General features: G+C 72.5%; 56 protein-coding genes (1 of these 56 cut by a window edge). 24 read left to right on the forward strand and 32 right to left on the reverse strand.

Annotated features, from left to right (window positions below):
• Positions 1-266 precede the first annotated feature (266 nt).
• Positions 267-629 carry an iron-sulfur cluster insertion protein ErpA gene (erpA, locus tag N542_RS0122005; protein ID WP_028645772.1) on the reverse strand — a complete coding sequence of 121 codons (363 nt, stop codon included), beginning with the start codon at positions 627-629 and terminating at the stop codon, positions 267-269.
• Between the two features lie 60 nt (positions 630-689).
• Entirely contained in the window at positions 690-1,784 is a 1,095-nt protein-coding gene (locus N542_RS0122010; RefSeq protein WP_028645773.1) for a glycerate kinase family protein, read from the reverse strand.
• A gap of 33 nt (positions 1,785-1,817) precedes the next feature.
• Between N542_RS0122010 and N542_RS0122015 the strand changes: the two genes are divergently transcribed.
• Both N542_RS0122015 and nadA read left to right on the forward strand, forming a co-directional pair.
• Positions 1,818-2,699, forward strand: coding sequence for a GNAT family N-acetyltransferase (locus tag N542_RS0122015; RefSeq protein WP_028645774.1), 882 nt, complete (start codon positions 1,818-1,820; stop codon positions 2,697-2,699).
• Positions 2,700-2,729: 30 nt separating this feature from the next.
• Positions 2,730-3,914, forward strand: a complete 1,185-nt coding sequence (nadA, locus tag N542_RS0122020) for a quinolinate synthase NadA (RefSeq protein WP_028645775.1) — start codon at positions 2,730-2,732, stop codon at positions 3,912-3,914.
• Between the two features lie 13 nt (positions 3,915-3,927).
• Here the strand turns inward: nadA and N542_RS0122025 are convergent, their stop codons facing one another.
• From N542_RS0122025 to N542_RS0122065, 9 genes are all read right to left on the reverse strand, one after another.
• A complete protein-coding gene (locus N542_RS0122025) occupies positions 3,928-5,133 on the reverse strand; it encodes a sensor histidine kinase (protein WP_197026057.1) in 1,206 nt (401 codons plus the stop codon).
• A gap of 47 nt (positions 5,134-5,180) precedes the next feature.
• A complete protein-coding gene (locus tag N542_RS0122030; protein WP_028645777.1) occupies positions 5,181-6,938 on the reverse strand; it encodes an HlyD family efflux transporter periplasmic adaptor subunit in 1,758 nt (585 codons plus the stop codon).
• A complete protein-coding gene (locus N542_RS26095) occupies positions 6,935-7,798 on the reverse strand; it encodes a DUF5666 domain-containing protein (RefSeq protein ID WP_155993309.1) in 864 nt (287 codons plus the stop codon). Before N542_RS26095 ends, N542_RS0122030 begins: the two co-directional genes overlap by 4 nt.
• A 38-nt stretch (positions 7,799-7,836) precedes the next feature.
• Complete coding sequence (locus tag N542_RS0122040; RefSeq protein ID WP_028645778.1) at positions 7,837-9,063, reverse strand: ABC transporter permease; 1,227 nt, start codon at positions 9,061-9,063, stop codon at positions 7,837-7,839.
• Positions 9,060-9,773, reverse strand: coding sequence for an ABC transporter ATP-binding protein (locus N542_RS0122045; RefSeq protein WP_028645779.1), 714 nt, complete (start codon positions 9,771-9,773; stop codon positions 9,060-9,062). Before N542_RS0122045 ends, N542_RS0122040 begins: the two co-directional genes overlap by 4 nt.
• On the reverse strand, positions 9,770-10,957 hold the full coding sequence (locus N542_RS0122050; protein WP_231482833.1) for an efflux RND transporter periplasmic adaptor subunit: 1,188 nt from the start codon (positions 10,955-10,957) through the stop codon (positions 9,770-9,772). Before N542_RS0122050 ends, N542_RS0122045 begins: the two co-directional genes overlap by 4 nt.
• A gap of 105 nt (positions 10,958-11,062) precedes the next feature.
• Complete coding sequence (gene pspAB, locus N542_RS0122055) at positions 11,063-11,638, reverse strand: PspA-associated protein PspAB (RefSeq protein WP_028645781.1); 576 nt, start codon at positions 11,636-11,638, stop codon at positions 11,063-11,065.
• Positions 11,638-12,549: a zinc metalloprotease HtpX gene (htpX, locus tag N542_RS0122060; protein ID WP_028645782.1), complete on the reverse strand. Its 912-nt coding sequence runs from the start codon at positions 12,547-12,549 to the stop codon at positions 11,638-11,640. Before htpX ends, pspAB begins: the two co-directional genes overlap by 1 nt.
• A 44-nt stretch (positions 12,550-12,593) precedes the next feature.
• Positions 12,594-13,376, reverse strand: coding sequence for a PspA/IM30 family protein (locus N542_RS0122065; RefSeq protein WP_028645783.1), 783 nt, complete (start codon positions 13,374-13,376; stop codon positions 12,594-12,596).
• Between the two features lie 121 nt (positions 13,377-13,497).
• Between N542_RS0122065 and N542_RS0122070 the strand changes: the two genes are divergently transcribed.
• On the forward strand, positions 13,498-14,082 hold the full coding sequence (locus N542_RS0122070; RefSeq protein WP_028645784.1) for a DUF3043 domain-containing protein: 585 nt from the start codon (positions 13,498-13,500) through the stop codon (positions 14,080-14,082).
• Here the strand turns inward: N542_RS0122070 and N542_RS0122075 are convergent.
• A complete protein-coding gene (locus tag N542_RS0122075; RefSeq protein WP_028645785.1) occupies positions 14,079-15,083 on the reverse strand; it encodes an aldo/keto reductase family protein in 1,005 nt (334 codons plus the stop codon). The two genes, N542_RS0122070 and N542_RS0122075, sit on opposite strands and share 4 nt — an antisense overlap.
• Before the next feature lie 895 nt (positions 15,084-15,978).
• On the opposite strand from N542_RS0122075, the gene N542_RS0122080 reads away from it, so the two are divergent.
• Positions 15,979-16,290, forward strand: a complete 312-nt coding sequence (locus N542_RS0122080; protein WP_028645786.1) for a hypothetical protein — start codon at positions 15,979-15,981, stop codon at positions 16,288-16,290.
• Here the strand turns inward: N542_RS0122080 and paaE are convergent.
• From paaE to paaA, 5 genes are read right to left on the reverse strand one after another with little or no spacing between them, the layout of a single operon-like run.
• The gene (paaE, locus tag N542_RS0122085; RefSeq protein ID WP_028645787.1) at positions 16,287-17,348 is read right to left on the reverse strand and encodes a 1,2-phenylacetyl-CoA epoxidase subunit PaaE; all 1,062 of its coding nucleotides are present in this window, start codon (positions 17,346-17,348) and stop codon (positions 16,287-16,289) included. The genes N542_RS0122080 and paaE overlap by 4 nt on opposite strands.
• Positions 17,349-17,819: a 1,2-phenylacetyl-CoA epoxidase subunit PaaD gene (gene paaD / locus N542_RS0122090; RefSeq protein ID WP_231482834.1), complete on the reverse strand. Its 471-nt coding sequence runs from the start codon at positions 17,817-17,819 to the stop codon at positions 17,349-17,351.
• Complete coding sequence (gene paaC / locus N542_RS0122095) at positions 17,816-18,538, reverse strand: 1,2-phenylacetyl-CoA epoxidase subunit PaaC (protein WP_028645789.1); 723 nt, start codon at positions 18,536-18,538, stop codon at positions 17,816-17,818. The genes paaD and paaC overlap by 4 nt, the downstream gene beginning before the upstream one ends.
• Positions 18,535-18,816 (reverse strand): 1,2-phenylacetyl-CoA epoxidase subunit PaaB, encoded by a 282-nt coding sequence (gene paaB / locus N542_RS0122100; RefSeq protein WP_028645790.1) that lies wholly within the window; start codon positions 18,814-18,816, stop codon positions 18,535-18,537. The genes paaC and paaB overlap by 4 nt, the downstream gene beginning before the upstream one ends.
• Positions 18,813-19,736 (reverse strand): 1,2-phenylacetyl-CoA epoxidase subunit PaaA, encoded by a 924-nt coding sequence (gene paaA, locus N542_RS0122105; protein WP_028645791.1) that lies wholly within the window; start codon positions 19,734-19,736, stop codon positions 18,813-18,815. The genes paaB and paaA overlap by 4 nt, the downstream gene beginning before the upstream one ends.
• A gap of 84 nt (positions 19,737-19,820) precedes the next feature.
• Between paaA and N542_RS0122110 the strand changes: the two genes are divergently transcribed.
• Genes N542_RS0122110 through N542_RS0122125 form a run of 4 tightly spaced genes read left to right on the forward strand, consistent with a single transcriptional unit; the run spans position 19,821 to position 21,642 of the window.
• Positions 19,821-20,375, forward strand: coding sequence for a GNAT family N-acetyltransferase (locus N542_RS0122110; protein ID WP_028645792.1), 555 nt, complete (start codon positions 19,821-19,823; stop codon positions 20,373-20,375).
• Positions 20,376-20,427: 52 nt separating this feature from the next.
• A complete protein-coding gene (locus N542_RS0122115; RefSeq protein ID WP_155993311.1) occupies positions 20,428-20,646 on the forward strand; it encodes a hypothetical protein in 219 nt (72 codons plus the stop codon).
• Between the two features lie 10 nt (positions 20,647-20,656).
• The gene (locus tag N542_RS0122120) at positions 20,657-21,346 is read left to right on the forward strand and encodes an AzlC family ABC transporter permease (RefSeq protein ID WP_028645794.1); all 690 of its coding nucleotides are present in this window, start codon (positions 20,657-20,659) and stop codon (positions 21,344-21,346) included.
• Positions 21,343-21,642 carry an AzlD domain-containing protein gene (locus tag N542_RS0122125; protein WP_028645795.1) on the forward strand — a complete coding sequence of 100 codons (300 nt, stop codon included), beginning with the start codon at positions 21,343-21,345 and terminating at the stop codon, positions 21,640-21,642. Before N542_RS0122120 ends, N542_RS0122125 begins: the two co-directional genes overlap by 4 nt.
• Positions 21,643-21,700: 58 nt before the next feature.
• On the opposite strand, the gene N542_RS0122130 is transcribed toward N542_RS0122125, so the two are convergent.
• Positions 21,701-23,197, reverse strand: a complete 1,497-nt coding sequence (locus tag N542_RS0122130) for a M4 family metallopeptidase (RefSeq protein ID WP_028645796.1) — start codon at positions 23,195-23,197, stop codon at positions 21,701-21,703.
• 117 nt (positions 23,198-23,314) lie between these two features.
• A complete protein-coding gene (dapB, locus tag N542_RS0122135) occupies positions 23,315-24,073 on the reverse strand; it encodes a 4-hydroxy-tetrahydrodipicolinate reductase (RefSeq protein WP_036509410.1) in 759 nt (252 codons plus the stop codon).
• 77 nt (positions 24,074-24,150) lie between these two features.
• Here dapB and N542_RS0122140 point away from each other — a divergent pair, with 77 nt between their 5' ends.
• The 6 genes from N542_RS0122140 to N542_RS0122165 all read left to right on the forward strand — a co-directional run bounded on the left by N542_RS0122140 (position 24,151) and on the right by N542_RS0122165 (position 30,493).
• Entirely contained in the window at positions 24,151-24,666 is a 516-nt protein-coding gene (locus N542_RS0122140; protein WP_028645798.1) for a class I SAM-dependent methyltransferase, read from the forward strand.
• Positions 24,667-24,721: 55 nt separating this feature from the next.
• Positions 24,722-25,324 (forward strand): sigma factor-like helix-turn-helix DNA-binding protein, encoded by a 603-nt coding sequence (locus tag N542_RS26100; protein ID WP_036509415.1) that lies wholly within the window; start codon positions 24,722-24,724, stop codon positions 25,322-25,324.
• Between the two features lie 12 nt (positions 25,325-25,336).
• Positions 25,337-25,963, forward strand: coding sequence for a hypothetical protein (locus N542_RS0122150; RefSeq protein WP_028645799.1), 627 nt, complete (start codon positions 25,337-25,339; stop codon positions 25,961-25,963).
• A gap of 27 nt (positions 25,964-25,990) precedes the next feature.
• The gene (locus N542_RS26105) at positions 25,991-27,868 is read left to right on the forward strand and encodes an ATP-binding protein (RefSeq protein ID WP_051552253.1); all 1,878 of its coding nucleotides are present in this window, start codon (positions 25,991-25,993) and stop codon (positions 27,866-27,868) included.
• Between the two features lie 72 nt (positions 27,869-27,940).
• Positions 27,941-29,974 carry an eCIS core domain-containing protein gene (locus N542_RS26950; protein ID WP_155993313.1) on the forward strand — a complete coding sequence of 678 codons (2,034 nt, stop codon included), beginning with the start codon at positions 27,941-27,943 and terminating at the stop codon, positions 29,972-29,974.
• Between the two features lie 3 nt (positions 29,975-29,977).
• Entirely contained in the window at positions 29,978-30,493 is a 516-nt protein-coding gene (locus N542_RS0122165; RefSeq protein ID WP_028645800.1) for a hypothetical protein, read from the forward strand.
• A gap of 37 nt (positions 30,494-30,530) precedes the next feature.
• Here N542_RS0122165 and N542_RS0122170 read toward each other — a convergent pair whose 3' ends face one another.
• The 3 genes from N542_RS0122170 to rpsO form a co-directional block, all read right to left on the reverse strand.
• Entirely contained in the window at positions 30,531-31,880 is a 1,350-nt protein-coding gene (locus tag N542_RS0122170) for a M16 family metallopeptidase (protein ID WP_028645801.1), read from the reverse strand.
• A complete protein-coding gene (locus tag N542_RS0122175) occupies positions 31,877-34,108 on the reverse strand; it encodes a polyribonucleotide nucleotidyltransferase (protein ID WP_028645802.1) in 2,232 nt (743 codons plus the stop codon). The genes N542_RS0122170 and N542_RS0122175 overlap by 4 nt, the downstream gene beginning before the upstream one ends.
• A gap of 284 nt (positions 34,109-34,392) precedes the next feature.
• Positions 34,393-34,668 carry a 30S ribosomal protein S15 gene (gene rpsO, locus N542_RS0122180; RefSeq protein WP_028645803.1) on the reverse strand — a complete coding sequence of 92 codons (276 nt, stop codon included), beginning with the start codon at positions 34,666-34,668 and terminating at the stop codon, positions 34,393-34,395.
• Between the two features lie 174 nt (positions 34,669-34,842).
• Here rpsO and N542_RS26115 point away from each other — a divergent pair, with 174 nt between their 5' ends.
• A complete protein-coding gene (locus N542_RS26115) occupies positions 34,843-35,547 on the forward strand; it encodes a L,D-transpeptidase family protein (RefSeq protein ID WP_231482835.1) in 705 nt (234 codons plus the stop codon).
• Between the two features lie 6 nt (positions 35,548-35,553).
• Here N542_RS26115 and N542_RS0122190 read toward each other — a convergent pair whose 3' ends face one another.
• From N542_RS0122190 to N542_RS26120, 3 genes are all read right to left on the reverse strand, one after another.
• Positions 35,554-35,796, reverse strand: coding sequence for a DUF6458 family protein (locus N542_RS0122190; protein ID WP_028645804.1), 243 nt, complete (start codon positions 35,794-35,796; stop codon positions 35,554-35,556).
• Between the two features lie 80 nt (positions 35,797-35,876).
• Positions 35,877-37,058 carry a sulfite oxidase gene (locus N542_RS0122195; RefSeq protein ID WP_028645805.1) on the reverse strand — a complete coding sequence of 394 codons (1,182 nt, stop codon included), beginning with the start codon at positions 37,056-37,058 and terminating at the stop codon, positions 35,877-35,879.
• 20 nt (positions 37,059-37,078) lie between these two features.
• Entirely contained in the window at positions 37,079-39,271 is a 2,193-nt protein-coding gene (locus N542_RS26120; protein ID WP_051552256.1) for an MMPL family transporter, read from the reverse strand.
• A 134-nt stretch (positions 39,272-39,405) separates the two neighbouring features.
• Between N542_RS26120 and N542_RS26125 the strand changes: the two genes are divergently transcribed.
• Complete coding sequence (locus N542_RS26125) at positions 39,406-40,581, forward strand: sensor histidine kinase (RefSeq protein WP_051552258.1); 1,176 nt, start codon at positions 39,406-39,408, stop codon at positions 40,579-40,581.
• Entirely contained in the window at positions 40,533-41,174 is a 642-nt protein-coding gene (locus N542_RS0122210) for a LuxR C-terminal-related transcriptional regulator (protein ID WP_028645806.1), read from the forward strand. Before N542_RS26125 ends, N542_RS0122210 begins: the two co-directional genes overlap by 49 nt.
• A 15-nt stretch (positions 41,175-41,189) precedes the next feature.
• Here the strand turns inward: N542_RS0122210 and ptsP are convergent, their stop codons facing one another.
• On the reverse strand, positions 41,190-42,869 hold the full coding sequence (ptsP, locus tag N542_RS0122215) for a phosphoenolpyruvate--protein phosphotransferase (protein WP_028645807.1): 1,680 nt from the start codon (positions 42,867-42,869) through the stop codon (positions 41,190-41,192).
• 95 nt (positions 42,870-42,964) lie between these two features.
• On the opposite strand from ptsP, the gene N542_RS0122220 reads away from it, so the two are divergent.
• The 4 genes from N542_RS0122220 to N542_RS0122235 are packed head-to-tail and all read left to right on the forward strand — an operon-like array spanning position 42,965 to position 47,071.
• Positions 42,965-43,738, forward strand: a complete 774-nt coding sequence (locus N542_RS0122220) for a DeoR/GlpR family DNA-binding transcription regulator (RefSeq protein WP_231482836.1) — start codon at positions 42,965-42,967, stop codon at positions 43,736-43,738.
• The gene (locus N542_RS0122225) at positions 43,735-44,694 is read left to right on the forward strand and encodes a 1-phosphofructokinase family hexose kinase (RefSeq protein WP_028645809.1); all 960 of its coding nucleotides are present in this window, start codon (positions 43,735-43,737) and stop codon (positions 44,692-44,694) included. The genes N542_RS0122220 and N542_RS0122225 overlap by 4 nt, the downstream gene beginning before the upstream one ends.
• A 2-nt stretch (positions 44,695-44,696) precedes the next feature.
• Entirely contained in the window at positions 44,697-46,769 is a 2,073-nt protein-coding gene (locus N542_RS0122230) for a PTS fructose transporter subunit IIABC (protein ID WP_028645810.1), read from the forward strand.
• 41 nt (positions 46,770-46,810) lie between these two features.
• Positions 46,811-47,071 carry an HPr family phosphocarrier protein gene (locus tag N542_RS0122235; protein WP_028645811.1) on the forward strand — a complete coding sequence of 87 codons (261 nt, stop codon included), beginning with the start codon at positions 46,811-46,813 and terminating at the stop codon, positions 47,069-47,071.
• Between the two features lie 67 nt (positions 47,072-47,138).
• Here N542_RS0122235 and N542_RS0122240 read toward each other — a convergent pair whose 3' ends face one another.
• From N542_RS0122240 to N542_RS0122250, 3 genes are read right to left on the reverse strand one after another with little or no spacing between them, the layout of a single operon-like run.
• A complete protein-coding gene (locus N542_RS0122240) occupies positions 47,139-48,110 on the reverse strand; it encodes a hypothetical protein (protein ID WP_028645812.1) in 972 nt (323 codons plus the stop codon).
• A complete protein-coding gene (locus N542_RS0122245) occupies positions 48,107-49,042 on the reverse strand; it encodes a bifunctional riboflavin kinase/FAD synthetase (RefSeq protein ID WP_028645813.1) in 936 nt (311 codons plus the stop codon). Before N542_RS0122245 ends, N542_RS0122240 begins: the two co-directional genes overlap by 4 nt.
• A gap of 9 nt (positions 49,043-49,051) precedes the next feature.
• Entirely contained in the window at positions 49,052-49,756 is a 705-nt protein-coding gene (locus tag N542_RS0122250) for a DUF998 domain-containing protein (protein ID WP_028645814.1), read from the reverse strand.
• A 114-nt stretch (positions 49,757-49,870) separates the two neighbouring features.
• Here N542_RS0122250 and N542_RS26130 point away from each other — a divergent pair, with 114 nt between their 5' ends.
• From N542_RS26130 to N542_RS0122265, 3 genes are all read left to right on the forward strand, one after another.
• Positions 49,871-52,954 (forward strand): AfsR/SARP family transcriptional regulator, encoded by a 3,084-nt coding sequence (locus N542_RS26130; RefSeq protein ID WP_051552260.1) that lies wholly within the window; start codon positions 49,871-49,873, stop codon positions 52,952-52,954.
• 19 nt (positions 52,955-52,973) lie between these two features.
• The gene (locus tag N542_RS0122260; RefSeq protein ID WP_028645815.1) at positions 52,974-53,339 is read left to right on the forward strand and encodes a group I truncated hemoglobin; all 366 of its coding nucleotides are present in this window, start codon (positions 52,974-52,976) and stop codon (positions 53,337-53,339) included.
• A gap of 104 nt (positions 53,340-53,443) precedes the next feature.
• Positions 53,444-54,352: an EamA family transporter gene (locus N542_RS0122265; protein WP_028645816.1), complete on the forward strand. Its 909-nt coding sequence runs from the start codon at positions 53,444-53,446 to the stop codon at positions 54,350-54,352.
• A gap of 21 nt (positions 54,353-54,373) precedes the next feature.
• Here N542_RS0122265 and truB read toward each other — a convergent pair whose 3' ends face one another.
• The 3 genes from truB to infB form a co-directional block, all read right to left on the reverse strand.
• A complete protein-coding gene (gene truB, locus N542_RS0122270) occupies positions 54,374-55,228 on the reverse strand; it encodes a tRNA pseudouridine(55) synthase TruB (protein ID WP_028645817.1) in 855 nt (284 codons plus the stop codon).
• Positions 55,221-55,703: a 30S ribosome-binding factor RbfA gene (rbfA, locus tag N542_RS0122275; RefSeq protein ID WP_028645818.1), complete on the reverse strand. Its 483-nt coding sequence runs from the start codon at positions 55,701-55,703 to the stop codon at positions 55,221-55,223. Before rbfA ends, truB begins: the two co-directional genes overlap by 8 nt.
• A 79-nt stretch (positions 55,704-55,782) precedes the next feature.
• Positions 55,783-56,431: the 3' end of a translation initiation factor IF-2 gene (infB, locus tag N542_RS0122280; RefSeq protein ID WP_028645819.1), read on the reverse strand. 2,225 nt of this gene lie beyond the right edge of the window; only the last 649 of its 2,874 coding nucleotides appear in the window; the start codon falls outside the window, past its right edge — the gene reads right to left on this strand; the stop codon is at positions 55,783-55,785.

Genomic DNA, 56,431 nt, shown 5'->3' on the forward strand with positions numbered 1-56,431 from the left:
TTCGAGACGGGCCTGGCGGCCCTCCTCAACCACCGGCGGGTCTCGCTGGTCGAGCAGCGAGCGCCAGCGAGCGTCGTCGAGACCCCCGCACCCGAGCGCCTGCCTACGTCTCTGGGATCTCGACGACGCTCAGGCCTGGCGGCCTTCCCTACTCGATCACCGACACCGCCCCGGACGCGCCACAGCCCCGGACCTCGCGAGGTCCGGGGCTGTGATCGTGGTTCAGGTTGCCGAGCGCCGACGGCGGGGCCGCCGACGTGGCCTCGTCAGTGGAAGCTGTCGCCGCAGGCGCAGGAGCCCGTGGCGTTCGGGTTGTCGATGGTGAAGCCCTGCTTCTCGATGCTGTCGACGAAGTCGATCTGCGCACCGTTGAGGTAGGGGACGCTCATCCGGTCGACGACGACGGACACGCCGTCGAAGTCGGTGACGACGTCACCGTCGAGCGTGCGCTCGTCGAAGAACAGCTGGTAGCGAAGCCCGGAGCAGCCGCCCGGCTGCACCGAGATGCGGAGCGCGAGGTCGTCACGACCCTCCTGCTCCAACAGGCTCTTCACCTTGCCGGCCGCGACATCGCTCAGGTTGATCTGGTCGGTGCGGCGCTCGGTGGTGGTCTCGACCTGCTCGGTCATGTGCGTTCTCCCAAGGTCGACAGAAGTCAGTTACTGGTTCCAATGGTCGCACACGGGCGGTTATTCCCTGGACTCGCGCGACCAGGTGCGCGCGATGCGTTCGGCCAGGTCCGCCAGCGCCCCGGCCGGATCCGCGAACGCCCGCTCCTCACCCGCCGACTCGACGAGGGAGTACGCCGACTCGACGCCCAGCGCCCGCATCTCCCGCGAGCCGACGTGCACCTGTCCCGCAAGCACCACGCAGGGCCGCAGCGCCTCCCCGGCGATCTCCGCGACGCCGTACGGCACCTTGCCGGCACGGCTGGAGTAGTCGAAGGCGCCCTCCCCGGTGATCACCAGGTCGGCCGCGCGGGCGCGCTCGGCGAGCCGCAGCGCCCCCGCGACCAGGCCGGTCCCCGGCTCCCGGGTGCCGCCGAGCAGCAGCACCGCGAAGCCGAGACCACCGGCGGCCCCGGCCCCGTCGGCGAGAGCGACGCGCCGGTCGGTGGCGGCCGCGAGCTCCTGGAGCCAGCCGTCGACGACCGGCAGCCGATCCTCGGCGATCCCCTTCTGCGGCCCGAACGCCTTGGTCGCGCCGAAGAGCCCCGTCAGCGGACTATCCACGTCGCTGGCGGCCACCAGATCGAGGTCGAACGCCGGCAGCTCCAGGCGCGTGATCCCCGCCAGGCCCGCGGCTCCGGCGTCCAAGGGGCGGTCGGCGGTCGCACCGAGGGCGGCGAGCAGTCCCGCTCCCCCGTCGTTGGTCCCGCTCCCGCCCAGCCCGAGGACGACGTGGGTCGCTCCGGCGTCGATCGCGGCCAGGAGCAGCTCTCCGACGCCGTACGTCGTCGCGGTCTCCGCGCCCTCGCCTCCCGTCAGGTGCAGCCCGCAGGCCTGCGCGCTCTCGACGTACGCCGTGACCCGGCCGCGGTGGTGGTGGACGAGCAGCGTGGCCGGGGTCGGCTCCCCGTGCGGGCCGCGCACCGTGACGGCGAGCAGCTCGCCGCCGAGGGCCTCGTGCAGCACGTCGACGAAGCCCGGACCACCGTCCGCCATCGGCGCCAGGTCCAGCTCGTCGGCCGGGGCACGCCGGTGCCAGCCGCGCGCGATCGCCTCGGCCGCCTCGACCGCGGTGAGAGTGCCGGCGAACTTGTCGGGGGCCACCAGAACTCGCATGCGCCCATCCTTGCGGACTCCTAGGGTCGTGCCGTGGGAGACCTGACGATCCGGCCGATGCGACCCGACGACGTCCCGGAGGCCGAGCGCGTCAGCGACGACGGCTTCTTCGAGCTCGACACCCGCCTGCGCAGGCCGTCCGAGCCGGCGCCGGAGCGGCGCTCCGAGGCCCACCGGGCCAGCTGGCTGGAGCGGACCCGCCACTTCCTGCGCACCGACCCGGGCGGCTGCTGGGTCGCCGAGGACGACACCGGCATGGTCGGCATGGCCACGTCCTACCGCCGCGAAACGCTGTGGTGCCTGGCGACGTACGCCGTCGTGCCCGGGCGCCAGGGCCAGGGCATCGGCAAACCGCTCCTGGCCGCTGCCCTGCACCACGGCCGGGCCTGCACCCGCGGGATGCTCTCGTCGTCGGCGGACACCAAGGCAGTGCGGGTCTACCGCCAGGCCGGCTTCGACCTGCACCCGCAGATGTACCTGACCGGCACGCTCGACCGCTCGACCCTGCCGGTCGTGGAGAAGGTGCGCGAGGGGTCGGCAGCCGACATCGACCTCATGGACTCCCTCGACCGGTCCGCCCGCGGTGCCGGACACGGCCCCGACCACGAGCTGATGCTCCGGTCCTGGCGGCTGCTGGTCTCCGACACGTCCACCGGCTCGGGCTACGCCTACCTCAACGAGCGCGGCCAGCTGGCGCTGCTGGCCGCGTCCAACCGGCGTACGGCGACTCGCCTGCTCTGGGGCGCCCTGGCCGACGGCGCGGAGCAGGTCGCGCTCCACCACGTCACCGGCGCCAACCAGTGGGTGCTCGACGTGGGGCTCGCCGCGCGCCTCGAGCTGCACCAGGAGGGCTACCTCGGGCTGCGTGGGATGAAACTGCCCGCGCCGTACGTTCACAACGGTGCCCTGCTCTGAGTGCCGCGACCCACGAATAGGATCGACACCATGACGACCGTGGACCTCCCGCTGCTGCCCCTCGGGCGCGGCACCGATCTCAACAGCGAGCGCGGCGTCGAGTGCCCGGGCGACCTGCCCGCGGCCTCCGACCCCGACCTGGTGGCACGGGCCCTGGCCGCCAAGGAGGCGCTCGGCAGCAAGGTCTTCGTGCTCGGCCACCACTACCAGCGCGACGAGGTCATCCAGTTCGCCGACGTCACGGGCGACTCGTTCAAGCTGGCCCGCGACGCGGCCGCCCGCCCGGACGCGGAGTTCATCGTCTTCTGCGGCGTGCACTTCATGGCGGAGTCCGCCGACATCCTCACCGGCCCGGACCAGCAGGTGATCCTGCCCGACCTCGCCGCGGGCTGCTCCATGGCGGACATGGCCCGGCTCACGCAGGTCGAGATGGCGTGGGAGGCGATGACCGCAGCCGGCATCGCCGAGTCCGTCGTACCCGTGACCTACATGAACTCCAGCGCCGACATCAAGGCGTTCTGCGGCCGCAACGGAGGCGTCGTCTGCACGTCGAGCAACGCCGAGGTCGCCCTCGAGTGGGCCTTCGAGCAGAAGGCCGACGTCCCCGGCGGCGCCAAGGTGCTGTTCCTCCCCGACCAGCACCTCGGCCGCAACACCGCGATCCTCAAGATGGGCCTCACCCTCGACGACTGCGTCGTGTGGGACCCGCACCGCCCCAACGGCGGGCTCACCGCCGAGGAGCTGCGTGACGCCACGATGATCCTGTGGAAGGGCCACTGCTCGGTGCACGGCCGCTTCTCCGAGGAGGTCGTCGACCAGCTGCGCGCCACCATCCCCGGCATCCAGATCCTGGTGCACCCCGAGTGCAAGCACGAGGTCGTGCTGAAGGCGGACCTGGTCGGCTCGACCGAGTTCATCATCAGCACGATCGAGGCGGCCCCCGCGGGCTCCAGCTGGGCGATCGGCACCGAGCTCAACCTGGTGAAGCGGCTCGCGGCCGCCCACCCCGACAAGCAGATCACCTTCCTGGACAAGACGGTCTGCTACTGCTCGACGATGAACCGGATCGACCTCCCGCACTTCGTCTGGGCGCTCGAGTCGCTGGTCGCCGGTCAGGTCGTGAACCGGATCGAGGTCGACCCGGAGACCGAGAAGTACGCGCTCGTCGCGCTCGAGCGGATGCTCGCGCTGCCGGGCAGGACCCACAAGGACTGACCCGGCGCTCCGGTCAGTCCGGGAGCTCGAACCAGGCGCAGGTGCCGCCGTGCGGCGCGTCGGTCAGGCCGATCCGGCCGCCGTGGGCCTCGACGATCCGGCGGCAGGTGGTCAGCCCGATGCCGGAGCCCTCGATGTCGTCGTTGACCCGGGCGAGCGGTTGGAAGACCCGCTCCCGGTGGTCCGCGGGGATGCCGGGGCCGTGGTCGGTCACCTCGATCCGCCAGCGGTCGCCGAGGCGGACCGAGTCGACCTCGATCCGGGCGGGCTGACCGGGACGGACGAACTTCGCGGCGTTCGCCGTCAGGTTCTGGAGCACCGCCCGCAGCTGGACCCCGTCACCGATCACGGTCGGCAGCTCCCCGACGATGACGGTCGCGCCGGCGAGCGCGGTGGCGAGGTCCTCCTGGACCTCGGCGAACACGGCGGCCAGGTCGACCCGCCCGCGCTGCAGCTCGCCGCCCACGCGGGCGAAGGCGAGCAGGTCGTTGATCAGCGACTGCATCCGGTCGGCGCCGCCGATCGCACGGTGCAGGAGGAAGGTCATCTCCAGCTGGTCGTCCGCAGCAGCCTCGACCTCCTCCTCGATCATCTTCAGCGACAGCGTGACCGCGGTCAGCGGGTTGCGGAGGTCGTGGCTGACCTGGCCGGCGAACGCCGCGAGCTGCTCGTTGGAGCGCTCCAGCTCGGCGCGGGCGTCCTCGAGCTCGACCACCGAGGAGCTCAGCTCCCGCGTCCGCAGCTCCAGCTCGAGCAGGTCGACGACCCGCTCGGCGAGCGACACCAGCGCCTTCTCCTGGTCGTCGGTGATGGTGCGCGCCTGCTCGTCGAAGACGCACAGGGTGCCGATCACCACGCCTTCCGGGGTCACCAGCTGGTGCGTGGCGTAGAACCGGACGCTGCCGATCACCCCGGTGACGAACGGGTTGTCGCGGAACCGCGCGTCCTGGCTGGCGTCCGGCACGATCACCGGCGCGCCCGCGTCGAGCACGACGTCGCACATCGAGTCCGCGCGACGGCACACCGACGCGTCGAAGCCGTGGGTCGCGATCTGGTGCTGCTCGGTGTCGGTGATCAGGTTGATCGTCGCCATCGGCACCTGCGCCACCAGGGCCGCCACCTCGACCAGCGCCATCAGGTCGGCGCGCGGCGGGTCGAGCAGGACGCGGTACTTGCCGATCTCGGCGACGCGGTGCGCGTCCACACCCCCAGCGGTCACGGCGTGAAGGCTAGTACGCCGCGGCGACGAGGTCACCCACCCTCGCATCAGCGACCGAAGGACCGCGGCGCTCCACCGCCGGTGCCACCACCGAAGCCCTGACCGAAGCCGCGCGTGCGCTGGTCGGACTGCGAGTCGCTCGTCGGCACCGCGGCCGAGAGGTCCGCCAGCACGACGCGGTCGCCGACGGCGAGCCCGTCGCTCACCTCGATCAGGCGGGTGCCGACCACACCGGTGGTGACCCGCGTCCTGGTCGTGCCGTCGCCGTCGACGACCGTCACCGAGCCGGAGCGGACCGCCGAGGCGGGCACGGTCACGACGTCCTTCGCCTCCCCGACCACGACGGCGACCGCCGCGGTCAGCCCGGACGGCAGGCTGAGGTCGCGCTCGTCGAGCGTGACGGTGACCGGGTACGTCGTGCTGCCGGACGAGGTGTCCGGCACCGCGCCGATCGCCGTCACCCGGCCAGCCAGGGCGACGTCCGCGCCGGCCGGGGTCACCTGGGCCTGCTGACCGACCTCGAGCTGCCGGACCTGGGTGTCGGTGACGGTGAGCACGACCGTCGTCGCACCGGGAGCGATCACCGTGACCGCCGCGTCACCGGCACCGACGCCGGCGCCCGCGACGGCGGACACCGAGGCGATCCGGCCGGCGTACGGCGCACGCACGGTCGCCGCACGCAGCGACAGCTTCGCCGCCACCAGCTCCGCACGGGCCTGGTCGATCGAGGCCTGGTCGCGCGCCAGCGTCGCCGCTGTGACCGTCCGGGTCGGCGTTGGCGACGTGCCGGCCGCCTCGCCCTGGGAGCTCGAGCCCTGGCCGGAGGCGACCTGGTCGGTCGGGGCCGAGGCCGTGGACTGGTCGGCGGGAGGGGCCGTTGCGTGCGTCGTCGGCTGGGTCGTCGGCTGGTCACTCGCCTGACTTGCCGCGTGGTCGAGCGTCTTCACGGCGGCCGTCAACGTGCCCGCGAGGTCGTCGAGGGCGTCCTGCAGGTCGTCCTGGGCCGTGGCGACGGAGTCCTGGGCCGTCTGCACCGCCGTCAGCGCGATCGCGCAAGCCTCGTCGTCGCGGTCGGGCGTCGGGGTCGGTGTCGCGGTCGGGTCCGCGGAGGGGTCCGCCGACGGGTCGGCCGTCGGCTCGTCGTAGGCGTCCTCGCACGCGTCCGTCTGCGCGGCGAGCGCGGTCTTCGCGGCCGCGATCGCCGTGGACGCCGTGGTCTGGGCGCCGGTGACCGCCCGCTGCTGCTCGGCCAGGGTCACCAGTGCCTTCTCCAGGGCCGGGTTCGACGCGGGGCTCGACGGCGTCGCCTGCGCGGTCGGGTTGCTCGAGGGGCTCGCCTGGGGTGCGGACTCCTGGCTGGGCACGCTGGCTGGCGTCGATGACGCAGTCGGCTGGTCGGCCGAGCCGGTGGACGTGTCCGACGCCGAGCTGATCGTGTCGGCCTGCGCGGCCTCGTCGGACTCCAGCTGGGCTCGGGCGGACGTGAGCTGGGCATGCGCCTTCGTGACGGTCGTGCTCAGCGACGTGCGGTCCAGGCGGACCAGCACCTGCCCGGCGGTGACCTCGTCACCCTCCGCGACCTTCACGGAAGCGACGGTCCCGCTCGTGCCGAACTGCAGGTCGGCCAGGCCGGACGGCTCGACGGTGCCGGACAGGGCGAGCGTCTGCTCGACGTCGCCGACGGCGGCGACGGCTGTGCGGTAGGTCGCCTCGTCGCCGGTGGCGGCGTACGCGGCGTACCCGCCCCCCACCAGGCCGACGACGGCGAGCACGGCGAGCCCGCGGCGGATCCGGCGTCCGGTCACTGGCCGGACCCGTTCGAGGCCTTGCCGCCGGCCGGGCGCATGAAGCCGCCGCCGCACTGACCGTCGACCGCGTCGCTGACGCTGACCCGGGTGGCCGTGACGGCACCGGTGCCGTCCGTCGTCCCGGTCGCGGTCACGCAGGCGCCGATCTTGACCGCGGAGGAGCTCGCCGCGGCGGTCGTCGTGTACGTCGTGGCTCCCGCGACCGTGACCTCGACGGTGGTCGTCGCGTCCTCCCCGGGGCGCGTGGACGAGACGGTGAACCCGTCCGCCGAGACGGCCGTGACCTCGCCGAAGGTGCCGCCCGCCCGACCGCCACCCGGGCCACCAGCCCGGTCGCTGGGCAGGTCACTGGGCAGGTCACTCGGCCGGTCGCTCGGCAGGTCGCTGGGCGCACCCGACGGGCGCCCTCCACCCGGGCCGCCGCCCATCGCGCCGAAGCCGGCCGCGCAGCCGTCGTCGGTCGCCGCGGTGATCCGCACCGACGTCGCGGCCACGGGGCCGTCATCGGTGGTGGTCGCGCCGTCGGAGGTGACGGCCACGCAGGCGCCGACCTCCACGTCGGCGAGCGCGGCGTCGACCTGGTGGGTGAAGACCGTCGTCGCCGTCCACGTCACCGCGACCTGGCCGGACTGGTCGTTCTGCACCTGCGCGGTGCTGCCGCTGACCGCGGCGACGGTGCCGGACGCGCCGGGCATCCGGGTCTGACCCCCGGGGGCCGCGCTCTGCTGCTGACCGCCCGCCGCCTGACCTCCCTCGGCTGCGGAGGCCGCCGTGTCGTCGTTGCCGCCGCAGGCCGCGAGAGCGGCGAGCAGGAGCACGGACGTGGCCGTGGCCAGGGTGACGCGGGTGAGCTTCATGGATCGGTTGTCCTTCCGGGACGTCAGGGGCTGCGCGGTCATTCGCTGCGCAGCGCGTCGATGGGGGTGAGGCGGGCGGCTCGGCTGGCCGGGTAGACCCCGAAGCCGATGCCGAGGGCGAGGGCTGTGCCGATCGCGGCCAGGGTCGCGACCACGGACACCGACACCGGCTGGTCGATGAGGGGCGGCAGGACCTGTGCCCCGACGGTGCCGATCAGCACCCCGACCACCCCTCCGGCCAGGCCGAGCACCGAGGCCTCGACCAGGAACTGGCGGCGGATGACCTTCGGCGTCGCGCCCAGCGCCTTGCGCAGCCCGATCTCGCGGACCCGCTCGGTGACGGAGACGAGCATGATGTTCATGACGCCGATCCCGCCGACCAGCAGCGAGATCGCGGCGATGCCGCCGAGCAGCACGGTGAGGGTCTGGTTGGTCGCGTTGGCGGTCTCCACCAGCGAGTCCTGGGTCGAGATGCTGAAGTCGGCCGCGGCCGCGCTCACCCCGTGCAGGTTGAGCAGCAGGGCGTCGATCTCCTGGTACGCCGCGGCGAGCGTCTCGGCCGACCCCGCCTCGACGTAGATGGTGGAGACCGACGAGCCGCTGCCGCCGGTGACCTGCTTCGCGGTGCCGATCGGCATCACGGCCTGGTCGTCCTCGCTCGACCCGGTCGACGACGACCCCGAGGAGGCGAGCACGCCGATGACGCTCATGGGGGTCCCGTCGACGGTGACGGTCTGCCCGACCGGGCTGCCGAAGGAGAAGAGCTCGCTCGCCGTGTCGGAGCCGAGCACGACCACGTCAGCGGCCTGCTCGACCTCCTGGGCGGTGAAGAACCGGCCGGACGACAGCGCCCGGGCGCGTACGTCGAGCCAGGCGGTCGTCGTCCCGACGACCGAGGTCGTCCAGTTGGTCTCGCCGGCGGTCAGCGACGTGGAGCCCGACGTGGTCGGGGCGACCTTCGCCGCGTCGGGCACCACGTAGCGGTCGGCCATGGCGGTGGCGTCCTGGAGCGTGAGGGTCGAGGCCGAGCCGAAGCCGCCCCGGACGCCGCTGGAGCTCGTGCTGCTGCCCGGCGAGACGATCAGCAGGTTGCTGCCGAGCGCGCTGATCTGGTCCTTCACCTCGTCCTGGGCACCCTGGCCGAGCCCGACGGTGAGGATCACCGACGAGATCCCGATGACGATGCCGAGCATGGTCAGCAGCGAGCGGAGCCGGTGGGCGCGGACGGCCTCGATGCCTGCGCGGAAGGTCTCGAGCCAGCTCACGGGGTCACGCCCGCTCGCTCGTCGGAGGTGATCCGGCCGTCACTGATGATCAGCCGCCTGCTGGCACGCGCGGCGACGTCGTGCTCATGCGTGATCAGGACGATGGTGCGACCGCTCGCGTGCAGCTCGTCGAGGAGGTCCAGGACGTCGGCGGTGGAGCCGGAGTCCAGGTTGCCGGTGGGCTCGTCGGCAAGGATCAGCGCGGGCTCGGTGACCAGCGCCCGGGCGACGGCGACACGCTGCTGCTGTCCGCCGGACAGCTCGCCCGGCCGGTTCTCGGTGCGGTCGGACAGCCCGACGCGACCGAGGGCGGCGATGGCCCGCTCGCGACGCTCCGCGCGCGGCATCCCGGCGTACACGAGCGGCAGCTCGACGTTGCGCCAGGCGGGCAGGCTGGCGAGCAGGTTGAACTGCTGGAAGACGAAGCCGATCCGCCGGTTGCGCACCTCGGCGAGCTGGGCCTCGGACATCTCGGAGACGTCCTCGCCCGCCAGCCGGTAGTGCCCCTCGGTGGGGTTGTCCAGGCAGCCCAGGAGGTTCATCAGGGTCGACTTGCCGGAGCCGGACGGGCCGATCACGGCGACGTACTCCCCCGCGTCGATGCCGGTGTCGATGCCCCGCAGCGCCTCGAACTCGATGCTGCCGGACCGGTAGGTCTTGCGGACCCCGGTCAGCTCGATGATGGGGGGATCGAGGTGGGAGGCGGTCATTGACCGCCGCCCTGCTGCAGCTGCGGTCCGCCCTGGCCGCCGGCCGGGAAGCCTCCGGGCGGCTGCTGGTCGTCGAAGTCGGGGAGCTCGCCCTGCTGGTTGCCGGAGCCACCGCCACCGCTCGGGCGGGTGAAGCCGGGGATCTCGACGACGTCGCCGTCCTGGAGCCCCCTTGTGACCTCGGTCGACATGCCGTACGTCGCGCCGGTCGTCACCGTCGTCCGCACGCTCCTGTCCCCCACGACCTCGAGGACGTACGTCGTGGCGCCGGAGGTCTTGAGCGCGCGGCTGGGCACCGTGAGGACGTCATCGACCTGCTTGACCACGATCGAGGCGTCGGCCGACGTGCCCGCGTAGAGGTCCGTGCGGGTGCCGGTCACGGCGATGGTCACCGGGAAGACCGCCGCTCCGCTGGAGCTCGTCTGGGCGACCAGCCCGACGGAGGCGACGGTGCCGTAGACGGGATCAGCCACCCCCGTGGGCGTGATGGTCGCCTGGAGGCCCTCCTTGAGCCGCGCCACGTCCGTGCTGGACACGGTCGCCGAGACGACATAGTGCCCGGTCGACTGGACCGTGACCGCGCTCGTCGACGTGGTGGCGGATCCGGTCGTGGCGCCCGTCGAGGCAGCACCGCCGCCACCGGAGGAGGTGCCGACGACGTCGCCCTTCGCGAGGTCGAGGGCGACGACCGTGCCGGTGATGGTCGAGCGCAGCGTGGCGTCCTCGACGGCCTCCTCGGCCTCGTCGAGCGACGCCCGGGCGGACAGGATCGAGGCCTGGTCGGCGGCCAGCTGGGTGTCGGAGGCGTCGGCGTCCTGGTCGTCGGCCAGCTGCGCCCCGGCCGCCGTCAGCGTCGCCTCAGCGGCGGTGCGGCTCGCCACGAGTGCGTCCGCATCGACGCGGGCCAGCGCCTGGCCCTTCTTCACGCGGTCGCCCGCGGCGACGTACACGTGGCTCACGGTGCCGGAGACCTCGAAGTCGAGGTCGGCGCTCCTGGCGGGCTCCACGGTGCCGGACGCGGCGACCGTCTCCTGCATGGTCGAGGTCGACACCGTCGCCGTGGTCGCCTGGGCCGCCGCCGGAGAGTCCCGCGTCATCAGCCACCCGCCGCTGCCGGCTGCCACCACCAGGACGACGGGTACGGCGAGCCAGGCGCGCCTCCGTCCCCGCAGAGAGATCCGCACCAGCACTCCTCGTGACGTTCGTGCACGCCCCGAGGGGCCGGTCAGGAGGACTGTGTCGAGGTCGGCTGTGGCCGACGTGGCGGCTGCCTGTGGGGCACCTGTGGGTCAGAGCCCGGGAGCGCCCCAGACGGCGAGCCAGCGACCGAGGTCCTGCTCGACCGGGAGCTCGCCGGCGAGCGTGTCGCGCAGGTTGATCTCCAGCAGGTTGTCGCGCTCCTTCTCCCCCGCCTTCGGGGCGAAGGGGTAGAAGCTGCCGCGCTTGTAGAGGTAGACGAGGCCGATCCGGCGACCGTCCACGCCCGCGAACGGGATGAGCGAGCACAGCAGCCCGGGACCGAAACCCTGGTCCTCGAGCGCCGTGTTGACGGCATGCAGGTCGGTGCACAGCGCGGCCGGGTCATCGGGATCGCGGTGCACCACCAGCCAGGTGAAGCCGAACTCGTCCTGGGACACCTCGACGTCCGGAGCGTCCGGGTCGGCGTTGAGCAGCTCGACCACGTCGGCCTGCACCTGGTGGAAGGCCTGCCCGGTCGCCGCGCGGTAGCAGGCGGCACCGGTGCCCGTGGGCCTCAGCCCGAGGGTCGTCTCGAGCGTGATGGCCGCGCTGGGGACCAGGAAGAGCGAGTCGAGCTGGGGTTGCTTCGGGCGGGTGCGACCGGTGATGACGTCCCAGAAGCCCATCAGGCGGTGCGGTCGAGCTCGGCGCGGATCTTGGCGAGCTGCTCGAGACGCTGCTCGAGCGTCGGGTGGGTCGAGGTGAGGGTGCGCAGCGAGACACCGGCGGCCGCCGGGGCGATGAAGAAGGCGTTCATCGCCTGGGTCCCGCGCAGGTCCCGGTCCGGGATCGTGTTGATCTCTCCGGTGATCTTCTGCAGCGCGGAGGCGAGCGCCTCGGGCTTCATCGTCAGGTAGGCGCCCGAGCGGTCGGCCGACAGCTCGCGGTAGCGCGAGAGCAGCTTGAGGAGCACGAAGCTGACGGCGTACGTGATCAGGCTGACCACGAGCACGACGAGCCAGACCGGCAGTCCGTTGTTGTTGTCGCGGCGGCCGCCCCCGAAGATCGCGCCATACTGCGCTCCCCGGGTGAGCATGCCGGCGATGATGCCCGCCGAGGAGGCCACCGTCATGACCAGCACGTCGCGGTGGGCGACGTGGGAGAGCTCGTGGGCGAGGACGCCCTCGAGCTCCTCGGCGTCGAGCCGCCGGAGGATGCCGGTGGTCACCACCACCACCGAGCGCTGGGGCGAGCGCCCCGTGGCGAACGCGTTGGGCAGGCTGGTGTCGGCGATGCCGACCCGCGGCTTCGGCATGTCGGCGAGCGCGCAGAGGCGGTCGATCATGCCGTGCAGCTCGGGTGCCTCCTGCGGGCTGACCTCACGGGCGCCCATCGCCTTCATGGCGACGGTGTCGGACTTGTACCACTGGAACCACACCAGGCCGAGACCGATGATGCCGATGAAAGGAGCCCAGCCGATCGGCATGATCGCGATGAGCACCGCGATCAGGCCGACGAACAGTGCGCCGAGCAGGAACATGACGGCGGTCATCCGGGCGGTCAGCCCGGGATCGCCGACGAACCGAGTGCGTGCCATGCCGCAATTCTCCCTGGCGACCCAAGCGGGTCAGCCGGCGCGGGTCAGGCCTGCTCGCCCTCGGACTTCTTCTCGACCGCGAGGATGTCGCCGCCGTCCTCGCCCGCCTCGAGCTGCGCGGAGGCCGGCGTACCGCCACCCTTGAGCGCGGCCAGCTCGGCCTCGACGTCGGCCCGGGAGCTCAAGGCGTCGAGCTCGCGGGCGATGTCGTCGCCGCCGCTGGTCGCGGTCACGTCGTCCAGGGCGCCCGACGCGATCAGCTCGTCGATGGCGCCGGCACGGGCCTGCATCTGCGCGGTCTTGTCCTCGGCCCGCTGGATCGCCTGGCCGACGTCACCGAGCTCGTCACCGATGCCCGACATGGCCTCGTTGATCCGGGTCTGCGCCTCGGCGGCCGTGTACGTCGCCTTGATCGTCTCCTTGCGCGTGCGGAAGGACTCGACCTTGGCCTGCAGCCGCTGCTGGGCGAGGACGAGCTTCTCCTCCTCGGCCTGGAGCTGCCCGAGCTGGGTCTTCAGGTCCGCGATCTGGGCGGTGAGGCCGGACTTGCGCGTGAGAGCCTCGCGGGCGAGGTCCTCACGGTCCATCGTGATGGCCTTCTGGGCCTGGTCCTGGAGCTTCGTCGACTGCTGCTCGAGCTGGTTGATCTGCAGCTCCACCCGCTTGCGGCTGGTCGCGACGTCGGCGACGCCCCGCCGTACCTTGGCGAGCAGGTCGAGCTGACGCTGGTAGCTGTAGTCGAGGGTCTCGCGGGGGTCCTCTGCACGGTCGAGGGCCTTGTTGGCCTTCGATCGGAAGATGAGGCTGAAGCGCTGCCAAATGCCCATGCGGAGAGATCCCTCTCGAAACGGTTCGGTCTGGACCTCAACCCTAGGCGCAAAAGCAAGGGAGGGCGACGACGCCGGTAGTCTGACCCCAGGTTTCGTCCCCGCTACTGAAGGTCCAGCGTTGTTCCGTCGCAGCAAGCAAGAGTCCGCTCCCGAACCCGCAGTCGCCAAGGTGGGGGGCAAGGGTCGTCCCACCCCGACCCGCAAGGAGGCGGAGGCCGCCGCCAAGGCACGTGCCAAGGGTGCGCCACGCACCCGCAAGGAGCAGGCCACCGCCCAGCGCTCGACCCGCTCCGAGTCGAGCAAGACCGTCCGGCAGGCCATGCGCGACGGCGACGAGCGCTACTACCCGGCTCGCGACAAGGGACCGGAGCGCCGGTTCGTGCGCGACTTCGTCGACAGCCGCTTCTCGCTGATCGAGCTGGTCATCCCGCTCCTGCTCGTGACGATGATCCTCGGCTACTCGGGCAACGCGAGCCTGGCGCGCGTCGGCAACACGCTCCTGCTCGGCACCGTCGTCGTCGTCGTGATGGACCTCTTCCTGCTCCGCATGCGACTGAAGAAGGCGTTCGCGCCGCGCTTCCCGGGCAAGTCCACCAAGGGCCTGACCTACTACGCCGTGACGCGGGCGATGCAGATGAAGTTCATGCGACTGCCGAAGTCCCAGGTGCGCATCGGGCAGCAGCTGCCCGACGACTACCGCTAGAAGTCCCGCGAGCTCGGCGACTGGGTCTTCGCCGGGTCGCGCTCGACCACCGGTCCGACGACGTCGTCGATCGCGGTCAGCGTCGCCGGCTCCAGGACGACCCCGGACGCCTTCGCGTTGTCGCTGACCTGCTCGGGGCGGCTCGCGCCGATGATGGCGGCGGACACGTTGTCGTTCTGCAGCACCCAGGCGACCGCGAGCTGTGCCAGCGTCAGGCCGGCCTCGTCGGCGATGGGCTTGAGCTGCTGGACCCGCTCGAGCACGTCGTCCTGGAGCCAGCGCTTGATCATGTTCGCGCCGCCCTTGTCGTCGGTCGCGCGGCTCCCCTCGGGGGCCGCCTGACCGGGCAGGTACTTGCCCGTGAGCACGCCCTGGGCGATCGGTGACCACACGACCTGGCCGATGCCCAGCTCCTCGCTGGTCGGCACCACCTCGGCCTCGATGACCCGCCAGAGCATGGAGTACTGCGGCTGGTTGGAGACCAGCGGGATGTGCAGCTCCCGGGCCAGCGCGTGCGCCGCCCGGATCTCCTCCGCGCGCCACTCGCTCACCCCGATGTACAGCGCCTTGCCCTGGCGCACGACGTCGGCGAACGCCTCCATCGTCTCCTCGAGCGGCGTCTCGTGGTCGTAGCGGTGGGCCTGGTAGAGGTCGACGTAGTCGGTCTGCAGCCGCTGCAGGCTCCCGTTGATCGACTCGTGAATGTGCTTGCGCGACAGCCCGTGGTCGTTGTGCTTGCCCGGGCCGGTGGGCCAGTAGACCTTGGTGAAGATCTCCAGCCCCTCGCGCCGCTCGCCCTTCAGCGCCTCGCCGAGCACGGTCTCCGCCGCGGTGTTGGCGTAGGCGTCCGCGGTGTCGAAGGTCGTGATGCCCTCGTCCAGCGCGCGCCGTACGCACGCCGTCGCCGCGTCCTCCTCCACCTGCGACCCGTGGGTCAGCCAGTTGCCGTACGCGATCTCCGAGATCTTGAGTCCACTGCCACCGAGGTGCCGAGTCTTCATGGTTTCGAGCCTAGGCCCGTGACGGTTGCCGCGTCAGACCCGGTACGCCCGGTGGTCGAGCAGCGAGCGCCAGCGAGCGTCGTCGACACCCCCGCACCCGACCTCGCGCCTCGGCTGCGGGGGTTTCGAGACGGGCCTAGCGGCCCTCCTCAACCACCGGGGTGGGGCCGCCGCTCTCCTCAACCACCGGGGCTTCCGGTGGTCGAGCAGCGAGCGCCAGCGAGCGTCGTCGAGACCCCCGCACCCGACGACGTACGTGGGCTGCGGGGGTTTCGAGACGGGCCTGGCGGCCCTCCTCAACCACCGGAGCCCCCGGTGGTCGAGCCGAGCGCCAGCGAGCGTCGTCGAGACCCCCGCACCTAAAATCGCGCGCCGGGCTGCGGGGGTTTCGAGACGGGCCTAGCGGCCCTCCTCAACCACCGGGGGGGCCGCCGCTCTCCTCAACCACCGGTGTTCTCCGGTGGTCGAGCAGCGAGCGCCAGCGAGCGTCGTCGAGACCCCCGCACCCGACGACGTACGTCGGCTGCGGGGGTTTCGAGACGCGCCTAGCGGCCCTCCTCAACCACCGGAGGGGCCGCGCTCTCCCCAACCACCGGAGGGGCCGCGCTCTCCTCAACCGCCGGGTGGGCCGGGCCGCGCTCTCCGCAACCACCGGAGCCCCCGGTGGTTGAGGTGCGAAGGCCGCCAGGCCTGAGCCTCGAAACCACTCTTCACACCCGACCTCGCTCCTGTGCTGCGGGGGTTTCGAGACGGGCCTAGCGGCCCTCCTCAACCACCGGGGTGGGGCCGCGCCCTCCTGTTCGAGACGGGCCTGGCGGCCCTCCTCAACCACCGGTGGGGACCGTCGACAGCACCCCCGCCGTAGGCTTCGGGTCGGACGACGAGAGGGCACGACATGGTGGCGAGCAGATCCGCTCGTGAGCGGAAGGCGGCCGTCGAGGCCGGCCCTCTGGCGACGGTAAAGATCGATCTCGACGGGGACAAGCAGTTCCTCTACAAGATCGGCTGCACCACCTGCGCCGCCAAGGGCAAGGCCAAGTGGTCGACGCACCGCCCCGGCGGCGACAACGGCTACATGGCGGCGATGGACCGGTGGATCTTCCACCTCCTCGAGAAGCACCCCGACGCCGAGGCGGCGCCGTGCCTGGCGTACGTCGAGGCCGCCCAGCAGCGCCTGCACGAGCGGCGCGAGCAGCAGACGCCCTAGCCGTCGTAGTCGAGCACGACCTCGGACGAGGTCGGGTGCGACTGGCAGGTCAGCACGTAGCCGCGCTCGATCTCCTCGGGCTCGAGGGCGTAGTTGGCGTCCATCGCGACGCTGCCGGACACCACCCGCGCCCGGCACGTGCCGCAGACCCCGCCCTTGCAGGCGAAGGGCAGGTCGGAGCGGACCCGGAGCGCGGCCTCGAGGACGGGCACGTCGTCGGGGCGCAGCTCCAGCGTCGACGAACGGCCGTCCAGGCGGATCGTGACGCGCGCCGCCCCCTCGGGCGCACCCACCAGGGAGACGACGGGAGCCCGTCGCACCGGGTCAGCGTGGAAGAGCTCGCTGTGGATCCGCGGCGCGGGCACGCCGAGCGACGAGACGGCCGCGCGCAGCTCGGTGAGGAGCTGCTGCGGCCCGCAGAGGAACCAGTCCGCCTCGGCAGCCGCGGGCACCAGGGCAGCCGCGATGCGCAGCAGGCGCTCCCCGTCGAGGCGGCCGGAGAGCAGCTCGACGTCGGAGTCCTCCCGCGAGAGGACGTGCACGATCTGCAACCGGGACGGGAAGCGGTCCTTGAGGTCGTGCACCTCGTCGAGGAACATCACCGTCCGGTGCGTCCGGTTGGCGTAGACCAGCGTCACCGACGAGCCGGGCTCACCCTCGAGGACCGCCGTGACGATCGACAGCACGGGCGTGATCCCGGAGCCGGCGGCGACGACCACGCAACTGCGCGAGGCCGCCGGGTCGATCGTCGTGGTGAACCGTCCGGACGGCGTCATCACGTCGAGTGAGTCGCCGACCGCCAGCGCCCCGAGCACGCCCTCGCTGAACGCGCCGCCCGGGAGCCGCTTCACCCCGATCCGCAATCTGCCGGAGGACGGTGCGGTGCAGATGGAGTACGAGCGGCGCACGTCGTCGCCGCCGCGGATGTTGAGGTGCTGGCCGGGAGTGAAGACGAAGTCGTCGGCGAGCTCGGGCGGCACGTCGAAGGTCAGGGCCACCGCGTCGTCGGTGAGCTCGTCGATCGCCGCGACGCGCAGCGCGTGGAAGGTCGCCGACACTCAGTGCGCCTTGAAGTGGTCGAACGGCTCGCGGCACGAGCCACAGACCCACAGCGACTTGCATGCGGTCGACCCGAAGCGGCTCGACTCGCGGGTGTCGAGCGACCCGCACTGCGGGCAGCGCACCGCGAGCACCAGCGCGACCGGACCTGGGGGCGCGACGCCGTACGCCGCGAGCTTGACCTTGGCCTCCTCGCTCATCCAGTCCGTGGTCCACGCGGGCGCCAGCACGAACTCCACGTCGACGTGCTGGTAGCCGGCGGTCGTCAGTGCCTCGACGAGGTCGGCGCTGATGGTCTCCATCGCCGGGCAGCCGGAGTACGTCGGCGTGATCTGCACGTGCACGCGCCCCTGGTCGTCCTCGGTGACGTCGCGCAGGATCCCGAGGTCGGCGATCGTCACCACCGGGAGCTCCGGGTCCAGGACGTCGGCCGCGATCTTCCAGGCGCTGCCGGGGGTCGAGACGGTCACCAGGTCACCCCCGGGTGCGAGCGGTGCAGGTGCTGCATGTCGGCGAGCAGGTGCCCGAGGTGCTCGGTGTGCAGGCCGCGCCGACCACCGCCCACGACCGGCGCCGTCGTCGGTACGGCGAGCGTCGCGTCCTGGACGACGGACTGCACCCGGTCCAGCACGGCGGTGCGCAGGGACGCCGGGTCGACCAGCGCGCCGTCGACGGGCTCGAAGAGCTCCTCGACATAGGGCCACTCCGCGTCGAGCGCCGCCTGCATCCGCTGGTGCGACTCCTCGGTCCCGTCGCCCAGGCGCAGCGTCCAGAGGCGGGCGTGGTCGCGGTGGTAGGCCACCTCCTTGACCGCCTTGGCCGCGATCGCGGACACCGTGGGGTCCCCGCACGAGGCGAGCGCGGCGTACAGCTCGCACTGCCAGCTCGAGAAGACCAGCAACCGCGCCATGGTCACGCCGAAGTCGGTCTGCGGCCGCTCGACCAGCCACACGTTGCGGAAGTCGCGGTCGTCGCGCAGGTAGGCCAGGTCGTCCTCGGTGCGCCCGGCACCCTCGACGGCGCCGGCGTACGACAGCAGCGAGCGGGCCTGGCCGAGCTGGTCGAGCCCGATGTTGGCCAGCGCCAGGTCCTCCTCGAGCTCGGGCGCCCGGCTGATCCACCAGGCGGTCCGCTGCGCCGAGACGAGGGCGTCGTCGGCCAGCGCGAGGACGTACGGGACGAGGCTCACAGGTGCTCCACCCCGTCCGGGACGGAGTAGAAGGTCGGGTGCCGGTAGACCTTGTCGTCGGCGGGGTCGAAGAACGCCTCGCGCTCCCCCGGGTCCGACGCCACGATCTCCGCTGAGGGCACCACCCACAGCGACACGCCCTCCTGGCGCCGGGTGTAGACGTCGCGGGCGTTGCGCAGCGCCAGCTCCGCGTCCGGAGCGTGCAGCGACCCGACGTGCACGTGCGACAGCCCGCGCCGGGATCGGACGAAGACCTCCCACAGCGGCCACTGCGTCATGCCGCACCCTCCGTGCGCGCCGCCTGCTTCAGGGCGTACGCCGTGGCCGCGTCGCGCACCCAGGCGCCGTCCTCGTGCGCACCCACCCGGTGCGCCATCCGGTCGCGGTTGCAGGGACCGTTGCCGGCGATCACCTCCTGCAGCTCCGAGAAGTCGACGGTGCCGAAGGCGTAGTGCCCACGCTCCTCGTCCCACCGGAGCTCGGGGTCCGGCAGCGTCAGCCCGAGCACCTCGGCCTGCGGCACGGTCATGTCGACGAAGCGCTGCCGCAGCTCGTCGTTGGAGAACCGCTTGATGCCCCACGCCATCGAGCGCGCCGAGTTGGGCGAGTCGTCGTCGGGCGGGCCGAACATCATCAGCGACGGCCACCAGTAGCGGTCGACGGCGTCCTGCGCCATCGCGTGCTGTGCCGGCGAGCCGTGCGCGAGCGTGTGCAGGATCTCGAAGCCCTGACGCTGGTGGAAGGACTCCTCCTTGCACACCCGCACCATCGCTCGCGCGTACGGCCCGTAGGAGCAGCGGCACAGCGGCACCTGGTTGACGATCGCGGCCCCGTCGACCAGCCAGCCGATGGCGCCGACGTCGGCCCAGGACAGCGTCGGGTAGTTGAAGATCGAGGAGTACTTCTGCCGGCCGGTGTGCAGCTGGTCGAGCAGGTCGGCACGGTCGACGCCGAGCGTCTCGGCGGCGGCGTACAGGTAGAGGCCGTGACCCGCCTCGTCCTGCACCTTCGCCATCAGGATCGCCTTGCGGCGCAGGCTCGGCGCCCGGCTGATCCAGTTGCCCTCGGGCTGCATGCCGATGATCTCGGAGTGCGCGTGCTGGGCGATCTGGCGGATCAGGGTCCGGCGGTAGGCGTCCGGCATCTCGTCGCGCGGCTCGACCCGTCCGTCATCGGCGAGGAGCTGATCGAAGGTCACCTCCGGCACGCTACCAGAGTTGTTACACCTCGCACCCTGACGAGCCTCGCCGTGTAACAACGGGCGGGCTGACAGGATGGCGCCATGAGCCCCACCGCCGACGTCTCGGTCCGCATCGCGTGGGCCGACGACGCGCCCGCGATCGCCGGACTGCAGCTGCGCACCTGGCGCGAGGTGTACGCCGACCTCCTGCCCGCCGACGCCCTGCCCGACGACGTCGAGGCGACCGCCGCGGCCTGGCAGGCGTCGCTGCAGCGGCCCAGCGACGCACGCAACCGGGTGCTCGTGGCGCTCGAGCGCAACCGGGTGGTCGGCTTCGCCATCACCGCGCCGGCGAGCGACCCCGACTGCGACCCGGTGGCCGACGGCGAGCTCTCCGAGCTCACGATCGACCCGCAGGAGCGCGGCAAGGGCCACGGCTCCCGCTTGCTCCAGGCCGCGGTCGACACGCTCGTCGCGGACCGGTTCCAGCGGGCCGTGCTGTGGTCGATGGCGGGAGACGACGCGCTGCGGGCGTTCCTCACCGAGGCCGGCTGGGGCGCCGACGGCGCCCATCGCGAGCTCGACCTGGACGGCGGCGGGACCACGCGCGTCAAGCAGGTCCGCCTTCACACCGCACTCACAGGCGAGACCTCTTGATTTCCTGGCTGTGACGGTCACGATGGAGGTCCACTCCACATCGGGGGTCGTCGTGTTCGGACCGTTGCCGCAGCTCCACCGCATCCTGGTCATCCTGACCTCGCTGGTCGTCGGCGTCCTGTCGGGCGTCTGGCTGGCCCAGCTCGTGGCCGGACCGGCGGCGATCGCCGCGGGCGTCGGCTGGGGCCTGCTCGTCGGGCTGCTGCTCGACTACGTCCTGCTCCACGACTTCCGGCACCACCCCCGCCCGGTGCGCGTACGCCGCCACTAACCTCGTCGGGGTGACCGACGCCCCGCTCGACCCACACCAGCGGACGTCGATCATCCGCGACAGCCTCGGCGTCGGTGTCGCGACCGGGGCGTACGGCGTCGGCTTCGGCGCGGTGTCCGTCGCCTCCGGGCTGTCGGTCGCGCAGACCTGCGCGCTGTCCTTCTTCGTCTTCACCGGTGCCAGCCAGTTCGCACTGGTGGGAGTGATCGCGGCCGGCGGTGCCCCGATCTCCGGCGCCCTGACCGCGATGCTGCTCGGCACCCGCAACACGCTCTACGGGCTGCGGCTCGCTCCCCTGCTCGCCTGGACGGGCTGGCGTCGCGCGCTCGCCGCCCAGGTGCTCATCGACGAGTCGACGGCCATGTCGGTGACCCGGGAGACGACCCGGGCCGCCCGGCTCGGCTTCCTGACCACCGGCATCTCGGTGTTCGTGCTCTGGAACCTCGCCACGCTCGCCGGCGCGGTCGCCGGCAACGCGATCGGCGACCCCCGCACCTACGGACTCGACGCCGCGGTCGGCGCCGCCTTCCTCGCCCTGCTCTGGCCGCGGCTCACGACGCGGCGCAACCAGCTGGTCGCCGCGGCCGCCGCCGCGGTCGCGCTCGCGACGGTGCCGGTCGTGCCGGCCGGCGTACCCGTCCTGGCGGCCGCCGCCGTCGCCCTGCTCGCCGGGGTGCTGACGAAGGACGAGCCCCGATGATCTGGGTGGCGGTCGGCCTCACCGCGATCGGGTGCTACCTGCTCAAGCTGGCCGGCCTCTCCGTGCCCCCGCGGGTGCTCGAGCGGCCGCTGGTCGAACGGGTCGCCGACTACATCCCGGTCGCGCTGCTGGCCGCCCTGATCGCGGTGCAGGTCTTCAGCCGCGGGCACAGCCTGGCGATCGACGCCCGCGCCCTCGGTCTCGGCGTCGCGGTCGTGCTCCTGGTGCTCCGCGCGCCCTTCCTGGTCGTGGTCTTCGGCGCGGCCCTCGCGGCGGCCCTGGTGCGGCTCGTCTAGAGACAGGTAGGACCCGCGCCGTTGCCGGCGCGGGCCCCCCTCGCGGTCTCCCAGAGGGTCAGCTCACGCCGACAGCGCTCCAGGCCGTGGCGACCGCGTCGTACTGGACGCTGCCCGCGGTGAAGAGGTCGCGAGCCGCATCCAGACTGGCCGTCCGCGCACCGTGGTAGTCGGTGCCGGACGTCATGTAGACCGTCAGGGCGCGGTACCAGATCCGCGCCGCGTCGTCGCGGCCGATGCCGCTGACGGTCGAGCCGTTGCAGGTGGGGCTGTTGTAGGACACCCCGTTGAGGTTCTTCGCGCCCGAGCCCTCGGCGAGCAGGTAGAAGAAGTGGTTGCCGATGCCGGAGGAGTAGTGGACGTCGACGTCGCCGGCGGAGGACGACCAGCACCCCAGCGAGCTGCCGTCGGACGCCGGGTCGTCCATCCGGCGCAGACCGAGGTGGCTCTTGAGGTCGAACTCCTCGCCGATCAGGTAGTCGCCCGGGTCGCTGGCGTTGCCGGCGAAGAACTCCACCATCGTCCCGAAGATGTCGGACGTCGCCTCGTTGAGGCCGCCGGACTCCCCGTCGTAGGTGAGGTTGGCCGAGTGCTCGGTGACGCCGTGCGACATCTCGTGACCCGCGACGTCGAGCGAGACGAGCGGGCCGTAGCTGGTGCCGTCACCGTCGCCGTACGTCATCTTGGTGCCGTCCCAGAAGGCGTTCACGTAGCTCTTGCCGTAGTGCACCCGGTTGTAGGAGCCGGTGCCGTCGCCGAAGATCCCGTGGCGCCCGTAGGTCTGCTGGTAGAAGTCCCACGTCATGTTCGTGCCGTACTGCGCGTCGACCGCTGCGGACTCGCGACTGCTCGTCGCGCCGGTGCCGAAGGACGTGTCCGGGCTGGTGAAGAGGGTGCCGGTCTGGCAGCCGCTGCCCAGGATCTGGCAGATCAGCGAGTCCTCCTTGTTCTTGACGTCGGTCGTGTACGTGTTGCCGCGCGTCGCGTCCTTGAGCTGGTACGTCGAGCCCGACCGCGTGAGCCGCAGCGGCACGGTGCCGGAGTAGAGCGACTGGCCCGAGCCGTCGACCGTCTCGATCTGCTGCTCGCGCCACAGGACCCTGCCGGTGCGGGCGTCGACGTACGTCGCGAGCCGGCTCGGCGTGCCGTCGGCCTGGGTGCCCCCGGTGACGACCTCCCACGCGAGGCGGCCGGTGCCCGAGGTCGCGTCGACGACGAGTCGCGAGGACTCGGCCTCGGCTCCCGTGACGGCCTCGGCCCGGGCGAGCCCGACGACCGGGCGGGTGATCACGCTCAGCGGCGCCTTCAGGGTCTGGCTGACCCCGCGCCGCGCTCCGGCCGGCCCGCGGTGGACCACGCGGTCGCCGCCGATCACCGGCAGGCCGTCGTACGTGCTGACCATCCGGGTGTGGGTGGTGCCGTCGGCATCGGTGATGACGCCGACGACGTCGTACGCCGTGCCCTCGGTCTCCAAGGTGGGTGCGGCGTCGGCCGGTGCACCGACAGCCACGAGGGCGAGTGCCGCGGCGGCGGCCAGTCCCGAGATCGTGCGCATGAGAGGTCCTTCTCGTGGTCGAGGAGGGCTACGAGACCCGCAGCCTTGCCGCTCTCAACGACGGGCGGAACCAGGAGGCACGCGCAGGTTCGTGCATTGCACGAACCTGAGCCAGGCTCAGTCCAGGTCCAGGAAGTGCTCGAGGCCGACGGTGAGTCCGGGGTGGTCGGCGATCGCACGCAGGCCGGTGATCACGCCGGGCACGAACGACGCCCGGTCGAGCGAGTCGTGGCGGATGGTCAGGGTCTCCCCCGGGCCGCCGAAGAGCACCTCCTGGTGCGCCACCAGGCCACGCAGCCGCAGCCCGTGCACGCGGACCCCGTCGACGTCGGCGCCGCGGGCTCCGTCGAGGCCGGTGCTCGTCGCGTCCGGGACCGGGCCGAGGCCGGCCCCGCGACGCGCGGCGGCGATCAGCTCCGCCGTACGACGGGCCGTGCCGGAGGGAGCGTCCGCCTTGTCGGGGTGGTGCAGCTCGACGACCTCGACCGACTCGTAGAACGGGGCTGCCGCCGCGGCGAAGCGCATCATCAGGATCGCGCCGATCGAGAAGTTGGGAGCGATCAGCACCCCGGCAGCGGGAGCGTCGTCGAGCCACCCCCGCAGGGTGTCGAGCCGCGCGTCGTCGAAGCCGGTCGTGCCGACGACGGCGTGGATGCCCCGAGCGATGCAGAACCGGAGGTTGTCCATCACCACGTCGGGATGGGTGAAGTCGACGACCGCCTCGACCTGGGCCGTCACCAGGTCGGCGATGTCGTCGCCCGCGTCGACCGCGGCCACGAGGTCCAGCCCGTCGGCCGCCTCGACGCCCCGGCACACCTCGGCGCCGACCCTGCCCCGCGCGCCGAGCACGCCCACCTTGATCGACCGGTCGCTCACGCGGCCAAACCTACCGGCACATCGCCATCGGCTCGGCGGTGCCTGACTCCGCGCCGAGCGTCTGGCAGTCTGTTCGCATGGCGTTGCAGACGATCCCACCACGCATCCGGTGGGCGGTCGACCTGATGGACGTCCAGCCAGGGGACCACGTCCTGGAGATCGGCTGCGGGCCGGGCTTCGGGGCGGAGGCGATCTGCGAACGGCTGGAGACCGGGAAGGTCTTCGCGATCGACCGTTCGGAGTCCGGGGTGGACCGCACGAAGCGGCGCGGTCAGCGCTTCGTCGACAGCGGCCGGCTCACGGTCCGCCAGATCGACCTCGCGACGCTGCGGGTGCCGGTGAAGCGGCTGCACAAGGTCTTCGCCTTCAACGTCAACCTCTTCTGGATCCGGTCCTGCGCCGACGAGGTCGCGCTGCTCCACGAGCGGGTGCTCCCCGGCGGCGCGGTCTACCTCTTCTTCGACGCCAACCGTCCCGAGCTGGTGCCCAACATCGTGCGCAAGGCGTCGGCCTCCCTCCAGGAGGGCGGCTTCCGGGTGTCGGTCGTGGACCAGAAGGCCCCGCCGGTCGTCGGCATCATCGGCCGCAGATAAGGCAATAGCCTTGATTGGCCTTGCATAAGGTTATTTCCTGAACTAGCCTCGATCCATGCCTGAGCCTGTCGTGGTCCTCACCGTGGACCAGCGCGGGAGCCGGACCGGACCGGACCTGATCCCCGCGATGCTCGCCGGGCTCGCCGACCTGCCGGTGCGGCTGGCCTTCGAGCGCACGGTCGGCGACGAGCTCCAAGGCGTGCTCGACGACGGCGCCGCCCTCGCCGACGCGCTGCAGCGCCTGCTGCGCGCCGACGCGTGGAACATCGGCGTCGGGATCGGACCGGTCGAGGAGCCCCTCCCCGACCACACCCGCGCCGGGCGAGGAGCGGCGTACCTCCACGCCCGCTCCGCGGTGACCGCGGCCAAGAACAGTCCGTGGCACACCCGGGTCTGCGGCGACGACCCCGCCGCCCGGGCGCTCGAGACCACGATCTGGCTCTGGGCGGCCGTGCTCGCGCGCCGCAGCACCCGCGGCTGGGAGGTCGCCGACCTCGCCGCCGAGGGCCTGTCGTACGCCGAGGTCGGGGAGCGGCTCGGCATCAGCCAGTCGGCGGTGAGCCAGCGCGCCCAGGCCGCCGGCATCGTCGAGAGTCGCCGGGCCCACGAGCTGGTCACCACGCTCACCACGCACCTGCTCGGGAAGGACCTGCCATGAACGAGGACCACCATGTCGGCTGAGAACTGGGGTGCGCTGACGCTCGTGCTGCTGGGCTTCGGCGTGCTGTCCGGCGTCGCCGCCTGGCCGACGTCCGGGCGGCGGACCTGGGCTCCGGTGACGCTGCTCCTCCTGGCCGCGGCCGCGGTCGTCGCGGCCGCCCCCGACCAGGTCGAGATCGACGGCCGGTGGGTGACCACCGTGCTGGTCGGCCTGGGCGGCGCCCTGGCGATCGCCGGCGGCGGACCGCTGACCGCGCTCGTCTTCGACCTCGTCGACCGGCGCGAGCCCACCACCCAGCCGCCCGCCCAGCCGCCCGCCCAGCCGCCCACCCAGCCGCCCGCCCCGCCCACGACCCACCCGCCCGCCCCGTCGCTCGAGCAGGCCGGCCGCGTGCTGCGCGGCGGCGCCTGGATCGGGGCGCTCGAGCGGGTCGCCATCTTCGCGACGCTGGTCGCCGGGTGGCCCGAGGGGCTCGCGGTCGTGCTGGCCCTCAAGGGGCTGGGCCGCTACCCCGAGCTCCGGGCGGCGGAGGTCGGCGTACGCACCGGAGCCGCCGAGCGCTTCATCATCGGCACCTTCACCAGCGTCCTGTGGGCCTGCGCGTGCGCCGGCGTCGTGGCGCTTCTGCTGCGCTGACCATCCAGGCGTGGAATCCTGACCGACGTGGAGACGCTCGCGGTCCGGCTCGCCAACGCCGTCGCCCGGCGTGCCGATGCCGGCTGGTCCGGCGCCGCGACGGCCGAGGCCGCGCTGGCGGCGCTCAGCCCCGCCACCCCCGACGTCGACCTCGAGGCGGCCCTGGGCACGCTCGCCCACCAGTTCGGGCTCTCCCCCACCGACGCGGCCATCCTCGAGGTCGTCACGCTGGCCGACCAGAGCGTCAGCGGACACCTCCTGCTGGGGCTGCTCTCGGGTGACGCGGGACCGGCGCGGCCCAGCGTCGCGGTCGCCCTCGAGGTCGCCGGCCTCCCGGCCGACGCCGCCTCCGCGCACGCCCACCTGAGCCCGCGCTCACCGCTCGTCCACTACGGCCTGCTCGACACCTCGGGCACCGACGTGCTGCTCAGCCGCCGGGTGGTGCTGGCCGACCGGGTGGCCGCCTTCGTGGCCGGCGACGACCTCCCGCCGCAGCGGGTGCTGACGCTCCTGCTCGACGCCGTGCCGGTCGAGGTCGAGGGCACCGACCTGGTGGCGGCCGCGCTCGGTGCCGGGCAGCGCCTGGTGTGGGTGCACGCCCCCGGCGGTGGCGCCGGCGCGGCGATGGCGACCGCGGCGTGCCGGCGGCTCGGCGTGGCCCACCTGGTCGCCGACCTGGCCCGCCTGGACCCGGCCGCGCCGGTCGAGCAGGCGACGCTGGAGATCCTGCTCGAGGGCGGCCTGGCCGGCAGCGTCGTCGTGCTGGTCGGGGCCGAGCGCGCCCGGGTGGACGTCTACACCCGCTCCGCGGTCCCGGTGGTCGCGGTCAGCGCCGAGCCGTGGGACCCGCAGTGGCCCGCCGACCTCCCGCTCACGGTGCCGGCGCCCCGGCTCTCGGTGGCCGAGCGCCAGGCGCTCTGGACGCCGCTGCTGGGCGACGCCGCGGCCGGCAAGGAGGTCAGCGGGATGCCGCTGACCCCCGAGCAGATCGCGATCGTCAGCCGGCACGCCACGACGACCGCCACGCTGCACGGCGAGGACACCGTCACCGCCGAGCGCGTACGGCGATCCGCACGGGAGCTGAGCCGCGGGCGGAGCGTGCGCGCCAACGCAGGCTCCTCGGTGACGCTCGACGACCTCGTGCTGCCGCCGGCGGCGCTCGGCGAGGTCCAGCGGCTGCTCGACTGGGCGCGCTACCGCGACGAGGTCACCGCGATGGGGCCGCTGCACGGCAAGGGCGGCAAGGGGATCGGCATCTGCGCGCTCTTCTCCGGCCCGCCCGGCACCGGCAAGACGCTCGCCGCCCACGTGGTCGCCGACTCGCTCGGCATGGACCTCTACCAGGTCGACCTCTCCTCGATCGTGGACAAGTACATCGGCGAGACCGAGAAGAACCTCGAGCGCGTCTTCGTCGAGGCCGAGGCCACCAACGCCGTGCTGTTCTTCGACGAGGCCGACGCGCTCTTCGGCTCGCGCTCGGAGGTCAAGGACGCCAAGGACCGCTACGCCAACCAGGAGATCGCCTACCTGCTGCAGCGGATGGAGCAGTTCGACGGCATCACGGTGCTCGCGAGCAACCTGCGGGGCAACATCGACCCCGCGTTCGCCCGCCGGCTGCACTTCATGGTGGCCTTCCCCGAGCCCGACGAGCCCACCCGGCGCCGGCTCTGGACCCACCACCTCGACGCGCTCGCCACCGACCCGGACGACCCGGTCGACGTCGAGCGCCTGGCCGCGGCGGTCGAGCTCGCCGGTGGCGACATCCGCAACATGGTCCTCACGGCGGTCTACGCCTCGGTCGCCGAGGGGGTCCCGCTCGGGATGCGCCACGTCACCGACTCCGTGCACCGCGAGCACCTCAAGCTCGGCCGGCGCCCTCCCAGCGGCCTCCCGGCCCGGTCTTGACCAGACCAGAAATGCGGGCCGTCCCGGGCCGTTCGTGAGACTCGGAGCGCGCGTGGGTAGCACAATCGCTGCGTGACCGGCCCTACCCACGCCACCCAGGAGGCGGAGCAGTCCGTCCCGCAGGTGGAGGCGGCCGCACCCGCCCTGGCTGCGGGCGCACCCGTGCCCCTGATGGTCGGCCACGCGGAGGACCGCGCCGAGCGCGACGCGGACGTGATGGCGGACACCGCTCTCGGCCGACTGCGCCGCCTCGAGGGCGACACGCACTCGCACGGTCCCGGCTGCGACCACGCGCAGATCCGGCGCAGCGCCGCGCCCCCGAGCGGTGCTCCGGTGGTCGGCTACGAGGGCGGCGCCCTCGACTCCGGCACCAGCTCGGCGATCGAGTCCAGCCGCGGTAGCGGGCGGCCGCTGGATGCCGACGTACGCCGGCGCATGGAGACCGCGTTCTCGCGCGACTTCTCCGCCGTGCGCATCCACGACGGCGCCCGGGCCGCCCAGCTCAACACCGCCGTCTCGGCCACGGCGTTCACCACCGGCAAGGACATCTTCTTCGGGAGCCGGCAGTACGCACCGGGCACCGCGGGCGGTGACCGCGTCCTCGCCCACGAGCTCGCGCACACCCTGCAGCCCGAGAGCGGCGCCCGCCGGATCGCGACCGGCCCCGGGGTCTCACCGCGGGCGCACGACGCGATCGTGCGCGGGGTCGCGGCCTCGCAGACCGTGCGGCGCGGGTTCATGGACTACTTCCGCAAGAAGCCGGCCGCGGCGCCCGCCGCGGCACCCGCGCCGGCCGCCGGCGGTCCGGGCCCCGCCCAGGTCAACAACTTCATGCCGCCACCCGTGGCCGCCGCGTCGGCACCCGCGGCCTTCAAGGGCAAGGGTGGCTCGATGCCGTCCACGAAGGTCGAGGGCGTCAAGGGCGGTGTCGTCGGCGGCGTCGTCGGCGGCGCCCAGGCGGCCGGCACCTTCGGTGCGGCGGCGGCGCCGATGCTGGGCGGTCTCACCGGTGGGGCAGCGGGCCTGCTGACCACCGGCGACGCCCTCATGGGTCTCAACAACGCCTATGACATGACGGCCGAGAGCGCCGACTACCACGACGAGGGCATGTGGAACCTCGCCGGACGCAAGGGTCAGAACCAGGGCATGCAGGCGCTCACCGGTGCCGCGAGCATGGCCAAGGGCGGCGTCGAGATGGGCTACCTCGCCAGTGCCGGCAGCAGCAACGTCGCGAAGTCCATGGCCCTGGGTGCGGGCAACGCGACGCTGGGCGTCGCCGCCGGTGGGCTCGGCGTGGCCGTCGGCTCCCTCCAGACCGCGCAGGGTCTGTGGCGCAGCGGCAAGGCAGTCCAGAAGCTGTGCCGGCTGACCTGGGGCCGCTCGAAGGAGATGGCCAGCGAGCGCGGCACGAGCTCCTGGAAGCCGGCCATCGTGAGCGCGGAGAAGTTCAAGCTCGGCGTCGGTGTGCTCAAGACCGCCCTGGGCGTGCTGGGCATCGCCGCGGGGGCCCTCCTCATCGTCAGCAACCCGATCGGCTGGGGCATCGGCATCGCCGCCGCGCTCGCCGGTGGCGTGTACGCCGTCGGCAAGATCGCGGCGAAGATCTCGGACGCCAAGACCCGGACCCGGATCGCGGAGCAGATCCAGGCCGGCGGGGACGCCGACCAGGTCGTCGGCGAGGGCGGCACGAAGACCGCGTCCGAGTCGAAGAGGAACATCGCCCAGAAGACCGCCGCCACCAACAGGCGCTCCGACAAGAAGCGGGTCGGTGACAAGACCGAGGGCGAGCACCATGCCCGCAACGCCGCCATCGAGCAGGCCAACGAGGTCGCGCGGCTCGCGTCGAGCACGGCCCTGATCGCCTCGGAGATGCGGGACCGGATGCTCTGGGCCGACGACGCCGGTCAGCAGGGCGTCTGGACCGCCCTGCAGTCGGAGTCCGAGAAGCCGACCGGCGCCGCGTCGCTGCTGCCGAGCGTCGAGACCAAGGAGCTGTACGACGCGTACATGCTGCTGAGCTCGATCAACGTCACCCGCGAGGAGGCCGTGTCGCCGACCGGCCAGGAGCTGATCGAGAAGAAGCTGTCGAAGATGGAGTCGATGTAGCCGGTGGATCCCGCAGCAGACCCGGCGTACGAGCTCCTCGGCCTGCTGGGTGAGGAGCTCGCCTCCGGCGACGTCGACAACCGTCTGGTGGCCGCGGTCGGCGACGCGCCGGCCCAGCTGGTCATCCCGCTCGTCGCCGAGTCCGGCGAGGTCGCGATGATCAACCTCTGCTTCCTGCCCGAGCACGACCTGCCTCCGGTGCTGCAGTACATCGTGGCGCTGGAGTACGACGTCGCGCCGCACGCGCTGGACACGACCGCGCGCTTCCTGCACCTGGTGAACTCGAGCCTCCCGCTGACCGGGTTCGAGCTCGGCGAGTCGGTCTCGGCCGTCGTCTTCCGCTACCTCCAGCCGGTGTCGATCCAGCCGCTGGTCACCGAGGTCGTCGTCTGGCCGCTGTCGATGATCTTCCACGCGGTCACCCGCTTCAGCCCGCTGATCGCTCAGGCGTGCGCGGGCGCGTCCCTGGAGGACCTGGTCTCGGGCTACGGGCTGGCCATGGCGGAGCTCTACCGCTGACGACCGGCGCCGGCAGGATCAGGCGCCGGGTGGGGGCCTAGGCCGGGCCGACGATCGCGAGGATCTCGGGCCGACCGAAGACCTCGCGGGCGACGTCGCGCACCTGCTCGACGGTCACGCCGTCGATGCGGCGCATCACCTCGTCGATGCCGAGCAGCTCGTCGTGGACCAGCTCGGCCTTGCCGATGCGCGACATCCGGGAGGCGGAGTCCTCCAGGCCGAGCACCAGGCCGCCGCGCAGCTGCCCCTTGCCGCGGGCGAGCTCCTCGGCGGTGATCCCGTCGTGGGCCACCTTCGCCAGCTCCTCGCGGACCACGGCGAGCACGTCGTCGAGGCGATTGGGCAGGCACCCGACCGAGACCCCGACGAGGCCGGAGTCGGCGTGGTGGGAGGAGAAGGAGAAGACCGAGTACGCCAGCCCCCGGTGCTCGCGCACCTCCTGGAAGAGCCGGCTCGACGTGCCACCACCGAGGGCGGTGTTGAGGACGCCCAGCGCGAAGCGGCGGTCGTCGTCGCGGCGCAGGCCCTCCATGCCGAGCACCAGGTTGACCTGCTCGAAGGGGCGGGTCGCCTCGATCTGGCCCGGACGGATCCGCTTGCGGGCGCCGTGACGGGGGGCGACCGGAGCCTCCTCGACGTCGAGCCAGCCGTTGCGCCCGAACGCCGCCTTGACCTGACGGACGACGGCGTTGTGGTCGACGTTGCCGGCCGCGGCCACCACGATGTTGGCCGGTCGGTAGTGCCGGAGGTAGAAGCGGTGCACCTGGGCCCGGGTCAGGGCTGCGATCGAGGCCTCGGTGCCCGCGATGCCGCGGCCCAGCGGCGAGTCGCCCCAGGCCTGCTCGGCGAAGAGGTTGTGGACGACGTCGTCGGGGTCGTCGTCGTGCATCGCGATCTCGTCGAGGATCACGTCACGCTCGGCCTCGACGTCCTCGGGCGCCAGGGTCGAGCCGGTGATCATGTCGCCGAGCACGTCGACGGCCAGGGGCAGGTCCTCGTCGAGGACGCGGGCGTGGAAGCAGGTGTACTCCTTCGACGTGAAGGCGTTGAACTCCCCGCCGACGGCGTCGAGGGCCACCGAGATGTCCAGGGCCGAGCGCTCCGGCGTGCCCTTGAAGAGCAGGTGCTCGAGGAAGTGCGAGCACCCGTGCAGGGCGGGCGACTCGTCGCGTGATCCGACCCCGACCCACACCCCGATCGCGGCGGAGCGGACGCCCGCCTGCTGCTCGGTGATGATGCGCAGCCCGCTGCGCAGCGTCGTACGCCGGACCAGCGAGGTCACCTGTCCGGCCGCGTCGCGCTCGGTGACGAGCGTGCGCGTGGTCTGAGAAGGCGTCGACCCGCCCGAAGAAGCCTTCGGGCGGGTCGACGATGGAGCCTTGGTCACTCGGAGTCGTCCGCGCCTTCGCCGGCGTCGTTCGAACCCTCGTCGCCCTCGACGTACGGGATCAGCGAGAGCTTGCCCCGGTCGTCGATCTCGGCGATCTGGACCTGGATCTTCTGGCCCACGGAGACGACGTCCTCGACGGCGTCGACACGCTTGCCGCCGGCCAGGCCGCGCAGCTTGCTGATGTGCAGCAGCCCGTCCTTGCCCGGCATCAGCGAGATGAACGCGCCGAAGTTGGTCGTCTTGACGACCGTGCCCAGGTAGCGCTCGCCGATCTCGGGCATGGTCGGGTTCGCGATCTGGTTGATCGCGTCCTTCGCAGCCTGAGCGGCCTCACCGTTGGTGGCACCGATGTAGATCGTGCCGTCGTCCTCGATCGAGATCGAGGCACCGGTGTCGTCCTGGATCTGGTTGATGATCTTGCCCTTCGGCCCGATGACCTCGCCGATCTTGTCGACGGGCACCCGGATCGTGATGATCCGCGGGGCGTGGACCGACATCTCCTCGGGCTCGTCGATGGCCTCGGCCATCACGTCGAGGATCGTCATGCGGGCGTCCTTGGCCTGGTTCAGCGCCGCAGCGAGGACCTCGGCCGGGATGCCGTCGAGCTTGGTGTCGAGCTGGAGCGCGGTGACGAACTCCCGGGTGCCGGCGACCTTGAAGTCCATGTCGCCGAAGGCGTCCTCGGCACCGAGGATGTCGGTCAGCGCGACGTACTGCGTCTCGCCGTCGACCTCACCGGAGATGAGGCCCATCGCGATGCCCGCGACGGACGCCTTGAGCGGCACGCCGGCCTGCAGCAGCGCCAGGGTGGATGCGCAGACCGAGCCCATCGAGGTGGAGCCGTTGGAGCCCATGGCCTCGGAGAGCTGACGGATCGCGTAGGGGAACTCCTCGCGGTCGGGCAGCACCGGCAGCAGCGCCCGGCGGGCGAGCGCACCGTGGCCGACCTCGCGCCGCTTCGGCGAGCCCACGCGGCCGGTCTCACCGGTGGAGAACGGCGGGAAGATGTACTTGTGCATGTAGCGGCGGTGCTTCTCCGGGGAGAGCGTGTCGAGCTGCTGCTCCATCTTGAGCATGTCGAGGGTGGTGACGCCCAGGATCTGGGTCTCGCCACGCTCGAACAGCGCCGAGCCGTGCACCCGCGGGATCACGCCGACCTCGGCGTGCAGCGGCCGGATGTCGGCGAGGCCGCGGCCGTCCATGCGGATCTTGTCGCGCAGCACGCGCTCGCGCATGACCTGCTTGCTGACCGAGCGGAACGCCGCGCCGATCTCCTTCTCGCGACCCTCGAACTGGTCGGCGAGCTGCTCGAGCAGCGCGGCCTTGAGCTCGTCGGTCCGGGCCTCGCGCTCGAGCTTGTCGACGATGGTCATCGCGACGCTGAGGTCGGCCGCGGAGGCCGCCTCGACGGCGGCGTGGACGTCGTCCTCGTAGTCGAGGAAGACCGGGAAGTCCTGGACCGGCTTCGCGGCGACGTTGGCCAGCTCCTGCTGGGCCTCGCACAACTGCTTGATGAACGGCTTGGACGCGTCCAGGCCGCCGGCGACGACGGCCTCGGTGGGCGCCTGCACGCCACCCTCGACGAGGGTCCAGGTCTGCTCGGTGGCCTCGGCCTCGACCATCATGATCGCGACGTCACCGGTCTCGGTGACGCGACCCGCGACCACCATGTCGAACACGGCGTCCTCGAGCTGGCTGTGGGTCGGGAACGCGACCCACTGGCCCTCGATCAGGGCGACGCGCACGGCGCCGACCGGACCGGAGAAGGGCAGGCCGGAGATCTGGGTGGAGAGCGACGCCGCGTTGATCGCGAGGACGTCGTACGGCTGGTTGGGGTCGAGCGCCATCACGGTGATGACGACCTGGACCTCGTTGCGCAGGCCCTTCTTGAAGGTCGGGCGCAGCGGACGGTCGATCAGGCGGCAGGTGAGGATCGCGTCCTCGCCCGGCCGGCCCTCGGACCGGAAGAAGGAGCCGGGGATCTTGCCCGCGGCGTACATCCGCTCCTCGACGTCGATCGTCAGGGGGAAGAAGTCGAAGTGGTCCTTGGGGTGCTTGCCGGCCGTGGTGGCCGACAGCAGCATGGTGTCGTCGTCGAGGTAGGCGGTCACCGCACCGGCGGCCTGCCGGGCCAGGAGCCCGGTCTCGAACTTCACCGTGCGCTGGCCGTGCTTGCCGTTGTCGAGGACAGTCTCGACGGCGGAGATCACGGGCTCGTTGGACATGGATTCAGTCAAGGGTCGTTCCCTGTTTCTGTTCACGGAGCACCGCCGGCGGCCGGTCTTCGATCGAGGCCCGCCCTGTGCCACCGTCAACGGTGGTGCGCACGCCGTGCGCACAGGGAGGGCCACTACCGAGGACCGAGCCAGAACGAGGCGGTCGGCTCCTACGGGTGATACTCGGATTCAGTTGTTCGGTGGTGCCGTCCCGAGCCTATCGGCGTCGGGCCGAAATGCAGACGAAGCGGCTGCCCGATGGGGGCAGCCGCTCCGCCCCGCAGAACGTGAGGTCAGCGTCGCAGACCGAGGCGCTCGACGATCGAGCGGTAACGGGCGATCTCGGTCTTCTGCAGGTAGTTGAGCAGACGACGGCGACGGCCGACGAGCAGCAGCAGACCACGACGGCTGTGGTGGTCGTGCTTGTGGGTCTTGAGGTGCTCCGTGAGGTGGCTGATGCGGTGGCTCAGCAGAGCGATCTGGACCTCGGGCGAACCGGTGTCGCCCTCGGTCAGGGCGTACTCGGCGGCAATCTTCTTCTTGGTCTCCGCGTCGGTACCGATCGACATGGGGGCTCCTTCTCCGGCCCTCTCGGGCTCAGTCGTTGCGCGGCGCGCCCGGGCCTGTTCACCGGGGCACTGTGGTTCCGCGGCCGTTAGACGGCGTGTCGCCGATGGAGGCGACCCCAGAACCGTACCGCGACAGCCGGGACCCGACCCAATCGGGCGTGCGACCATCGACGCGTGCTCTCCCGACTCGGATCGCTCCTGCTGGTCGTCGTCCTGGCCGCGACGGGGTGCGTCGTCGTACCGGCCCAGGCCGCGATGCCCACCGAGCGGCGGGCGGTGCCCGCCTGGGCGGACGACCTGCCGGCCCGGACCACCCAGGTCGTGCGGACCGTGTCGAGCCGCACCTACTGCCGCAAGGTCTGGTGCACGGTGACCCAGGCCTGGCAGCGCGACGCCGACGGGCGCTGGAGCAAGGTCAAGGAGTTCCGCTCCTCGATCGGCGCGAACGGGTGGGGCAAGCGGCGCGAGGGCGACGGCCGCTCCCCCGGCGGGACGTTCCGGATCAAGGTCACCTTCACGACCTCGCGCAGCAACCCGGGCGCGATGCCGTGGCGCCGACGCCTGCCGACGTCGGTCGTCTCCGCGGCCGCGGGACGCGACTACAACACCTGGGTCGACGTCCGCGGCGTCACCTCGGGCGACCGGCCGTCCATGCGGTACGGCTGGGTCCTCGACTTCAACCGGGTCCGGCTGCGCCCCGGCGCCGGGCCACGCCCGGTGCCCGGGAAGGGAAGCGGGATCTTCTACCACACCTCGAAGCGTGGGAAGCGGTGGGCGCCGACCGCGGGCTGCACCCAGGTCGGCACCCCGCGTCAGATGCGCTGGCTGCTCACGTGGCTGCGCCCCGAGGCGCACCCACGCGTGGTCCAGAACCGCTGAGCCGGCTCAGACGGCCGGCGGCGGGTCGTTGCGCTCGGTGACGACGCGGCTGCCGTCGGAGTACTGCGTGACGGCGGTCGAGCGGCGACGTGAGGCGGTGGTGGCCGCCGTCAGCACCACGACCAGCACACCGGCCGCGGCGAGGATCCAGCCGACCATCGTGAGGTCGACGTTCGACAGGCTGTCGGTCACGGCGAGCGCCAGGATCAGCCCCACCGCCAGCAAGAAGATGCCGAGTCCGTATCCCATGGTTATCTCCCTCTCGAGTCGCCCCCGGTGGGGGGCGTCGAGGGGAGGGTGTCCGGACGCGATGCTGGTGAAACCCTGGATCAGACCACCGAGACCGGGTGGCGCACGACGGCGTCGAAGAAGTAGCCGTTGGGGTTGTACGCCGCGACGAGCGGCTGGGTGCGGCCGGCCCCGTCGCTCGCCCGGGCGAGCAGCTCGTGGTGGCCGACGTCCGGCCGGTCCCAGGTCCAGGTCCACTGCGTCCAGCCCTGCTGCCGGGCGCGACCGAGACGTGCCCGGTCCCAGGTCGCCCCACCGTCCGCACTGATCTCGACGCGCCTGATGGGTGCGGCACCGCTCCAGGACCGCCCGGTCAGCCGCAGCCTGCTCCCGCGGGGCAGCTGGGCCTCCCACGGCAGCTCGAAGGCGGAGCGCACGGGATTGGTGGTCAGGGGCTCGTCGCCGATCCGGTACCACGTGGTGTTCCAGGGAGAGGTGAGCTGGCTCGTCGAGACCTCCAGGGAGCCCAGCCACTTGATGCTTCCGATGCCGACCCAGCCGGGCAGCACCAGGCGCAGCGGGTAGCCGTGGTCGGGCAGCAGCGGCTCGCCGTTCATCTCCCAGGCCAGCAGCGCGTCGTCCAGGGCCTTGTCGATCGGGAAGGGCCGGCGCACCGGTCCGTGGTCCACGCCGCCGTTCACGTAGCTCGGGTCGAGGCCCGTCGCCTGCACCGACACGGCGTCGCGGTCGATGCCGAGGTGGTGCAGGAGGTCGCGCAGTCGTACGCCGTGCCAGCGCACCGCGCCCACCGCCCCGAGGGTCCAGGCCGTCCCGGCCGCCGGCGTGCCCTGCTGGGTCGAGAAGAGGCTGCGCCCGTTGCCGGTGCACTCATGGGTGGTGACCAGGGTGGTCCGCGGCAGCCGCCGCAGGTCGCGCAGCGAGACGGTGAGCGCGTCGGCCGCGGTGCGCGGCGTGCGGAGGCCGTCGCCGTAGACCCGGAGGGCGTACGTCGCCGGGTCGATCGTCGGCGTGACCGTGTGGTTGCGCACGAAGAGCCGCGCCTGCGGGGTGAGGTAGCGGTGCGGGTCGACCGAGCTCCAGCGCATCTCGGCGTTGGTGCCGAAGTCGACGAACCGGTCCGCCGGGAGCGGCTTGAGGATGGCGGGAGCGCCAGCAAGCGCCCGGCCGAGTGGCGCGAGCGCTTGCGTGGTGAGCGCTCCGCCGATCAGGGCGGCGGAGCGGAGCAGGGTGCGGCGGGTCGTCGCCCGAGGCAGAGCGTCCATGGCCGGCACACTAACATCATCTACTTACTCGAGATAAGCCCCGCGTACGCCGGCTCCGGCTCCTCGACGACCTGCGCCTGGGGGCGCCGCGGCTTCCAGGGCCACCACACCTTGTCGCCCAGCAGCACCAGGATCGCCGGCAGCATCACCAGCCGGACCAGGGTCGCGTCGAGCAGGATCGCGGCCGACAGCCCGACGCCCATCATCTTCATCTCGAGCATGCTCAGCGTCGCGAAGATCGCGAACACCGAGACCATGACGGCCGCCGCACTGGTGACGACGCCGGCGGTGTCGGCGATGCCGCGCTCCACCGCGAGCCGGGTCGGCAGGCCGTTGTTCATGTGCTCACGGATCCGGCTGAGCACGAAGACGTGGTAGTCCATCGACAGCCCGACCAGGACCACCAGCACGAAGAGCGGCAGCCAGTCGATCACGAAGCCCGGGCTGGTGAAGTCGAGGAGCCCGCTCCCCCAGCCGTGCTGGAAGACCAGCGTCATCACGCCGAACGCCGCACCGATCGAGGCCAGGTTGAGCACCGTCGAGATGATCGCGAGGGGGATGCTGCGGAAGGTCGCCGCCATGATCAGCATCGTCAGCAGCAGCACGAAGCCGATGACCAGCACCAGCCGGCCGTCCTGCTGCTCGGCGAAGTCCAGGCTCTCCGCGGCGCCGCCGCCGACGGCGTGCTCGCCCAGGCCGTCGAGCGTGGCCGGCACCAGGTCGTCGCGGAGCAGGTGCAGGGCGTCGTCGACCCGGGGGTCGGTCTCCTCGTACGGCATCCCGAGCACGATGAGTGACGTCGTGCCGTCCTTCGAGGTCTGGACCTCGCGGCCCGAGGCCACGAAGTCACCGGTGGCGACCGCCTTGTCGGTGAGCTCGTCGAGCGCCGCGGTGACCTCGGCGGTCGAGGCCCCGTCGGAGCGTACGACGACCCGCGCCGAGGCGCCCTCGTCGGCGGGGAAGCTCTTGCTGATGTCCTTGACCGTCTGCACCTGCGGGATCGATGCGGGCAGGGTGTCGAGCGTGGCGGAGTGGGTCCTCATGCCCAGCGCCGGGATGGCCAGCCCGAGGATGACGATGCCGGACAGGGCGAGGGCGGCGACGGGGTGGCGCACCACCGGCGACAGCAGGCGGCGGCTGATGCCACCGCGACCGATGCGGCGGTTGAGGCGCCACAGCAGCGGCACCCGGGGGCGGTCGACCCAGCGGCCGAGCTTGACCAGCAGGGCCGGCAGCACGGTGATCGAGCCGAGCACGGCCACGGCCACCACGAGGATGGAGCCGATCGCCAGCGAGTTGAAGGTCGCGTTGCCGACGACGAACAGGCCCGCCATCGAGGCGATCACCGCGCCGCCCGACACCAGGATCGAGTGGCCCGACGTACGCGCCGCGATCTCGACGGCATCGAGCGTGCTGTGGCCGTTGGCGAGCTCCTCACGCTGCCGCTTGAGGTAGAAGAGCGAGTAGTCGACGCCCACGGCCATGCCGATCAGCACGATCATGCTCGAGACCGTCGGGTCCGCCGGGACCAGGTGGGACAACGCCGCCAGCAGGCCGATCGTCGCCGCGACGCTGGAGCCCGCGAGGAGCACCGGGATGCCCGCCGCGATCAACGCACCGAAGGCCAGCGCCATCAGCAGCAGCGTCACCGGGACGCTGATGGTCTCCGCGGAGCCGAGGTCCTCCGCGACCCGGTCGTTGATGGCCGCGTCGACCGAGACGTCACCGGCCTCGCGCACCTGGAGGTCCGTGAAGTCCTCCTGCACGCCGTCCGTCACCGCCTGGACGGCGGTGGTGTCGGCGTCGTCGCTGCTGGACGCCAGCTCGACCGAGACGAGCAGCGCCGTCCGGTCCTCGTTCCACTGCGGTGCCGCGACGCTGCGAACGCCGTCGGCGCCCTTCGCCCCGGCGGCGACCGCGGCCGCGGCCTGCTCGGCGTGCTCGGTGCCGGCGTCGCCGAGGCTGCCGGAGCGAGCGGTGATCAGGATGTTCTCCGTGTCGGGCTGCTCGAGGTGCGCCCGGGCCACCATCGTGTCCGCCCGACCGGACTCGCCGATGCGGTAGTCGGCATCGGTGGCCTCGTGGGTGGGGATCGCGACGGCGAGTCCGACCGCGATCGCCACGAAGGCGATCCAGCCGAGGATCGCCCTCCAGGGGTGTTCGGCGCTCCATCGCGCCGCCTTCATCGGTACTGCTGTCAGTGGGTTGCCCATGGCCGTCTCTCCTGGGATTGGTAGGTACCTCAACCCTCGGGCCGCGGACGGCGGGGGTCAGGGGCGCAGGGACCCGGACCGTGGTGGTGCCTGCACCCCTGTGCGAGGTCGGGCAGGCCGGAGAGGATGGCGCAATGAGCACCACGACGACCGCCGCGCCGCTGCCGCCCCCGGGGCGGGTGCGGATGACGATGTACGCCCTCGCCCAGCTGGGGCTCGCCGTACCGGCGCTGGTGCTCTTCATCCTCGACGTCGTCGGCGGGGCTCTGGCGCTGATCGTCATCGGCGTCCCGCTGCTCCTCGCGACCATCCCGGCGACGCGCTGGGTGGCCAACTGCCACCGGGCGATGGCCGGCCGGGTCCTCGGCACCCCGATCCCGCAGCAGTACCGGCCGACCCGGCCGGGTGGACCGGTCGCCCGGCTCGCCGGATGGGCCGCCGACCCGATGACGTGGCGCGACGCGGCCTGGCTGGTGGCCGCGTGCACCGTCGGGTTCGCCCTCGCGCTCGTCGCGGTGCTGCTGCTGGTGCTCGTCGTGACGGGCGCGCTGTGGTGGTTCGGCATCGAGCCGATCATGCGGGCCCGCTCGGCGATGGACCGGTGGTTCCTCTCCTACGGGCACACCGAGAAGCTCGAGCAGCGGGTGCAGGTGCTGACCGAGACGCGCGCCGAGGCGGTCGACCACTCCGCGGCCGAGCTGCGGCGGCTCGAGCGCGACCTGCACGACGGCGCCCAGGCCCGGCTGGTCGCGCTGTCGATGAGCCTGGGCATGGCCGAGGCGGCCTTCGACAGCGAGGACCCCGAGCAGGCGCTCCGGCTGGTGCAGGACGCCCGGTCGACGACCACGGCCGCGATCGGCGACCTGCGCTCCGTCGTCCGCGGCATCCACCCGCCGGTGCTGGCCGACCGTGGCCTCGGCGGCGCCGTCACGGCACTGGCGATGGACATGGCGCTCCCGGTGACGGTCGAGTCGACGCTGCCCGGCCGGCCGCCGGCACCCGTCGAGTCGGCGCTCTACTTCGGCATCGCGGAGTGCCTGGCCAACATCGGCAAGCACTCCGGCGCCGGCAACGGCTGGATCCGGCTGAGCCACGAGGACGGCGTCCTGCGAGCCGTCGTCGGCGACGACGGTCGTGGCGGCGCCGATCCGGGCGGCGGAACCGGCATGCTGGGGGTCATGCGCCGGCTCGCGGCCTTCGACGGCACCCTGAGTGTCGCGAGCCCGGGCGGCGGTCCGACCATCGTCACCCTGGAGGTCCCGTGCGTCTTGTCCTCGCCGAGGACCACGCCCTCCTCCGGGCCGGCCTGATCCAGCTGCTCGAGAGCACCGGCTTCACGATCCTGCACGCGGTCGACAACGCGCCCGCGCTGTCGGCCGCCCTGCTCGACCCGGCCGCCGAGGCGGCCGTGCTCGACGTACGGCTCCCGCCGACGCAGACCGACGAGGGCCTGCGGGCCGCGATCGCCGTACGGGAGGCGCGGCCAGGCTTCCCGGTCATGGTGCTGTCGCAGTACGTCGAGCAGCTCTACGCCCGCGAGCTGCTCGCCAGCGGCGCGGGCGCGGTCGGCTACCTGCTGAAGGACCGGGTGGCGGACGTCGCCGAGTTCGTGGACGGCGTACGACGCGTCGCGGCGGGCGGCACGGTCCTCGACCCCGAGGTCGTGGCGACGGTGATGGCACGGCAGCGCGAGGAGCCGCTCGAGCGACTGACCCCGCGCGAGCGCGAGGTGCTCGGGCTGATGGCCGAGGGCCGGTCGAACGCCGCGATCGCCGGACACCTGCACGTCACGGACAAGGCCGTCGCCAAGCACATCAACAGCATCTTCACGAAGCTCGACCTGCCCATCGGCGAGGACGACCACCGTCGGGTCCGCGCCGTCCTCACCTACCTGCGGGTCTAGCCGGACCGACCCGACTCAGACCAGCAGCGCTCGTACGGCGTCCCTCGCGGCGACCGGGTCGGCCGCCGAGAGCGCCGCCTCGGCCGCGTCCTCGCACTCGTCCATCGACGCGGTGGCCAGCTGGGCACCCACCGGCCGCACGGCGGCCGCGGCCATCGACAGCGAGGTGATGCCCATCCCGACGAGCACGCAGGCGAGCAGCGGGTCGGCCGCGGCCTCGCCGCAGACACCGACGGGCTTGCCCGCCTGACGCCCCGCCTCGGCGGTGATCGCGATCAGCTGGAGCACCGCCGGCTGCCACGGGTCGGTGAGGTGCGCGAGGTCGGTGGCCATCCGGTCGGCGGCCATCGTGTACTGCGTCAGGTCGTTGGTCCCGATCGAGAGGAAGTCGACGACCTCGAGCATCCGGTGGGCGAGCAGCGCGGCGCTGGGCACCTCGACCATCACGCCGGCCTTCAGCCCCAGGGCGTGCACCTTGTCGGCGAACGCCGCCGCCTCGGCGACGGTCGCGACCATGGGCGCCATCACCCAGGTCTCCGTGCCGGTCTCCGCGGCGGCGGCGGCGATGCCGGCCAGTTGCCGGTCGAGCAGCCCCGGGTTGTCGAAGGACAGCCGCAGGCCACGGACCCCGAGGGCGGGGTTCTCCTCGCCCTCGTGCGTGGCGAAGGCGACCGGCTTGTCGGAGCCGGCGTCCAGGGTGCGCACGACGACGTACCTCTCGTCGCCGAAGGCGGTCAGCACCTGACCGTAGATCTCCGCCTGCTCCTCCACCGAGGGCTCCGCCTGGCGGTTCAAGAAGGACAGCTCGGTGCGGAAGAGCCCGACGCCCTGGACGGGTGCGGTGGAGGCGGAGCGGGCCGACTCGCCGTCGGCGACGTTGGCGAGGATCTTCACGGGTACGCCGTCGGCGGTGGCCCCGGGGCCGGTCCACGAGGCCAGCGCGGAGCGGGCGACCGCGTCGGCCGAGACCCGTGCGGCGGCGACGGTCGGGTCGGGGTCCGTCTCGATGGTCCCGGCGACGCCGTCGACCAGCAGGGACCTGCCGCCGTCGATGGTCATCGCCCCGGCGACGCCGACCACGCAGGGGATGCGGAGCTGGCGGGCGATGATCGCGGTGTGGCTGGTCGGCCCGCCGCGCTCGGTCACCAGCGCCAGCACCAGCCTCGGGTCGAGGCCGGCGGTGTCGGCCGGCGCGAGGTCCTCGGCCACCAGCACGCACGGCGCCTCCGGCAGGCCGACGCCGGGCTCCGGCTCGCCGACGAGGTGGGCGACGACCCGGCGCTCGATGTCGTGCAGGTCGGTCACCCGCTCGGCCATCAGGCCGCCCATGCCGGTGAAGACGGTGACGAACTGGTCCACCCCCGCGTGGACGGCGGCGAGCAGGTCGACCTCGGCCCGCAGGTGCTTGCGCACCGCGCCGCGCAGCCCCTTGTCGCGAGCCAGTCCTGCGCTCGCGGTCAGCACCTGCGCCGCGGCGCCCGACGCGTTGTCCGCCTTGCGCACGAACCCGTCGGCGACCGCCTGCACCGCCACGTCGTACGCCGCGAGCGCGGCGTCCGCGTCGGCGTAGGCCGTGCCGTCGAAGCGGTCGATCGCCGCCGAGGACACCTCGGCCCGCACGAGCGATGCGGGCCCGAAGGCGACCCCGGGGACGACGGGCGTGCCGCGGAAGGTGGGTGCGGGGCTGGTGACCATGGCCACAAGTCAACCAGCCCGCTCCCTTGACAGTCAACACATTCGGGCGTAAAACAACACATACACAGATTCACCAACACGAAGGCAGCCACCTGATGACGATGTACGCCGAGGAGCGCCAGCAGGCGATGGCCCAGCTCGTCACCGAGCGCGGCCGGGTGTCGGTGAACGCGATCGCCGACCAGTTCGACGTCACCACCGAGACGGTGCGGCGCGACCTGTCGGTCCTGGAGCGGATGGGCCTGCTGCGGCGGGTCCACGGTGGCGCGGTGCCGGCGTCCGCCCTGGCGGTCATCGAGGCCGGGCTGGGTGAGCGCGACCAGGCCAACACGGTCGCCAAGGACCGCATCGCCCGCGCCGCCCTCGACCTGCTGCCGCCGGCGGACGGGACCGTGCTGCTCGACGCCGGCTCCACCACCGGCCGCCTGGCCAGCCTGCTGCCCCGCGACCTGCGGCTCAGCGTCGTCACGCACGCGGTGCCGGTCGCGGCCCGGCTCGCCGGCAGCGCCCAGATCGAGCTGCACCTCCTCCCCGGCCGGGTCCGACCCACCACCCAGGCCGCCGTCGGCGCCGACACCGTCGCGGCGCTCGGTCAGCTCCGCGCCGACGTCGCCTTCCTCGGCACCAACGGCCTGACCGTCGAGCACGGCCTCTCCACCCCCGACCGCGAGGAGGCCGCGGCCAAGCGCGCCATGGTCGCCTCGGCGCGCCGCGTCGTGTGCCTCGTGGACTCCAGCAAGCTCGGCGTCGAGGCCCCGCTCAGGTTCGCCGCGCTCTGCGAGATCGACGTCGTCGTCACCGACGACGACATCACCGCCGACGACCGTCGCTCCCTGGTGCGCGCCGGCGTCGAGGTCGTGGTCGCGTGATCGTCACCCTGACCGCCAACCCGAGCCACGACCGCACGGTCTCGCTCGCCGGGCGTCTCGAGCGCGGCGCCGTGATCCGCTCCGAGTCCGTCATCTCCCAGGCCGGCGGCAAGGGCGTCAACATCTCCCGCGCCTCCGTCGCGGCCGGCATCCCGTCGATCGCCGTGCTGCCCGCCCCCGACGACGACCCCTTCGTCCACGAGCTGCTCGCCGCCGGCATCGACTGCCGCCCGGTCACGACCGTCGGCGACCTGCGGGTCAACATCACGATCAGCGAGCCCGACGGCACCACGACCAAGCTCAACAGCCCCGGCCCCACCGTCACGCCGGAGGTCCTGGCCGCCCTCACCGAGTCGCTCCAGCACCGCGCCGGCCAGGCCGACTGGGTCGTGCTGGCGGGCTCGCTGCCGCCCGGCGCACCCGTGAGCTGGTACGCCGAGCTGGTCGCCGCGCTGCAGGACCACGGCGCCCGGATCGCGGTCGACACCTCCGACGCGCCCCTGCGGGCGCTGGTCGACGGCCTCGAGCACGGTGCACCGCACCTGATGAAGCCGAACGGCGAGGAGCTCGCGTCCTTCACCGGCGGCGACCCCAACACCCTCGAGTCCGACCCCCTGGCCGCGGCACGGGCCGCCGGCACGCTCGTCGACCGCGGGGTCGAGGCGGTGCTCGCGACCCTCGGGCCGCACGGCGCCGTGCTCGTCACCGCGGAGGGCGCCTGGCACGCCACTCCCCCGGAGACCGTCGTCGTCAGCACGGTCGGCGCCGGCGACTCCAGCCTCTTCGGCTACCTCCTCGGGGACCTGCGTGCGCAGGGCCCCGACCAACGACTCGCGCTCGCCGTCGCCTACGGCAGCGCGGCCGCCGGACTCCCCGGCACGACCATCCCGCAACCCCACCAGGTCCGGCCCGAGCTCGTCTCGGTGCGCCGCCTCGACATCACCCCGGGAGGGTGACCATGTCCGAACTCATCAACGCCGATCTGGTCCGCCTCGACGCCGACCTCGGCGCCGAGAAGCACGACGTGATCCGGGCGCTCGCCCGGGTCGTCGACGAGGCCGGGCGCGCGACCAGCGCCGACCAGCTCGTCGAGGACGCGTTCGCCCGCGAGGCCAAGTCCGGGACCGGCCTCCCGGGCGGGATCGCGATCCCGCACTGCCGCACCAGCGGCGTCGCGGACGCGACCCTGGCGTTCGCGCGACTCGCGCCCACCGTGGACTTCGGCGCCAAGGACGGCCCCGCCGACCTGGTCTTCCTGATCGCCGCCCCGGAGGGCGGCGCCAACACCCACCTGCAGCTGCTCACCAAGCTCGCCCGGTCGCTGGTCAAGACGTCCTTCACCGACGCACTCCGCGCGGCCGAGACGCCCGCGGAGGTCGCCGCCCTCGTCAACGAGGTCGTCGGCGAGCCGGCACCGGCTCCGGCGTCCGCTCCCCCGCCGGCCGCCCCCGCCGGCCGCCGCAGCCTGGTCGCCGTGACCGCCTGCCCGACCGGCATCGCGCACACCTACATGGCGGCCGAGGCGCTCGAGGCCGCCGCCGCCAAGGCGGGCGTCGACATCACGGTCGAGACCCAGGGGTCCGCCGGCACGACGCCCCTCCCCGCAGCGACCATCGCAGCGGCCGACGCCGTCATCTTCGCCGTCGACGTCGGCGTCCGCGACCGCGGCCGGTTCGCCGGCAAGCCGCTGCTGTCCTCGGGCGTCAAGCGCCCCATCGAGCAGGGCGACGCCATGATCGCCGAGGCGCTGCGCCTGGCCGACGATCCCCACGCCCCGCGCGTCGAGGGCGGCGGAGCCGACCAGGGCTCCGGGGCCGGCGGCAGCGAGACCGGCGAGAGCTGGGGCGGTCGCACCCGGCGCGTGCTGATGACCGGCGTCTCGTACATGATCCCGTTCGTCGCCGCCGGCGGCCTGCTGATCGCCCTGAGCTTCCTGCTCGGTGGCTACGAGATCGTCGGGCCGTACGGCGAGATCGCGGTCAACAACACGATCTTCGACCTCCCGGACCCGCAGGCGCTCGGCCTCGACCACGCGCTCTTCGGGTCGGGTCTCGCGGCGTACGTCGGTGCGCTCTTCTTCATCATCGGCAAGACCGCGTTCATGCTCTTCATCCCGGCGCTGGCGGGCTACATCGCCTACGCCATCGCCGACCGCCCCGGCATCGCCCCCGGCTTCGTGATGGGTGGCCTGGCCGCCAACCTCTTCAACGTGCAGTCGGCCGACGGCTCGACCTCGCTGCCGGCCACCGGCTTCCTCGGCGCCATCATCGGCGGCGTGCTCGCCGGCGTGATCGCGCACTGGGTCGCGGGCTGGAAGGTCCCCACCTGGATGCGCGGTCTGATGCCGGTGCTGATCATCCCGCTCTTCACCTCGATCGTCGCGGGACTGCTGATGATCATGGTGTTCGGCAAGCCGATCGGCTGGCTGATGGACCAGCTCAACGAGGGCCTGAACTCGCTCAACGGCAGCAGCGCGATCCTGCTCGGCGTCATCCTCGGCCTGATGATGGCCTTCGACATGGGTGGTCCGCTCAACAAGGTCGCCTACAGCTTCGCCGCCGCCGGCGTGGGCGGCGCCGCCCTGGCCACCGACGCCCCGCAGCTCAAGATCATGGCCGCGGTGATGCTGGCGGGCATGGTGCCGCCGCTCGCACTCGCCCTGGCGACCGTCGTCCGCCCCGGTCTCTTCAACCAGGCCGAGCGCGAGAACGGCAAGGCCGCCTGGGCGCTCGGCGCCAGCTTCATCACCGAGGGCGCGATCCCGTTCGCGGCCGCCGACCCGCTGCGCGTCATCCCGGCGATCATGGCCGGCAGCGCGGTGACCGGTGGTCTCTCGATGGCCCTCGACGTCGGTGTCCGCGCACCGCACGGCGGCATCTTCGTGATCTTCGCCGTGAGCAACCTCTTCGGCTACCTCATCGCCCTCGTGGCCGGGACGCTCGTCGGCGCCGCCGGCGTCATCCTGCTCAAGTCGATCGGTCGCAAGGATCCCGAGACCGTCGACGCCGAGCGCGAGCTCGTCACCGTCTGATCCCCCCGCCCCACCTCAACCTCGACCCACAGGAGCACCGCATGCCCAGCAAGACCGTCGCTGTCGGCTCGTCCGTCGGCCTGCACGCCCGGCCCGCCCAGATCATCTCCGAGGCCGTCGAGGAGCTCGACGTGGAGGTGCTGCTCGGCATCCCCGGCGACGAGGCCGTCGACGCCAGCTCGTCGCTGCTGATCATGACCCTCGGCGCCGGCCCCGGCGACCTGGTCGAGGTCACCAGTGATGACCAGGGCGCGCTCGACGCCATCGTGGCGCTGGTCGAGAAGGACCTGGACGCCTCCTAGGCCCCGGCAGGTCCGGGTCGCGTGGTCCGTGCGGGCGCTCCGGCGCCCGCGCGGGCGCACGGCCCTGCTAGCCGCGGGCGCGCAGCGCCAGGTAGACCGCGCGCACGCCGACGGCCCGCTCGAGCTCACGCATCACGCTGCCGAAGAACTGCTCGCGGTAGGCGTCGTCGATGACCGTCGACACCGTCAGGTAGAGCCCCGAGAAGGCGGCCAGGAAGGTCGACACCTGCACGAGCGCGCGCGAGGGGCTGAACGGGTCGGGGGTCTGCCAGGCCTCCATCACGGTGTCGCTCATGATCAGCGACCCGAAGATCATCAGGAACGCGAAGACCGACAGCGAGAGCAGCACGACCTGGACGAACTGGACGATGATCAGGACCAGGATCAGGTTCCAGCGCTCGTAGCCGGTGACCTCGGCGTACGACGCCGGGTCGGCCCCCGGGTCGTCCAGCAGCTCGCGGCACGCGTCGGCCAGCGGCGTCTTCGCGCAGGTGCGGAGCAGGAACTCGTCGTCGACCTCGTCGTCGGCGCGGTCGACCTCCTCGGGGAGGCGGACGAAGAGGAACGCCACCGCCAGCGTGGCGAAGAGCAGCACCACGAGCCACAGCGCGCCGACGCTCAGGTTGCCGCCGACCTGCCACATCTCGGTGTTGATGAAGAGGAACGTGATCGCGAGCAGCAGCAGCGGCAGCGCCCGGGTGGTCATCGGGAGCAGCAGCCGCAGGCTGCCCGACGTGCGGCTGAGCGCCCAGCCCACGATCGGACGGGCGCGCAGGGCGGTGAGGGCGTACCACAGTGCGGCCAGGAGCACGATCGACAGCAGCACGGCCGGTCCGGCCGTGATCTCGTCGGAGAACCACGCCAGCCCGACCCCTGCCGCGATCGCCACGGCCACCACGCCCACCAGCAACGGGAGCGTGCGCCCCGGCCGCAGCGCCGCGCGCACGGCGGCCCGCTCGTCCGGCACGAAGTACGGCAGCCCGTGCTTCTGGAACCACACCTCCGCCGCGGCCAGCGGCTCGACGACCTCGGCCGTCATCGGCCGAGCAGCTCGCGGGCGCGGTCGACGTCGGCTGTCATCTGCTCCACGAGCGCCTCGATCGAGTCGTAGGCGACCATGCCGCGCAGCCGCTCGACGAAGCTGACCTCGACCTCGACGCCGTACAGCTCGAGGTCGGTCCGGTCGAGCACGTAGCTCTCGACGCGACGCTCGCGCACGCCGTCGAAGGTCGGGTTGGTGCCGACGCTGATCGCGGCCGGGTAGACCTCACCGGTGTCGCGGCGCCGCAGCCACCCGGCGTACACGCCGTCGGGCGGCGCGGCGGTCATCGCGTTGGTCGGCACGTTGGCGGTCGGGAAGCCCAGGCCGCGGCCGCGCTGGTCGCCCTGGACGACCACCCCGCGCACGGCGTACGGCCGGCCCAGCGCCTCGGCGGCGCCGGCGACGTCACCGGCGGCCAGGCTCATCCGGACGTACGTCGAGGACCACACCTGCGGTCCACCGTCGAGCGGGATCCCCTCGGCGGTGAAGCCGAGCCGGGCGCCGGCCTCGCGCAGCGTCGCCACGTCCCCGGCCGCCCGGCTGCCGAAGCGGAAGTTGGCGCCGACGACGACCACCGCGGCGTGCAGGCTGGTCACCAGCACCCGCTCGATGAACTCCTCCGGCGACCAGCCGGCCACGGTGCGGTCGAAGGGCACGGCGAGGACGTGGTCCGCGCCGACCGAGCCGAGCAGCTCGGCGCGGACCGCGAGGGAGGTCAGCGTCGTCGGCGCGTGCTCGGGACGCAGCACCGCCATCGGGTGTGGGTCGAAGGTGACCGCGACCACGGGCAGCGACCGCTCGTCGGCGATCTGCCGCGCGCGGGCCAGCACGTGACGGTGGCCGAGGTGCACCCCGTCGAAGTTCCCGATCACCACGGCGGTCGGACCGAGGTCGGCCGGGACCTCGTCGAGGGAGCGCCAGATCTGCACGGCACGACTCTATCGGCGTCCCGACACGCGATTCACCCGACCGGCGAGGAAGACGGGCCAGCCGACCGCCACGAGCACGAGCGCGCGCTGCACGATGCCGCCCTCGTCGCCGTACGCACCCGAGCCGAACCAGACCATCAGGACCAGCGCGGCGACCGCTGCCGCGCGGGTCGGTCGGGCCAGGTGGCCGAGCCCAGGAGTGCGTCGCAGACCGGCCGCGAGGAGGAAGAGTCCGACGACCAGGGCCACGAAGAGCACCAGCGAGGCCAGGTTGTGCACCACGTGCCCGCCCGAGACCGTGCCCGCCTTCTCGCGCGCCACGCAGGAGGCCGAGACCAGCGGGGAGCAGTCGAGCCGCGCGAACGACACGACCACGGAGGTCGCCCCGGCCAGGATCACGAGCACCGCACCGGCGACGCCGGCCTTGCCCGAGAGCGTGCGGACCAGGACGACGCCGGCCGACAGGAGCGCGAGCGTCAACCCCAGAAAGCCGACGATCATGACGCCGGGCGCCGTGGCGTCGTGGGCGGCCAGCGAGCTCATCGCGTCGCTGCGGTGGCTGTAGCCGGGGTTCAGGACCCCGCCGACGACGACGGCTGCGACGAAGACACCGAGGCCCAGGGCGCTGGCCCGCCCCAGGCGGGACAGGGCCGGGCGAGGTGTGGTCCCGCCCTCCGCGGCTCGATGATCGGTGGTGGTGGTGCTGCTGTGCATGGCGACTCCTCGCTCGGGCGCACCGGGTCGGTGCGCGATGGGACCGACGGTTCCGCGAGCGCCTTGCACAAAACTTGACGCGCTGCCGCGCGGGCGCCACTAGGGTGTGCGGACATGGCGTTCGAGGCGCGGATCCTCGGCCCCGTCGAGGCCACCGTCGACGGACGGAAGGTCGTGCTCGGCTCCCCGAAGCAGCGCGCCGTCTTCGCTCTCCTGGTGCTCAACGCCGGACGCGTCGTGTCGACCGACCGGATGACCGACGAGCTGTGGGGAGACCAGACCCCGGAGTCGCCCTCGTCCTCGCTGCAGGTCTACATCTCGCGCCTGCGCCGTAGCCTGCGCGCCGACACCGAGGATGTCCAGGACTCCCAGGACACCCAGGACAGCGGAGCCGACGAGGCGACGGCTGCCCCGTCCGTGCAGCTGCTGCGACGCGGCGCGGGCTACCAGCTCGACGTGCCCGAGTCGTCGATCGACGCTCACCGGTTCGCGGACCTGGTCAGCTCCGCCCGCTCCTTGCTGCCGCACCGGCCGCCGGACGCCCGGCTCCTCATCGAGGAGGCGCTGTCGCTGCTGCGCGGGCCGACGCTGGCCGACGTCGTGGGCAGCCTCGGCACGACCGGGACCGCGGAGGTGAAGCGCCTCGACGACCTGCGGCTGATCGCCCAGGAGTCGCGGCTCCAGGCCCTGCTGGCCGAGGGCGACCACGCCCGGGCCGCCGCGGACGCGGCCGCGCTCGTCCGGGAGCACCCGTGGCAGGAGAGCCTGCGTGCCACCTTGATGCTGTCGTTGTACCGCGCCGGTCGCCAGGCCGAGGCCCTGCAGGCGTACGACGACGTCCGCGAGGAGCTCGCTGAGCAGCTCGGGGTCGACCCGGGCACGGCCCTGCGCGAGCTGCACGCCAGCATCCTGCGACAGGATCCCGGCCTCGATCCCGTGACGCCTCCGCCGGTCCCGGCCGAGGCGTCGGCCGACGAGCGCCTGCCGAGATCGCCCATCGGCTCGGTCGCGACCGGCAAGGTCCCCGAGCCCCTGACCACGCTCGTCGGGCGTGACAGCGAGGTCGAGGAGGTCCTCGACGCCGTCTCGCGGGCCCGGTTGGTCGCCCTGGTCGGCACGGGCGGCGCGGGCAAGACCCGCGTGGCCACGGCCGTCGCGACGACGTACCGCGACCGCCTCCCCGGTGGCGTGTGGTGGGTCGATGTCTCCGCGCTCGACGACCCCGCGACGCTGCCGCTCGTGGTCGGGGTCGCGGTGGGCGGCCACGAGCCGCCCGAGGGCACCCCTCTGGAGAGTGCGATCAGCCACGTCGGCGACCAGCGGGCGTTGCTGGTGCTCGACAACTGCGAGCACCTGGCGGCCGCGTGCGCCGAGGTGATCGAGCAGGTCCTTGCCGGGTGCCCCGGACTCCGCGTCCTGGCCACCAGCCGCGAACCTCTCTCGGTGCCGGGCGAGCTGGTCTGGCCGGTGCTGCCGCTGGCCCTGCCACCGTCCGCCGGGTCGGCCTCGGAGGCCGAGATCGCGAGCTCCCCGGCCGTCCGGCTGTGGTCCGAACGTGCGTCGGCCGCCTTGCGAGGGTTCCGCCTCGACCAGAGCAACAGCGCCGTCGTCGCCCGCATCTGTCACCGCCTCGACGGCCTGCCCCTCGCCATCGAGCTCGCCACGGCGCGGCTGAGGGTCCTCTCGCTCGAGGAGATCGCCGACGCTCTCGACCACCACCTCGAGGTGCTCGTCGCCCCGGATCGTGGTCTGCCCGAGCGGCACCGCACCCTGCGGGCCACGCTGGACTGGAGCTTCCGGCTGCTGGAGGCCGACGAGCAGCGGCTCCTTGCCCGGCTGTCGGTCTTCCACGGTGGCTTCACCCTGGATGCCGCGGCGGCGGTCCACGACGCCGGCCCGGGCGCCCGCTCAGCCCTGGACGTGGTCTCCGGCCTGATCGACCGGTCGCTGGTGGTGGTCGTGGACCGTGGCCGCCCCACCCGCTACCGGCTCCTGGAGACGATCCGGCTCTTCGCTGCCGAGCAGCTCGACGCGCAGGAGGGTGCGCGCACGGCGAGCGACCGTCATCTCGGCTACTTCCTCGAGGTGGCCGAGGCCGCGGAACGACAGCTGCTCGGCCCGTCCCAGCAGGACTGGCTCGACCGCCTGGACGGCGACGTCGCCAACCTCGTCGGCGCCCTGCGCTGGTCGGTCGGCGCGGGTGCGGCGCCCGAGGCCGGGCTGAGACTGGTCTCCGCGCTGTGGAGGTTCTGGTACCTGCGCGGCCACTACCTCGCCGGCCGCGAGTGGCTCGACGCCACGCTCGCCGCCGCGCCGCACGCGCCAGCCGCCGTCCGGGCGGACGCCCTCGCATCGGCCGGCCGCTTCGCCTATCTCCAGTGCGACTACGGCGCCGCCGAGGACCGGCTGCACGCCGCGCTGAGCAGCTACGGCTCCTTGGACGACGACATCGGCACCGCCGCCGTCCTGCAGTCGCTGGGCTGTGTGGCGCGGGAGCGTGGTGACTATGCCGCCAGCCTCGCACTGCACCGCGACAGCCGACAGCGGTGGCAGGCCGCGGGCCGTCCGGACGAGGTCGCTCGGTCCTCGAACTACCTGGCCTTCGTGGCGTGGCTCGCGGGCGACCGGGCCGAGGCCCTGGCCGAGTCGGTCCGAGCCCGGGAGTTCTTCGCCACCGCGGAGGACGGCGAGGGCAGCACCTGGTCGCTGCTGATCCAGGGAGCGCTCGCGTGCTACTCCGACGACCTCGCGCAGGCGGCGGCGCTGCTCGACGAGAGCCGCCGACAGGCCGAGGCGGTCTCCTACCAGGAAGGCGTGGCCTGGTCGCTCAACCTGCTGGGGGTGACGGCCGTTCGCAGCGGCGACCCGCACACCGCCCGCACACTCCTCGCCGACAGCCTGCGGGTCCACTGGGAGCTCGGCGACCGCTGGCGTACGGCGAGCGTCCTGGAGGGCCTTGCCGATGCGGAGGGCAGGCTCGGCGATGCGCTGTGGGCCGGTCACCTCCTCGGTGCGGCCGAGGCCCTGAGGTCGCGCATCGCCGCCCCGGTGCCGGCGGTGGAGCGAGCGGACGCCGAGGCGGTGGCCGCCCGGCTCTTCGAGCAGGTCGACTCCGGGCGACTTGCGTCGGCGCTGGCCGAGGGCCGTCGCAGTCCGCTGGAGCGTACGGTCCTGCATGCGGTGGCACGAGTCGGATGACCAGGACGGGCGGCAAGCGGTGAACACCAGGACGATGCTCCTCGAGCTGGGTGGCCCCGAGGGTGTCGCGGCGACCGTCGACGAGCTCTACCGGCGCCTGCTGCACGACCCCGAGATCGCGCCGTACTTCGTCGGCGTCGACGTGGCGGCGATCCGGATCCACATGACCGACTTCCTGGTCGCGGTGGTCGACGGCCCGGACCACTACGCGGGCAGGGACCTGGCCTCCGCCCACGGACGTCTGCACATCACCGACGCGGCCTTCGACGCCACCGCCTCCCACCTGCTCGACACCTTGGAGGACCGAGCGGTCAGGCCCGACCTCCTCGACGCCGTGCTCGACCGGATCGCACCGCTCCGGGCGTCGATCGTGACCGCTCGGTGAGCCTTCGCCGCACCGACCGGAAGGCCGACCGGAAGGCCGACTGACAGGCCGACTGAAAGGCTCTCTGAAAGAAACTGACAAGGCCGCGGGCCGACGCTCGGACCATGTCCCACCACGAGCCCAGCGCCGGACCAGCAGGCCGGTCGACCGCCGCCACCCTGACGGTGCTCTCCATGTCGAGCGTGCAGCTCAGCGACGCCCTGTCGCTTCCCGTCATCGACACCCTCGGCGCTGCCGGCACTGCCTGGGTGCGCGCCGCCTGTGGCGCGCTCCTGCTCCTGGCGCTGGTGCGACCGCGGGTGCGCTCGTTGAGCGTGCACCAGTGGCAGTCGATCGTGCCGCTCGGGATCCTGTCCGGCGGGCTGAGCCTGTGCTTCCTGGCGGCACTCCAGTGGTTGCCGCTCGGCACCGCGGTCGCCATCGAGTTCCTCGGGCCGCTCGGGGTCGCCTTCGTAGGCTCGGGCCGTCGCGGAGCACGCTGGCCCCTGCTGGCCCTCCTCGGTGTGGTCGCCCTCACCCGGCCCTGGCAGGGCGACGTCCCGCTCGTCGGTGTGCTGCTGGCCCTGGCCGCGGCCGCCTGCTGGGCAGGCTGCATCGTGCTCACCGCCCGCGTCGGTGACCGGGTCGCGGGTCTCGACGGGGCCGCGCTGGCGCTGGCCGTCGCCGCGCTCTTCCTCGCCCCGTGGGGCTTCCTCGCCGCCGTGCCGCACCTGGGCCCGAGCACGGCCGCGCACGGACTGGTGCTGGCCGTCCTGATGCCGGTGCTGCCCTGCGTCCTCGAGCTGGCCGCCCTGCGTCAGCTGCCGCAGGCGGCGTTCGCCACCCTGATGTCCTTCGAGCCGGCGATGGCGGCCGTCGTCGGTGCGGTCGTCCTGCACCAGCGGCTCGAGCTGCTGCCGACCCTCGGCGTGCTCCTCGTGGTGGCCGCGGGCTACGGCGTCACCCGCTCCGCACCCGACCACGAGCAGGCCGCACCGGCCGCCGAGCCCGTGCTCGAACTCGTGGGGGGCTGACCTCGCGCCGCCCCGCCCGGGTCAGCCGGTGAAGACCGCCACGGGGCGTGCCGTCGAGCCGCGCGGCTCGTACAGGGCGAGGAACTCGCCGTCGGGCGCGAACACCGCGGACAGGCCGGCGAGCTCGAGGTCGAGGGCTCGCCCGACGCGTACGTCGCCCGCCTGCCGTTCGTCGAGCTCGGTCGCGGGGAAGGCCGCGCGGGCCGCCTCGGCGATCGGCATCAGCGAGAACTCGTCGCCGAGCTGCTCGAGCGTGCGGGCGTCGGTGAGCGCGTAGGGGCCGACGGCCGTCCGTCGCAGCGCGGTCAGGTGACCTCCGACGCCGAGTCGCGCCCCGAGGTCGCGGGCGATCGCCCGGATGTAGGTGCCGCTGGAGCAGCGCACCGAGATGTCGACCTCCGGGCCGCGCACCTCGTGCACCGTCAGCTCGTGCACGGTGACCGGTCGTGCCTTGAGCGCGACCTCCTCACCGTCGCGGACGCGCTGGTAGGCCCGCTTCCCGTCGACCTTGATCGCGGACACGGCGGTCGGCACCTGCTGGAGCTCGCCGACGAACTCCGCCGCGGCCGCCCGTACGACGGCCTCCTCGAGCCCGTCGGTCGACACCGTCGCGGTGACCTCGCCCTCGGCGTCGTCGGTGGTCGTGGCGACACCGAGCCGGATCGTGGCGTCGTACCCCTTCTCGGTCAGCATCAGGTGGCCGAGCAGCCGGGTGGCGCGGTTGACCCCGAGCACCAGCACGCCGGTGGCCATCGGGTCGAGCGTGCCGGCGTGGCCCACCTTGCGGGTGCCCGCCAGCCGGCGCACCCGGGACACGACGTCGTGCGACGTCATGCCTCCGGACTTGTCGACGACGACCAGTCCGGACTCAGTCATCCTCGGTGGGCGTGCCGTCGCCCTCGTCGCTGTCGTCGTCCTCGACGACCTCGCGCGGCTTCTTGTACGGGTCAGCGTCGCCGGCGTACGTCGGCACCCGTCGGGCCGCCACCTCGTCGTCCTGCGCCTTGGCCCGGGCGAGCACCTCGTCGAGCTGCCGCGCCGTCTCGGGCAGGGCGTCGGCGATGAAGGTCAGCGTCGGGGCGGTGCGGGTGCCGAGCTGCTTGGCGACCTCGGCGCGGAGCAGGCCCTTGGCCGACTCCAGCGCGGCGGCCGTGCTGGCCAGGGCGGCCTCGTCGTCGCCGTCGGCGCCGAGCACCGTGTAGAAGATCGTGGCCTGCTGGGAGTCACCGGTGACCCGGACGTCCGTGACGGTCACGAACCCGAGACGCGGGTCCTTGATCCGTCGTTCGAGCATCTCGGCGACGACCACCTTGATGCGGTCGGCGATCTTGCGGACCCGTGGGTTGCTCATGGTTCCTACTCTCTCAAATCGCCGAGTCGGCGCCAGTTTCCGGTGGGAATCTGGCGCCGACTCGACAGGGACTGACCGATCAGCTGCGCGGGATCTCGCGCATCTCGAACGCCTCGATGATGTCGCCTTCCTTGATGTCCTGGAAGTTGCGCAGCACCAGACCACACTCGAAGCCCTCGCGGACCTCGGACGCGTCGTCCTTCTCGCGCTTGAGCGACGCCAGGTCGAGGTTGTCCGCCACCACGGCGCTGTCCCGGAGGACCCGCACCTTGGCGTTGCGACGGATGACACCGCTGGTGACCATGCAACCGGCGATGTTGCCGAGCTTGGACGAGCGGAAGATCGCACGGATCTCCGCCTGACCCAGGGTCGACTCCTCGTACTCCGGCTTGAGCATGCCCTTGAGCGCTGCCTCGATCTCCTCGATGGCGTTGTAGATGACCGAGTAGTACCGGATCTCCACGCCTTCCTTGTCCGCCATCTCGGTCGCCTTGCCCTGGGGCCGGACGTTGAAGCCGATGATGATGGCGTCGGAGGCCGCAGCCAGGTCGACGTTGGTCTCGGTGATCGCACCGACACCGCGGTCGATGACGCGGATGTTGACCTCGTCGCCGACGTCGATCTGCGACAGCGCGTCCTCGAGGGCCTCGACCGAACCGGACACATCGCCCTTGAGGATGAGGTTGAGCTCCTGGCTCGCGCCCTTCTCCATGGAGGCCATGAAGTCC

It is taken from the genome of Nocardioides sp. URHA0020, assembly GCF_000620705.1.
In the GTDB taxonomy this organism is placed as follows: domain Bacteria; phylum Actinomycetota; class Actinomycetes; order Propionibacteriales; family Nocardioidaceae; genus Nocardioides.

Coding starts and splice junctions, on each gene's coding strand:
- N542_RS0122130 (WP_028645796.1), bottom strand. CDS start 23,197: ATGCGCACGATCTCGGGACTGGCCGCCGCCGCGGCACTCGCCCTCGTG.
- N542_RS0122265 (WP_028645816.1), top strand. CDS start 53,444: ATGTCCCACCACGAGCCCAGCGCCGGACCAGCAGGCCGGTCGACCGCC.
- ptsP (WP_028645807.1), bottom strand. CDS start 42,869: ATGGTCACCAGCCCCGCACCCACCTTCCGCGGCACGCCCGTCGTCCCC.
- N542_RS26100 (WP_036509415.1), top strand. CDS start 24,722: ATGCCTGAGCCTGTCGTGGTCCTCACCGTGGACCAGCGCGGGAGCCGG.
- N542_RS0122045 (WP_028645779.1), bottom strand. CDS start 9,773: ATGACCGCCTCCCACCTCGATCCCCCCATCATCGAGCTGACCGGGGTC.
- N542_RS0122230 (WP_028645810.1), top strand. CDS start 44,697: ATGTCCGAACTCATCAACGCCGATCTGGTCCGCCTCGACGCCGACCTC.
- N542_RS0122250 (WP_028645814.1), bottom strand. CDS start 49,756: ATGCACAGCAGCACCACCACCACCGATCATCGAGCCGCGGAGGGCGGG.
- erpA (WP_028645772.1), bottom strand. CDS start 629: ATGACCGAGCAGGTCGAGACCACCACCGAGCGCCGCACCGACCAGATC.
- N542_RS26130 (WP_051552260.1), top strand. CDS start 49,871: ATGGCGTTCGAGGCGCGGATCCTCGGCCCCGTCGAGGCCACCGTCGAC.
- nadA (WP_028645775.1), top strand. CDS start 2,730: ATGACGACCGTGGACCTCCCGCTGCTGCCCCTCGGGCGCGGCACCGAT.
- truB (WP_028645817.1), bottom strand. CDS start 55,228: ATGACTGAGTCCGGACTGGTCGTCGTCGACAAGTCCGGAGGCATGACG.
- htpX (WP_028645782.1), bottom strand. CDS start 12,549: ATGGCACGCACTCGGTTCGTCGGCGATCCCGGGCTGACCGCCCGGATG.
- N542_RS0122175 (WP_028645802.1), bottom strand. CDS start 34,108: ATGTCCAACGAGCCCGTGATCTCCGCCGTCGAGACTGTCCTCGACAAC.
- N542_RS0122235 (WP_028645811.1), top strand. CDS start 46,811: ATGCCCAGCAAGACCGTCGCTGTCGGCTCGTCCGTCGGCCTGCACGCC.
- N542_RS0122220 (WP_231482836.1), top strand. CDS start 42,965: ATGACGATGTACGCCGAGGAGCGCCAGCAGGCGATGGCCCAGCTCGTC.
- N542_RS26125 (WP_051552258.1), top strand. CDS start 39,406: ATGAGCACCACGACGACCGCCGCGCCGCTGCCGCCCCCGGGGCGGGTG.
- N542_RS0122125 (WP_028645795.1), top strand. CDS start 21,343: ATGATCTGGGTGGCGGTCGGCCTCACCGCGATCGGGTGCTACCTGCTC.
- N542_RS0122150 (WP_028645799.1), top strand. CDS start 25,337: ATGTCGGCTGAGAACTGGGGTGCGCTGACGCTCGTGCTGCTGGGCTTC.
- N542_RS0122010 (WP_028645773.1), bottom strand. CDS start 1,784: ATGCGAGTTCTGGTGGCCCCCGACAAGTTCGCCGGCACTCTCACCGCG.
- N542_RS0122075 (WP_028645785.1), bottom strand. CDS start 15,083: ATGAAGACTCGGCACCTCGGTGGCAGTGGACTCAAGATCTCGGAGATC.
- pspAB (WP_028645781.1), bottom strand. CDS start 11,638: ATGGGCTTCTGGGACGTCATCACCGGTCGCACCCGCCCGAAGCAACCC.
- N542_RS0122080 (WP_028645786.1), top strand. CDS start 15,979: ATGGTGGCGAGCAGATCCGCTCGTGAGCGGAAGGCGGCCGTCGAGGCC.
- N542_RS0122065 (WP_028645783.1), bottom strand. CDS start 13,376: ATGGGCATTTGGCAGCGCTTCAGCCTCATCTTCCGATCGAAGGCCAAC.
- N542_RS26095 (WP_155993309.1), bottom strand. CDS start 7,798: ATGAAGCTCACCCGCGTCACCCTGGCCACGGCCACGTCCGTGCTCCTG.
- N542_RS0122140 (WP_028645798.1), top strand. CDS start 24,151: ATGGCGTTGCAGACGATCCCACCACGCATCCGGTGGGCGGTCGACCTG.
- N542_RS0122110 (WP_028645792.1), top strand. CDS start 19,821: ATGAGCCCCACCGCCGACGTCTCGGTCCGCATCGCGTGGGCCGACGAC.
- paaB (WP_028645790.1), bottom strand. CDS start 18,816: ATGACGCAGTGGCCGCTGTGGGAGGTCTTCGTCCGATCCCGGCGCGGG.
- rpsO (WP_028645803.1), bottom strand. CDS start 34,668: ATGTCGATCGGTACCGACGCGGAGACCAAGAAGAAGATTGCCGCCGAG.
- N542_RS0122240 (WP_028645812.1), bottom strand. CDS start 48,110: ATGACGGCCGAGGTCGTCGAGCCGCTGGCCGCGGCGGAGGTGTGGTTC.
- N542_RS26120 (WP_051552256.1), bottom strand. CDS start 39,271: ATGGGCAACCCACTGACAGCAGTACCGATGAAGGCGGCGCGATGGAGC.
- rbfA (WP_028645818.1), bottom strand. CDS start 55,703: ATGAGCAACCCACGGGTCCGCAAGATCGCCGACCGCATCAAGGTGGTC.
- N542_RS0122195 (WP_028645805.1), bottom strand. CDS start 37,058: ATGGACGCTCTGCCTCGGGCGACGACCCGCCGCACCCTGCTCCGCTCC.
- N542_RS0122190 (WP_028645804.1), bottom strand. CDS start 35,796: ATGGGATACGGACTCGGCATCTTCTTGCTGGCGGTGGGGCTGATCCTG.